Origin of the sequence: Paralcaligenes sp. KSB-10 (genome assembly GCF_021266465.1) — a bacterium.
GTDB lineage: Bacteria > Pseudomonadota > Gammaproteobacteria > Burkholderiales > Burkholderiaceae_B.
The window spans coordinates 631,652-689,322 of the sequence record NZ_CP089848.1 but is presented as its reverse complement, the minus strand read 5'-3'; the positions used below and the strand labels follow the sequence as shown (position 1 = coordinate 689,322).

General features: G+C 57.8%; 51 protein-coding genes (2 of these 51 running past the window's edge). 39 read left to right on the top strand and 12 right to left on the bottom strand.

Annotated features, from left to right (window positions below):
• The 7 genes from LSG25_RS03160 to LSG25_RS03130 form a co-directional block, all read left to right on the top strand.
• Positions 1–445, top strand: partial view of an ABC transporter permease gene (locus LSG25_RS03160; RefSeq protein WP_232743270.1) — the end only. The gene continues 446 nt to the left of window position 1, outside the view; the window shows 445 of its 891 coding nt (coding positions 447–891); its start codon lies off the left edge, out of view; it ends in the stop codon at positions 443–445.
• A gap of 1 nt (position 446) precedes the next feature.
• Positions 447–1,241, top strand: a complete 795-nt coding sequence (locus tag LSG25_RS03155) for an ABC transporter ATP-binding protein (RefSeq protein ID WP_232743269.1) — start codon at positions 447–449, stop codon at positions 1,239–1,241.
• A 233-nt stretch (positions 1,242–1,474) separates the two neighbouring features.
• On the top strand, positions 1,475–2,761 hold the full coding sequence (locus LSG25_RS03150) for an efflux RND transporter periplasmic adaptor subunit (RefSeq protein WP_232743268.1): 1,287 nt from the start codon (positions 1,475–1,477) through the stop codon (positions 2,759–2,761).
• Between the two features lie 65 nt (positions 2,762–2,826).
• Entirely contained in the window at positions 2,827–6,018 is a 3,192-nt protein-coding gene (locus LSG25_RS03145) for an efflux RND transporter permease subunit (RefSeq protein WP_232743267.1), read from the top strand.
• Entirely contained in the window at positions 6,015–7,532 is a 1,518-nt protein-coding gene (locus tag LSG25_RS03140; RefSeq protein ID WP_232743266.1) for an efflux transporter outer membrane subunit, read from the top strand. Before LSG25_RS03145 ends, LSG25_RS03140 begins: the two co-directional genes overlap by 4 nt.
• 83 nt (positions 7,533–7,615) lie before the next feature.
• The gene (locus LSG25_RS03135; RefSeq protein ID WP_232743265.1) at positions 7,616–8,344 is read left to right on the top strand and encodes a pyridoxine 5'-phosphate synthase; all 729 of its coding nucleotides are present in this window, start codon (positions 7,616–7,618) and stop codon (positions 8,342–8,344) included.
• Positions 8,345–8,434: 90 nt separating this feature from the next.
• Positions 8,435–9,010 carry a nitroreductase gene (locus tag LSG25_RS03130; protein WP_232743264.1) on the top strand — a complete coding sequence of 192 codons (576 nt, stop codon included), beginning with the start codon at positions 8,435–8,437 and terminating at the stop codon, positions 9,008–9,010.
• 27 nt (positions 9,011–9,037) lie between these two features.
• Here the strand turns inward: LSG25_RS03130 and cueR are convergent, their stop codons facing one another.
• Positions 9,038–9,424: a Cu(I)-responsive transcriptional regulator gene (cueR, locus tag LSG25_RS03125; RefSeq protein ID WP_232743263.1), complete on the bottom strand. Its 387-nt coding sequence runs from the start codon at positions 9,422–9,424 to the stop codon at positions 9,038–9,040.
• Between the two features lie 147 nt (positions 9,425–9,571).
• On the opposite strand from cueR, the gene LSG25_RS03120 reads away from it, so the two are divergent.
• Together LSG25_RS03120 and LSG25_RS03115 are read left to right on the top strand one after the other, a co-directional pair.
• Positions 9,572–9,772, top strand: coding sequence for a heavy-metal-associated domain-containing protein (locus LSG25_RS03120; RefSeq protein WP_232743262.1), 201 nt, complete (start codon positions 9,572–9,574; stop codon positions 9,770–9,772).
• 185 nt (positions 9,773–9,957) lie between these two features.
• A complete protein-coding gene (locus LSG25_RS03115) occupies positions 9,958–11,382 on the top strand; it encodes a dihydrolipoyl dehydrogenase (protein WP_232743261.1) in 1,425 nt (474 codons plus the stop codon).
• Positions 11,383–11,407: 25 nt separating this feature from the next.
• On the opposite strand, the gene LSG25_RS03110 is transcribed toward LSG25_RS03115, so the two are convergent.
• From LSG25_RS03110 to LSG25_RS03090, 5 genes are read right to left on the bottom strand one after another with little or no spacing between them, the layout of a single operon-like run.
• Positions 11,408–12,013, bottom strand: a complete 606-nt coding sequence (locus tag LSG25_RS03110) for an SCO family protein (RefSeq protein ID WP_370635940.1) — start codon at positions 12,011–12,013, stop codon at positions 11,408–11,410.
• 28 nt (positions 12,014–12,041) lie between these two features.
• Positions 12,042–14,117 carry a M3 family metallopeptidase gene (locus LSG25_RS03105; protein ID WP_232743260.1) on the bottom strand — a complete coding sequence of 692 codons (2,076 nt, stop codon included), beginning with the start codon at positions 14,115–14,117 and terminating at the stop codon, positions 12,042–12,044.
• Between the two features lie 23 nt (positions 14,118–14,140).
• On the bottom strand, positions 14,141–14,995 hold the full coding sequence (gene folD, locus LSG25_RS03100) for a bifunctional methylenetetrahydrofolate dehydrogenase/methenyltetrahydrofolate cyclohydrolase FolD (RefSeq protein ID WP_232743259.1): 855 nt from the start codon (positions 14,993–14,995) through the stop codon (positions 14,141–14,143).
• Positions 14,992–15,618: a response regulator transcription factor gene (locus LSG25_RS03095; protein WP_232743258.1), complete on the bottom strand. Its 627-nt coding sequence runs from the start codon at positions 15,616–15,618 to the stop codon at positions 14,992–14,994. The genes folD and LSG25_RS03095 overlap by 4 nt, the downstream gene beginning before the upstream one ends.
• Positions 15,615–17,372: a PAS domain-containing sensor histidine kinase gene (locus tag LSG25_RS03090; protein WP_232743257.1), complete on the bottom strand. Its 1,758-nt coding sequence runs from the start codon at positions 17,370–17,372 to the stop codon at positions 15,615–15,617. Before LSG25_RS03090 ends, LSG25_RS03095 begins: the two co-directional genes overlap by 4 nt.
• A gap of 265 nt (positions 17,373–17,637) precedes the next feature.
• On the opposite strand from LSG25_RS03090, the gene aceE reads away from it, so the two are divergent.
• From aceE to purF, 7 genes are all read left to right on the top strand, one after another.
• Positions 17,638–20,346: a pyruvate dehydrogenase (acetyl-transferring), homodimeric type gene (gene aceE, locus LSG25_RS03085; protein WP_232743256.1), complete on the top strand. Its 2,709-nt coding sequence runs from the start codon at positions 17,638–17,640 to the stop codon at positions 20,344–20,346.
• Positions 20,347–20,359: 13 nt separating this feature from the next.
• A complete protein-coding gene (aceF, locus tag LSG25_RS03080; protein WP_232743255.1) occupies positions 20,360–21,715 on the top strand; it encodes a dihydrolipoyllysine-residue acetyltransferase in 1,356 nt (451 codons plus the stop codon).
• 9 nt (positions 21,716–21,724) lie between these two features.
• The gene (gene lpdA / locus LSG25_RS03075; RefSeq protein ID WP_232743254.1) at positions 21,725–23,500 is read left to right on the top strand and encodes a dihydrolipoyl dehydrogenase; all 1,776 of its coding nucleotides are present in this window, start codon (positions 21,725–21,727) and stop codon (positions 23,498–23,500) included.
• Positions 23,501–23,577: 77 nt separating this feature from the next.
• Positions 23,578–24,873 (top strand): bifunctional tetrahydrofolate synthase/dihydrofolate synthase, encoded by a 1,296-nt coding sequence (gene folC / locus LSG25_RS03070; RefSeq protein ID WP_232743253.1) that lies wholly within the window; start codon positions 23,578–23,580, stop codon positions 24,871–24,873.
• A gap of 57 nt (positions 24,874–24,930) precedes the next feature.
• A complete protein-coding gene (locus LSG25_RS03065; protein WP_232743252.1) occupies positions 24,931–25,746 on the top strand; it encodes an SPOR domain-containing protein in 816 nt (271 codons plus the stop codon).
• Positions 25,743–26,231 (top strand): CvpA family protein, encoded by a 489-nt coding sequence (locus tag LSG25_RS03060; RefSeq protein WP_232743251.1) that lies wholly within the window; start codon positions 25,743–25,745, stop codon positions 26,229–26,231. Before LSG25_RS03065 ends, LSG25_RS03060 begins: the two co-directional genes overlap by 4 nt.
• Positions 26,232–26,252: 21 nt before the next feature.
• On the top strand, positions 26,253–27,770 hold the full coding sequence (gene purF / locus LSG25_RS03055; RefSeq protein WP_232743250.1) for an amidophosphoribosyltransferase: 1,518 nt from the start codon (positions 26,253–26,255) through the stop codon (positions 27,768–27,770).
• Positions 27,771–27,840: 70 nt separating this feature from the next.
• Here the strand turns inward: purF and LSG25_RS03050 are convergent, their stop codons facing one another.
• From LSG25_RS03050 to map, 4 genes are all read right to left on the bottom strand, one after another.
• The gene (locus LSG25_RS03050) at positions 27,841–28,320 is read right to left on the bottom strand and encodes a disulfide bond formation protein B (protein WP_232743249.1); all 480 of its coding nucleotides are present in this window, start codon (positions 28,318–28,320) and stop codon (positions 27,841–27,843) included.
• A gap of 95 nt (positions 28,321–28,415) precedes the next feature.
• Positions 28,416–29,126 carry a MarC family protein gene (locus LSG25_RS03045; protein WP_232743248.1) on the bottom strand — a complete coding sequence of 237 codons (711 nt, stop codon included), beginning with the start codon at positions 29,124–29,126 and terminating at the stop codon, positions 28,416–28,418.
• Positions 29,127–29,154: 28 nt separating this feature from the next.
• Positions 29,155–31,731, bottom strand: a complete 2,577-nt coding sequence (locus tag LSG25_RS03040; protein WP_232743247.1) for a [protein-PII] uridylyltransferase — start codon at positions 31,729–31,731, stop codon at positions 29,155–29,157.
• Between the two features lie 14 nt (positions 31,732–31,745).
• A complete protein-coding gene (gene map, locus LSG25_RS03035; protein WP_232743246.1) occupies positions 31,746–32,552 on the bottom strand; it encodes a type I methionyl aminopeptidase in 807 nt (268 codons plus the stop codon).
• 320 nt (positions 32,553–32,872) lie between these two features.
• On the opposite strand from map, the gene rpsB reads away from it, so the two are divergent.
• The 16 genes from rpsB (at position 32,873) to LSG25_RS02955 (ending at position 48,269) form a co-directional block, all read left to right on the top strand.
• Positions 32,873–33,622 (top strand): 30S ribosomal protein S2, encoded by a 750-nt coding sequence (gene rpsB / locus LSG25_RS03030; protein ID WP_232743245.1) that lies wholly within the window; start codon positions 32,873–32,875, stop codon positions 33,620–33,622.
• A gap of 122 nt (positions 33,623–33,744) precedes the next feature.
• Positions 33,745–34,623, top strand: a complete 879-nt coding sequence (tsf, locus tag LSG25_RS03025; RefSeq protein WP_232743244.1) for a translation elongation factor Ts — start codon at positions 33,745–33,747, stop codon at positions 34,621–34,623.
• Positions 34,624–34,720: 97 nt separating this feature from the next.
• Complete coding sequence (gene pyrH, locus LSG25_RS03020; protein ID WP_232743243.1) at positions 34,721–35,437, top strand: UMP kinase; 717 nt, start codon at positions 34,721–34,723, stop codon at positions 35,435–35,437.
• 13 nt (positions 35,438–35,450) lie between these two features.
• Positions 35,451–36,011, top strand: coding sequence for a ribosome recycling factor (gene frr, locus LSG25_RS03015; protein WP_232743242.1), 561 nt, complete (start codon positions 35,451–35,453; stop codon positions 36,009–36,011).
• A gap of 26 nt (positions 36,012–36,037) precedes the next feature.
• On the top strand, positions 36,038–36,799 hold the full coding sequence (gene uppS, locus LSG25_RS03010) for a polyprenyl diphosphate synthase (RefSeq protein WP_232743241.1): 762 nt from the start codon (positions 36,038–36,040) through the stop codon (positions 36,797–36,799).
• A gap of 9 nt (positions 36,800–36,808) precedes the next feature.
• Entirely contained in the window at positions 36,809–37,672 is an 864-nt protein-coding gene (locus LSG25_RS03005) for a phosphatidate cytidylyltransferase (protein WP_232743240.1), read from the top strand.
• Complete coding sequence (locus LSG25_RS03000; protein WP_232743239.1) at positions 37,669–38,868, top strand: 1-deoxy-D-xylulose-5-phosphate reductoisomerase; 1,200 nt, start codon at positions 37,669–37,671, stop codon at positions 38,866–38,868. The genes LSG25_RS03005 and LSG25_RS03000 overlap by 4 nt, the downstream gene beginning before the upstream one ends.
• A gap of 18 nt (positions 38,869–38,886) precedes the next feature.
• Positions 38,887–40,221, top strand: a complete 1,335-nt coding sequence (gene rseP, locus LSG25_RS02995; RefSeq protein WP_232743238.1) for an RIP metalloprotease RseP — start codon at positions 38,887–38,889, stop codon at positions 40,219–40,221.
• Positions 40,222–40,274: 53 nt separating this feature from the next.
• Positions 40,275–42,611, top strand: coding sequence for an outer membrane protein assembly factor BamA (gene bamA / locus LSG25_RS02990; protein ID WP_232743237.1), 2,337 nt, complete (start codon positions 40,275–40,277; stop codon positions 42,609–42,611).
• A 64-nt stretch (positions 42,612–42,675) separates the two neighbouring features.
• Positions 42,676–43,230: an OmpH family outer membrane protein gene (locus LSG25_RS02985; RefSeq protein WP_232743236.1), complete on the top strand. Its 555-nt coding sequence runs from the start codon at positions 42,676–42,678 to the stop codon at positions 43,228–43,230.
• Between the two features lie 6 nt (positions 43,231–43,236).
• Positions 43,237–44,331: a UDP-3-O-(3-hydroxymyristoyl)glucosamine N-acyltransferase gene (lpxD, locus tag LSG25_RS02980; protein ID WP_232743235.1), complete on the top strand. Its 1,095-nt coding sequence runs from the start codon at positions 43,237–43,239 to the stop codon at positions 44,329–44,331.
• A 64-nt stretch (positions 44,332–44,395) separates the two neighbouring features.
• The gene (gene fabZ, locus LSG25_RS02975; protein WP_232743234.1) at positions 44,396–44,848 is read left to right on the top strand and encodes a 3-hydroxyacyl-ACP dehydratase FabZ; all 453 of its coding nucleotides are present in this window, start codon (positions 44,396–44,398) and stop codon (positions 44,846–44,848) included.
• A complete protein-coding gene (gene lpxA, locus LSG25_RS02970) occupies positions 44,848–45,642 on the top strand; it encodes an acyl-ACP--UDP-N-acetylglucosamine O-acyltransferase (RefSeq protein WP_232743233.1) in 795 nt (264 codons plus the stop codon). The genes fabZ and lpxA overlap by 1 nt, the downstream gene beginning before the upstream one ends.
• Positions 45,639–46,883 (top strand): lipid-A-disaccharide synthase, encoded by a 1,245-nt coding sequence (gene lpxB / locus LSG25_RS02965; RefSeq protein ID WP_232743232.1) that lies wholly within the window; start codon positions 45,639–45,641, stop codon positions 46,881–46,883. Before lpxA ends, lpxB begins: the two co-directional genes overlap by 4 nt.
• Positions 46,870–47,475, top strand: a complete 606-nt coding sequence (gene rnhB, locus LSG25_RS02960; RefSeq protein WP_232743231.1) for a ribonuclease HII — start codon at positions 46,870–46,872, stop codon at positions 47,473–47,475. Before lpxB ends, rnhB begins: the two co-directional genes overlap by 14 nt.
• On the top strand, positions 47,472–48,269 hold the full coding sequence (locus LSG25_RS02955; RefSeq protein ID WP_232743230.1) for an RNA methyltransferase: 798 nt from the start codon (positions 47,472–47,474) through the stop codon (positions 48,267–48,269). Before rnhB ends, LSG25_RS02955 begins: the two co-directional genes overlap by 4 nt.
• A 10-nt stretch (positions 48,270–48,279) precedes the next feature.
• Here the strand turns inward: LSG25_RS02955 and LSG25_RS02950 are convergent, their stop codons facing one another.
• A complete protein-coding gene (locus LSG25_RS02950; protein ID WP_232743229.1) occupies positions 48,280–49,113 on the bottom strand; it encodes a pyruvate, water dikinase regulatory protein in 834 nt (277 codons plus the stop codon).
• Between the two features lie 142 nt (positions 49,114–49,255).
• On the opposite strand from LSG25_RS02950, the gene ppsA reads away from it, so the two are divergent.
• The 5 genes from ppsA to LSG25_RS02925 all read left to right on the top strand — a co-directional run bounded on the left by ppsA (position 49,256) and on the right by LSG25_RS02925 (position 55,346).
• The gene (ppsA, locus tag LSG25_RS02945) at positions 49,256–51,646 is read left to right on the top strand and encodes a phosphoenolpyruvate synthase (RefSeq protein WP_232743228.1); all 2,391 of its coding nucleotides are present in this window, start codon (positions 49,256–49,258) and stop codon (positions 51,644–51,646) included.
• Between the two features lie 188 nt (positions 51,647–51,834).
• On the top strand, positions 51,835–53,142 hold the full coding sequence (locus LSG25_RS02940) for an NAD(P)/FAD-dependent oxidoreductase (RefSeq protein ID WP_232743227.1): 1,308 nt from the start codon (positions 51,835–51,837) through the stop codon (positions 53,140–53,142).
• A gap of 24 nt (positions 53,143–53,166) precedes the next feature.
• On the top strand, positions 53,167–53,841 hold the full coding sequence (locus tag LSG25_RS02935; protein ID WP_232743226.1) for a methylated-DNA--[protein]-cysteine S-methyltransferase: 675 nt from the start codon (positions 53,167–53,169) through the stop codon (positions 53,839–53,841).
• Positions 53,842–53,940: 99 nt separating this feature from the next.
• Positions 53,941–54,369, top strand: a complete 429-nt coding sequence (locus LSG25_RS02930) for an NfeD family protein (RefSeq protein WP_232744543.1) — start codon at positions 53,941–53,943, stop codon at positions 54,367–54,369.
• 44 nt (positions 54,370–54,413) lie between these two features.
• Positions 54,414–55,346, top strand: coding sequence for an SPFH domain-containing protein (locus LSG25_RS02925; RefSeq protein ID WP_232743225.1), 933 nt, complete (start codon positions 54,414–54,416; stop codon positions 55,344–55,346).
• A gap of 954 nt (positions 55,347–56,300) precedes the next feature.
• Here the strand turns inward: LSG25_RS02925 and smpB are convergent.
• Entirely contained in the window at positions 56,301–56,762 is a 462-nt protein-coding gene (smpB, locus tag LSG25_RS02920; protein WP_232743224.1) for an SsrA-binding protein SmpB, read from the bottom strand.
• 57 nt (positions 56,763–56,819) lie between these two features.
• Between smpB and LSG25_RS02915 the strand changes: the two genes are divergently transcribed.
• Entirely contained in the window at positions 56,820–57,251 is a 432-nt protein-coding gene (locus tag LSG25_RS02915) for a type II toxin-antitoxin system RatA family toxin (protein ID WP_232743223.1), read from the top strand.
• Positions 57,244–57,671 carry the 5' portion of an RnfH family protein gene (locus tag LSG25_RS02910; protein ID WP_232743222.1) on the top strand. The gene runs 16 nt beyond the window's last position, so 428 of the gene's 444 nt are visible here — the first part of the coding sequence; its start codon is at positions 57,244–57,246; its stop codon lies off the right edge, out of view. Before LSG25_RS02915 ends, LSG25_RS02910 begins: the two co-directional genes overlap by 8 nt.

The window sequence follows — 57,671 nt, the reverse complement described above, 5'->3', positions numbered from 1 at the left end:
CGACTGGTATTTTTCAACGCAAACGGGCCTGGCCATGCGCGCCACGGGCTCGAATCCCCGCATGGCGCGCGCCCAGGGTGTGGCAACCGGCTCCATGGTGTTGGCCGGCATGGCGATTTCCAACGCTCTGGTGGCCCTGGCAGGCGCGCTTTTTGCGCAATCGCAAGGCGGCGCCGATATTTCCATGGGAATCGGCACGATTGTGATCGGCCTGGCGGCGGTGATCGTCGGCGAAAGCGTGCTGCCCTCGCGCCGGCTTATTATTGTGACCCTGGCGGTGATTGTCGGCGCCGTGCTGTATCGTTTTTTTATTGCCCTGGCGCTGAACGCCGATTTCATCGGCCTGCAGGCACAAGACCTCAATCTCGTGACGGCGCTGCTGGTAACCGTCGCGCTGGTGATCCCGCTGGTCAAGAAACGCTTGCGTGGCAAAGGAGGGCGCTAACATGTTGAGCGCAAAGAATCTCAATATTACCTTCAATGCCGGCACTCCCATTGAAACCAAGGCGTTGCGGAACATGTCGCTGGAAATCCCCAGCGGTCAGTTTGTGACCGTGATTGGCTCCAACGGCGCGGGCAAGTCCACGTTCCTGAACGCGATTTCAGGCGATTTGCCTATCGACAGCGGCACCATCGTCATCAATGACAAAGACGTCACCAACCAGGCTGTCTGGACGCGGGCAAACCAAGTGGCGCGGGTATTCCAGGATCCCATGGCCGGTACTTGCGAAGACCTGACCATCGAGGAAAACATGGCTCTGGCCTATAACCGCGGCATGCGCCGCGGCTTGTTCATGGCTGTAAAAAAACCGATGCGCGAGCTGTTTCGGGAGCGCCTGTCAATACTCGGTCTGGGCCTTGAGAGCCGCCTCAGCGATCGCATCGGCCTGCTTTCTGGAGGGCAGCGGCAGGCGGTAAGCCTGCTCATGGCCGCCTTGCAGCCGTCACGCATACTTTTGCTTGACGAGCATACGGCGGCGCTCGATCCGCGCACGGCCGACTTTGTCCTGAAACTGACAAGCCGCATTGTCGAGGAAAACAAACTCACGACCATGATGGTGACGCACAGCATGCGCCAGGCGCTGGATGTCGGCGAGCGCACTGTCATGCTGCATCAGGGCGCGGTGGTCCTTGATGTGTCGGGAGCCGAGCGCAAAGGCCTGGATGTTCCGGATCTGCTGGCCATGTTCGAACGGGTGCGTGGCGAAAAAATCTCCGACGATGCCTTGCTGCTCGGCTAGGAAAGCCATCCCGTGCGGCCCAATATTCCGCGGATCGCCATCTCACGGCGTTTTTCCCGACACCTGTAACACTGCGTGTTCACGGAAATAGACGCTTATATGCGGTTTTTTGTAATCGAATGAAATCGATTTGGATGCGATTGGCGCATTTTCGCTTTATACTCGCCGTTTACAAAAAACCAAACCGTCGCAGCCGTGCCTCAACAGGGCTCGAGGCTGTGTGGGAGTAATACATGTCCAGAGTTCGTCCGCGTGCATGGCAGACAGCCGCCCGTGCTGCTGTTTTTGCCTCTGTAATTGTGCTTGCCGCGTGCGGCGAAAAACCCAAGCCTGCAATGGGCGAGATGAAAGTACCTGTCAGTGTCGTAACGGTCGAACCGACGCGCACCGAAATTTTCACCGAATTGCCGGGCCGTGTCGAAGCGATCAAAGATGCCCAGATCCGCGCTCGCGTCAATGGCATTGTGACTAAGGTCAATTTCGTCCAGGGCAGCGACGTCAAGGAAGGCCAGCTTTTGTTCACGATCGATCCGGCCCCATACCGGGCCGCGCGCGATCAGGCTGCGGCACAACTCAAAAAAGCCCAGGCCGATGCCCGCAGCGCGCAGTTGCTGGCGCAGCGTTATTCGAAACTGATCAAGGTCAATGCCATCAGCCGCCAGGATTACGACAATGCCGTCGCCCAGGCGGGCCAGGCCGATGCCGCGGTTGCCGGAGCCAAGGCGGCGCTCGAAGCCGCCGATATCGATTTGGGCTATACCAAGGTGGTGTCGCCGATATCCGGCCGCATAGGCAAATCGCTGGTAACCGAAGGCGCTTTGGCAAGCGCTACCTCGGCCACCCAACTGGCGACAGTCCAGGCGCTGGACCGGGTATATGTCGATTTCACTCGTTCCACAACCGAGCTGTCGCAATTGCGCCGGGCCTTGGCCAGCGGCGATCTGGAACAGACCGGGCAGAACATGGCCAAGGCTGAAGTCGTGCTGGAAGATGGCACCCGTTACGATCACACCGGAAATCTGCTGTTTTCCGGTGTGACTGTCGATCCTACGACCGGGCAGGTCAATCTGCGCGCCGAATTCCCCAATCCCGATCAAATACTTTTGCCAGGCATGTATGTGCGCGTCAGGATAGAGCAGGGGGTTGACCAGAAAGCTCTCCTGGTGCCGCAGCAGGCGCTGCAGCGCACTGCCGACGGTTTGTCCAGCCTGTTCGTTGTGAAGGATGGCAAGGCTGCGCCGGTGTCCGTGCTGGTAGGGCCCGAAATCAACGGCAAGTCAGTGATCAACAAAGGTCTTGCTCCCGGCGATGTCGTGGTCGTGGAAGGATTTCAGAAAATTCGACCCGGCGCTGCGGTTCAGGGCATTCCATGGAAGGGCAAGCCGCAGGCGGGCCAGGCGGCTTCGGACAATAAGGCCGCCTCAACCGGGCCCGCCACTCCGGCTGCCGCGAAGGATGACAAATCGGCGTCTCCATCGGCCGATAAAGCGCCGTCCTCCAAGCCTTCTGCCAAAGGCTAAAAGAACACTGTCTGTGGGGTGTGCCAGGGCCGCCCGCAACGATACTGCTTTTAGAGTGATCACACATGCCACAGTTTTTTATTGAAAGACCTATTTTTGCCTGGGTTGTTGCATTGGCAATAACCTTGGCCGGCTTGCTGGCCATTCCCAATATGCCGGTGGCACAGTATCCCGAGGTGGCGCCTCCGGCCATTACGATCAACGCATCCTATCCCGGCGCATCGGCCCAGGATGTGGCGAATTCAGTTTCGAGCGTGATTGAAAATGAGCTCAACGGCGCAAAGGGCTTGTTGTATTACGAATCGGTCAGCGATTCGAATGGTCAGTCGCAGATTACCGTGACCTTTGCCCCAGGCACCAATCCGGACCTGGCCCAGGTCGATGTGCAAAACCGGATGTCCAACATTACGGCTAGTTTGCCCACGGCGGTCGTACAGCAGGGTTTGAAGGTCAGCCAGACCAATACGGGTTTCCTGATGGTGGTCACCCTGTCGTCGAAAGATGGCTCGCTGGATCAGACGGCTCTGGCTGACTACATCACGCGCAATGTGCAGAATCCCATTTCGCGAATTCCGGGCGTGGGCAAATTCCAATTGTTCGCGGCTCCCCGAGCCATGCGCATATGGGTCGATCCGGACAAATTGACTGGCTACAACCTCAGCATGGCCGATGTGAATGCCGCCATTGCAAGACAGAATGTGCTGATTTCAGGGGGAATTATCGGGTCGCCGCCGAATCCCGAGGCGCAGCGTGTGACGGCTCCGATCGTGGTCAACGGCCAATTATCGTCGGTCAAGGATTTCGGCAAGATTGTGCTGCGTTCGAATGTGGACGGGTCCAGCGTTCGTTTGAGCGATGTGGCGCGCACGGAAATCGGCGCCGATAACTATCAATTCGGTGCGCGCTTGAATGGCAAGCCGACCGCGGCATTTGCCATATCCCTTTCGCCCGACGCCAATGCATTGTCTACGGCGCAAGGCGTCAAAACGGAAATGGCGCAGCTTGCCAAATTTTTTCCCGGCAATATCAGCTATGCCATACCTTACGATACTTCTCCCTATGTAAAGATTTCGATCGAGCAGGTCGTGCATACATTGCTTGAAGCCATGGTGCTGGTGTTCGTCGTGATGTTCCTGTTCTTGCAAAACGTGCGTTATACCCTGATACCCGCTCTTGTTGTTCCAGTGGCCATTCTGGGTGCATTTGCAGTAATGCTCGCACTGGGTTTTTCGATCAATGTGCTCACCATGTTTGCCATGGTGCTGGCTATCGGCATTCTGGTCGACGACGCCATTGTCGTGGTGGAGAACGTCGAGCGCATCATGGTTGAAGATGGCCTTTCGCCTAAAGAAGCGACCAAAAAGGCCATGCCGCAAATCAGCGGCGCCATTGTCGGGATTACTCTGGTTCTATCCACGGTATTTTTGCCCCTGGCGTTCATGGGCGGATCGGTGGGGGTGATCTATCGGCAGTTTTCGGTTGCGATGGCCGTGTCCATCCTGTTTTCCGCTTTCCTGGCGCTATCGTTTACTCCTGCCTTGTGCGCAACCATACTCAAGCCCATCCCCAAAGGCCATCACGAAAGCAAAAAGGGGTTTTTCGGCTGGTTCAATCGAGGTTTCGAACGCACGACCGACAAATACGAAAGCTGGGTGGGGCGTAGCCTGGCCAGGGGCGGGCGGATGATGCTGATTTACCTGGTCCTGCTTATTGGCCTGGGCTGGATGTATCTGCGCTTGCCCACCTCATTCCTGCCGGAAGAGGATCAGGGCTATATCATTGCCAATATCGAATTGCCGGCCGGGGCGACCGCGAATCGCACGATTGAGGTGATCGAGAAGGTCGAGGATTATTTCAAGAAACAACCGCAGGTGCAGAACATCATTGCGGTCCAGGGCTTCAGCTTTAACGGTAATGGCTTGAACTCGGCCATTGTATTTGTCCCGTTGAAGGATTTTGCCGATCGCAAGGGCCCGGGCGATTCGGCCCAGGCGATAGCCGCCAAGGCGACCCAGAACCTCTTGTTCGGTTTGCCCGATTCCATGGTTTTCGCGGTTGTGCCGCCGGCTATTTCGTCCTTGGGTAATGCTACGGGTTTCGATATGCGCCTTGAAGACCGCGGAGGCCTCGGACACGATGCATTGATGGCGGCAACGCAACAATTGCTGCAAATGGCAATGAAAAATCCAGTTCTTGCCCAGACCCGTGTTACAGGCCTGGGGCCTGGGCCGCAATTGAGCCTGACCATCGATAGGGATAAAGCGGCCGCATTGGGCGTGGATTTCGGTGAAGTAGCGAGTCTTATATCCACGTCAATCGGCTCCGCGTTTGTCAACAAATTCCCCAATATGGGCTGGATGCAGAACGTATGGGTGCAGGCCGATCAGTCGCATCGAATGAATGTCGACGATATCATGAAGCTCAGCGCTCTTAACAGCCAGGGCCAGCCTGTGCCTCTCTCGTCATTCGTCACCGCCAAATGGACTAAAGGCCCAGTGCAGATCGTGCGCTACAACAGCTACGAATCGGTGCGTATCGGCGGCTCCGCCGGCCCGGGCTATTCCACGGGAGCCGCGATGGCTGAAATGGAAAAAATGGTGGCCCAATTGCCGCAAGGCTTTGGCTACGAATGGAGCGGCTTGTCTTACCAGGAAAAGAAAGCCGGCAGCCAATCGGGAATCTTGCTGGGTCTGGCCATGCTGGTTGTGTTCATGGTGCTGGCCGGCTTGTATGAAAGTTGGGCTATCCCCTTGTCGGTCATGCTGGCGGTTCCATTGGGAATGCTGGGTGCCGTGGGCCTGATTTACGGCTTGGGTATGGCCAATGACGTGTACTTCCAGGTGGGGATGGTGACAGTGATAGGCCTAGCAGCCAAAAATGCGATTCTGATTGTCGAGTTTGCCAAAGATACATATGCCAGCGGGGGCAGCATGCGCGAGGCCACCGTCGAGGCGGCACGCCTGAGATTCAGGCCTATCCTCATGACCTCGTTCGCTTTCATTCTGGGGGTGTTGCCGCTGGCCGTCGCTACCGGCGCCGGTGCCGCCAGCCAAAATGCGGTCGGCCTCGGCGTGCTTGGCGGCATGCTTGCGGCGACGCCTTTGGCCGTGTTGTTTGTGCCGACATTCTTTGTCGTGGTTTTGACACTGTTCAAAACCAAGCCCAAGCTGCTTGGCCATGTGCCTGCGCATCACCATGTCGATGCAGGACCTAATCCGGCGGAGCCTTCGCCGCCCGCCGAAGGGGATAAAGCATGAGTCCGCGAGCGTTTAGATTGACAGCGATGCCGGCATTGCTGGTGCTGGTTCTGGCCGGGTGCTCGCTGGCTCCCAAGTACGAGCGCCCGCAGGCACCCATTCCGGGCCAGTACCCAGACCAGTCGGCATCCGCCCGGGAAAAAGGCGGATTAAGCGCTCACGCAATTGCCCCTTCAGTAACGGTGTCCGCCGATCTGGGCTGGCGCCAGTTCTTTCGCGATCCACGCCTTGTCGCCCTGGTCGGGATCGCGCTGGATAACAATCGCGATATGCGTGTGGCGGTTCAAAGCGTGCTCGAGGCTCGCGCCCAGTATGGCATCCAGGAAAGTGCGCGCCTTCCCACCCTGGGCATAGGCGGGAACGCGCAAATACAGAGGAATACCGACTCGGTCATGGCCGGCACCGAAGGGCTTGGCCGGGTAAGCCGCAGTTTCCAGGCAGGCGTCGGCATGTCGTCCTTCGAGTTGGACTTTTTTGGCCGCATCAAGAACCTGAGCGAAGCGGCGTACCAGCAGTACCTGGCAAGCAAGCAGGCGCAGCGTACAGTCCAGATCAATCTGATAGGCCAGGTTGCGGAGGCCTATTTCAATCTCAGGGCTGCCGAGCAGCAATCTGACCTGGTGCAGAAAACATTGGTCTCGCGCGAGCAGACCTATACCCTGGTGCAGTCGCTCTTCAATGCCGGAGTGGCATCGTCGCTGGACGTCAATCAGGCCAAGAGCCAGCTCGATTCGGCGCGGGCCGATTTGGCCTCGATTGCACGCAGCCAGTCACAGGCCCGCAATGCCTTGCAGCTTCTGCTGGGTGAACAGATTCCGTCGAATCTGCCCGCTGGCGCGGTATTCGGCAAAGATCAATTGCTTGCGGCGATTCCAGTCGGCTTGCCGTCGGACTTGCTCGAACGTCGGCCCGATATCATGGGCGCCGAGAATAACCTGCTGGCGGCGAACGCCAATATCGGAGCGGCCAGGGCGGCCTTCTTTCCCAATATCTCCATTACCGGCCTGTTGGGTTTCGCCAGCCCGGCTCTGGGCGGGCTATTTCAGTCGGGCAATCGTTTCTGGTCGTTTTCACCGCAAATTACCCAGCCTTTGTTTTCGGGCGGAGTCAGCGGCAATCTGGATCTGGCCAAGGCGCGCAAGAATATTGCCGTTGCACAGTACGAGAAAACTATACAAACCGCATTCCGGGAAGTGGCCGACGCCCTGGCTGGCGAAGCGACCTATACGAATCAGCTTGATGCTTTGCGCTCGCAAGAAAGTTCCACGGCCGAAACGCTGAAGCTTGCCCGCGTGCGCTACGAAAATGGCATCGACAGCTTTCTGCAGGTGCAAACGGCTGCGGTGGATCTCTACGCTGTCCAGCGCAATTTTCTGCAAACCGGTCTGGACTCGCTGTTGAATCGAGTCGAGCTGTACAAGGCGCTGGGTGGCGGCTGGCTGGAAAATAGCACTACGGCCCAATCGACGGCGCAGCCGTCGGCTGGGTCCGGCAATAAGGCTGCCGGCTCTTGAAGTCCGGTGCTCCGCCAAGACAATCCCTTGCCGAGGCCGCATAATAGCGTTTTGCTTGTGCAGCACAAAAGGTATGATGAAAAATGATTGAGCTCGGCGTGAATATCGACCATGTCGCCACTTTGCGTCAGCAGCGCCTGACGTCTTATCCCGATCCGGTCGAGGCGGCGGTGCGTGCCGAAGAGGCAGGCGCCGATCTGATCACCTTGCATTTACGCGAAGATCGCCGCCATATTCAGGATGCCGATGTCTGGGCGATTCGCCCCAAGTTGCGTACACGGATGAATCTGGAGTGCGCCATTACCCCGGAAATGCTTGCAATAGCATGTAAAGTCCGGCCTGACGACGTTTGCCTGGTGCCGGAAAAGCGGGCTGAGCTCACGACCGAGGGCGGGCTCGATGTGTTGACGCATTTCGAGGCTACCCGGCAGGCGGTCAGCCAGTTACACGATGCCGGCATACGGGTGTCCCTGTTTATCGATCCGGAATCGGCGCAAATCGACGCTGCCGGGCGGGCAGGTGCCACTGTTATTGAACTGCATACGGGCGCCTATGCCGACGCTCACGATGCCGCTCAGGCCGCGCGGGAGTTCGATCGAATCAGCCTTGGTGTGACGCATGGCCTGAGTCTGGGCATGCGCGTCAATGCCGGCCATGGACTGCATTACGCCAATGCCCAGTTCGTGGCGGCCATTCCGGGAATGTCCGAGCTCAATATCGGTCATGCCATTGTGGCCCGCGCCGTTTTCGACGGCTGGGAAAAAGCCGTGCGCGACATGAAAGCCTTGTTGGTCACAGCCGGCCGGTCTTGATTTTTCTGGTTGGCCTTATGCCGGATTACGGCCGTTCGCACCGGATGCGGCCTGTTCGAATTTTGATAGTTTCACGCACAAGGATTATTCATGTCTGTTGCGCCCATTGATTATTTGCTGTCTCGCCGTTCCGTCAAGTTTGTGCAGGCTCCCGCACCCTCCGAAGATGAGCTGGCTCAAATTCTACAGGCAGGCATGTCCGCGCCTGACCATGGCCACTTGCAGCCGTGGCGCTTTGCACTGATACGCGGCGAATCGATTGGACGCCTGGCGGATCTGGCCCTGGGGGCAACGAAAGCGGCCGGCTTGCCTCTGACGGCTGAAAAAGAGGCCTCTACGCGCCGCTGGCTGGAAAAAGTGCCATTGCTGATCGCGGTGGCGTGCCGGATCGACCATGGCAATACCAGAATTCCCGAACGTGAGCGTATCCTGGCCACGGGCGCGGCCGTGACTCAAATGCTGAATGCCGCCCATATGCTGGGCTATGGGGCATACTGGAGCACCGGTTTAGGCACGTACATAGACGAAGTGAACGAGGCCCTGGGTTTTGATGGCCTGGATTATCGCTTCATGGGATATGTGGCCCTGGGCACGCCCATCCAGGCTGGCGCGGCGCCCCAGCGCGCCGACTATCGGCAATTCGTCGGGGAATGGACAGGCCTCTGAACTATCGGATTAAGGCCTTCCGGGGCCTCAGTGTTCCAGGCCGTCGAGAATAGGGCAGTCGGGCCTGTCGTTGCCATGGCAATGATCAGCCAGATTTTTGAGCGTTGCGGCCATTTCCTTGAGCATGGCCGCCTTCTGTTCAAGCTCGGCGATATGTTCGTTGGCGAGTTTCTTGACTTCGGCGCTCGCGCGCGATTTGTCGCGCCAGAGCGCCATCAGGACGGCAATCTGTTTCAGTGAAAATCCAAGATCGCGCGCGCGACGTATGAAGCGCAAGGCGTGCAGATCCTTTTCCCTATAGATGCGATAGCCCGCGTCGCTGCGCCGGCTGGCATCGAGCAAATCTATGCTTTCATAGTAGCGGATCATTTTCGCTGAAATTCCTGATTCAGCGGCCGCCTGTCCGATATTCATGATGGGTCCATGCCTTAACGCTGGTTGGTGAGTTGTCAGGCTAAAGCCTGACATTATAGTAATGTCAAGGTATAAATATGGCTTGAGCTTCCCATGATAGTAATGTTTATACTGATGCCATACTATCGTTAACCATCGGAAAAGTGTATGAAAATCGAATTCCTCGTGCCGGATATGACTTGCGGCCATTGTGTGAAAACCATAAACAATGCCGTGCGCAAGATTGCGCCGGATGCGCGGGTACTGTCCGTTGTTGAAACACATTGCGTTACTGTCGACGGTATTGATGATCCCGCTGCCATTGAGGCGGCGATTCGTGCCGAAGGCTACACACCGGCCAGACTTTGAATATATATTTAAACTATCGTTTTTTTAAATAAAATTAAATTTATTAATTTTCTGATTTTTCTTACACTGATTGCTTGGGGCCGGAAACTCCAGGCCTGCATCCCGGCCCGCTGGGCAGGCATAGTGGCCCAAGCCGGAGCATAATCAGCATGTCTCCTCGTGCAAGAGGAGAGGAGAGCATTGGCATGAGATACCTTAAAACAACAGTGGCCATTATTGGTACAGGCACGGCTGGCCTTGGCGCTTATCGCGCCGTCAAAGCGGCTGGTCTTGAGGCTTTGTTGATCGAGGGAGGCTTGTATGGAACCACGTGCGCCCGCGTGGGCTGCATGCCGTCCAAGCTCCTGATCGCCGCGGCCGAGGCGGCCCATTCTGCCGCGCATACGGCTCCGTTTGGCGTCCATGTCGATGGCCCGATTCGCATAAACGGGGTCGAGGTCATGGATCGCGTCAAACGCGAGCGGGACCGGTTTGTAGGGTTTGTGCTCGATAGCGTCGATGGCATACCCGATCACGACAAGGTTCGCGGCTATGCCCGGTTTTTGTCCGACACCATTCTGGAGATTGACGGACATACCCGGATCGAGGCGTCGCGAGTGGTGATCGCCACGGGTTCCACGCCTGTAGTCCCCGACGCCTACAGGCAACTTGGTGACCGCCTGATCGTCAACGACGATGTGTTTTATTGGAACGATCTGCCGCGGCGGGTGATGATTGTCGGCCCCGGCGTAATCGGCCTGGAATTGGGGCAGGCGCTGGCGCGGCTGGGCGTAGAGGTTCGTTTGCTTGGGCGCAGCGGCAGCCTGGGCGGCTTGAGCGACCCCGAAGTCAAGGCCAGCGCTTTGGCTGCCTTCCAGGCCGAGTTTCCTGTCATGCTCAATACCCGGATTCTGTCGACGGAACGCATCGGGGACGAGGTCGAGGTGAGTTATTTGAATGCGGACGGGCAAGAGTCTGTCGAACGCTTCGATTACCTCCTGATGGCTGCGGGCCGTCGGCCCAATTTCGATCATCTCGAACTTGAGAACACGACTCTGGCGTTGAATGAAAAGGGCGTGCCGACCTTCAATCGCCAAACTATGCAGGCGGGGGCTTCGACGATTTTCATAGCCGGGGATGCGAACGCCGAATTGTTGCTTTTGCACGAGGCTGCCGACGAGGGCCGTATTGCTGGCGAAAATGCGGCGCGTTACCCGAATGTGCAGGCAGGCTTGCGTCGCGCTCCGCTGGCTGTCGTGTTTTCGGACCCGCAAATAGCCCAGGTCGGCACGCATTTCAAAGATCTGCCGGATTCAGGCGCCGTAATCGGGGAGGTCGATTTTTCGGATCAAGGCCGTTCCCGGATCATGCTGAAGAACCGGGGTAAGCTGCGCGTTTATGCGGATCGGCGCAGTGGGCGCTTTCTGGGAGCGGAAATGGCTGGCCCTGGCATAGAGCATATTGCCCATCTGCTGTCCTGGGCCGTACAACAGCAACTGACCGTGCCCGCCATGCTCGAAATGCCGTTTTATCATCCGGTAGTCGAAGAAGGTTTGCGCACAGCCTTGCGGCAGGCGGCATCGCAGCTGGATACGGCGAGCCAGCCGTCACTCGCGGTGAAAAGCGCCTGAAGCGTAGGGGGGCGGACCCCACGTTTTATTTGTCGGTTTGTGCCAGCAGGGTCTGAAGGCTCTGGGTGACTGCCGCAACGGATTCGGTATCGGGTGCGAGCAGCCGGGCACGGCCGCGGTTATCGAAAATGTACACGCCTCGGCTGTGTGCAACCTGGTAATCGTTGCTGTCTTGGGTCGTGGGTTTTTCTATCTGGTATGAAACACGGTAGCGCCGGGCGATGTCGGCAATCTGTTTTTCTGTACCGGTCAGGCCGATTGCGTTTTTGTCGAAGGCGTCGACATAGGCCTGCAGCTTATCGGGAGTATCGCGATGAGGATCGACACTGACAAACAGAATCCGTACGTTCCTGGCCTTGTCGCCCAGGTTTTGCATGACCTGGGCCAGTTGCACCATTGTGGTGGGGCAGACGTCGGGGCAACTGGCATAGCCGAAAAACAGCAGGACGGTTTTTCCCTTGAAAGCGTCCTGCGTAATGGCTTTGTTGCCGGCCCCTTCCAGCGAAAAGCGCAGATCGGGCAGAAATCCGCGAATATTGTGGATGGTGTCGGCGGCGCGTGCCTGACCGGCGAAATCCAGCATTAGCGTCAAAGCCGCGTACCGCAGCAAGCGCCGGCGTGAGAAATTCATGATGTTGTGCTCGACTAAGGCTAAGTAATTATAGATCCGGAGGCGTCATGCCGCTGTGGCGCAGCAGGGCGTCCATATTCGGCGCTCGGCCGCGGAAAGCATTGAACGAATCGGCGGCAGGGCGTGATCCGCCCACAGCCAGTATTTCCTCGCGAAAACGCCGGCCGGTTTCGGCAACCAGAGTGTCGCGGGTTTGATCCTCGTCGACCCGGGCGGTTTCTTCGAAAGCGGCGTAGGCGTCGGCGGACAGGACTTCGGCCCATTTATAGCTGTAATAACCCGCACCATACCCGCCGGCGAACAAGTGTGAAAAATTATGCGGAAAGCGCTGCCAGGGAGGCGGAAACAGGACGGCTACTTCCTGGCGAACCTGATTGAGCACGTCCAGTACGGCCTGGGTGCCGAGGCCGGATTTCTGATGATGGATAATCATGTCGAAGAGCGCAAATTCGATTTGCCTGACAGTCTGCATGCCGCTTTGGAAATTTTTGGCCGCCAGCAGCTTGCCATATAGATCGCGCGGCAGGCTTGCACCGCTGTCGACATGCGCCGACAGAGCTTGAACCACCGACCATTCCCAGCAAAAATTCTCCATGAATTGAGAAGGTAGTTCGATCGCGTCCCATTCGACGCTGGCGAAAGCGGCGGCGGCCGGGTCGTCGACTTCGGAGAGCAGGGCATGCAGGGCATGTCCGCTTTCGTGGAACAGAGTAATGACATCGTCGTGCGTGAGCAGCGCCGGCTTACCGTTTTGTGGCGCTGAAAAATTGCAAGTCAGATAGGCAATGGGCGTTTGTATACGCTCGTCGGGCAGCCTGCGGCGATTACGCTCGCTATCGACCCAGGCGCCGCTTTGCTTGCCCGCGCGGGCATACAAATCGATAAATAAATGTCCCAGAAGCCGGCCTTCGGGGGTTTCGATTTGCAGGGCCCTGGCATTGGCATGCCAGGTTGCCGCACTGGACGCCCGGACCTGCACATTGAACAATTTTTCAATGACCTCGAACAGGCCTTTCAATACTTGAGGCTCGGTGAAATAAGGTTTGATTTCCTCTTCCGAGTACGCATAGCGTTCTTGCCGCAAACGTTCGGTGGCAAAAGGAACATCCCAGATTTCGAGCGGCTCCAGTCCCAGCCTGGCTTTGGCGAATTCCCGCAGCTCGGCCAAGTCGCGCACGGCATGAGGCTTGGCTTTGCGAGCCAGTTCGCGTAGAAAGTCCAGGACTTGCCCCGCGTTGTCGGCCATACGGGTTTGCAGGCGCAGATCGGCGAAGTCCTGATAGCCCAGAAGTTGGGCTTCTTCGGCGCGCAGGCGCAATAGCTGTTCGATAAGCCCGGAATTGTCCAGCTCCGCTTCGCCCTGTTCGGACGCCAGGGTGGCATAGGCCCGGTACATTGTGTTGCGCAACGCCCTGTCCTGTGCATATTGCATGACGGGCAAGTAGCAGGGCATTTTCAACGTGAGCTTCCAGCCTGGCAGCTTGTCGGCGGCAGCGGCCGTGTGCGCTGCCTGTTTGACGTCTTCCGGCAGGCCATGCAGGCGGGTTTCGTCCTCGATATGCAAGGACCATCGATCCGTGGCATCGAGTACATTTTCAGAAAATTTCTGCGAGGCCTGGGCTTCTTGCTCGGAGATCAGCGCATAGCGCTCGCGTTGCTCACCCTGCAGTTCGACGCCGCCCAGCCGGAAATCGCGCAGGGCCAGATCAATGATGCGGCGGCGTGCCGGCGTCATGGCCGCGTAGTGCGGACTGGCTTGAAGGCGTTGATATTGCGCATACAGGCCGGTGTGCAGGCCCAGCCAAGTTGAAAATTCGGTCACCTGCGGCAGGCACTGGTTGTAGGCTTCACGCAGTTCGGGAGTATCGACAACGGCGTTCAAATGACCGGCAATCGACCAGGCGCGCCAAAGCGGCTCGGAGGCATTTTCGACTGGCTCGACGATTTCATCCCAATTGGCTTCCAGCGCGGGGTCGGCGGCCTTGTCGACGGCAATCCGCGCAATGGCTATGAGTTCGCCAATCGCCTGCACGATATGCGCAGGCGTAATGGCCGCGTAATCAATGAGCGCATCGATCGGTACGATTAAGGGGTTTTGATTCATGTGCTGGGCAGGGTCCGCAAAAACTAATGGGGCAGGGAGCGTTCGGCGGCTTCCAGAGTGTTGACCAGCAGCATCGCTATGGTCATGGGGCCAACGCCGCCGGGTACAGGTGTAATGGCGGCAGCAACTTTACGCGCCGATTCGAATTCGACATCGCCGGTAAGCTTGCCGTCGGCCTTGCGGTTGATGCCCACGTCGATGACGATTGCGCCGGGTTTGACCATGTCGCCCTTGATCATCTCGGGCTTGCCGGTTGCCACGACCAGCACGTCGGCACGGCGGGTCTGGGCGCCAAGGTCGCGCGTCTTGGAGTTGCATAGCGTGACAGTCGCGCCTGCCGCCAGCAGGAGCATGGCCATGGGTTTGCCCACGATATTGCTGGCGCCGACAATTACGGCCTCGGCTCCGCGCAGGACTACCTGCTCGGACTCCAGCATTTTCATGATTCCATAGGGTGTGCAGGGGCGAAACAGCGGCCGGCCCGTCATGAGCAGGCCGGCATTGCTGATGTGAAAGCCGTCGACATCTTTGGCGGCCGAGATCGTCTCGATGACTTTGCTCGAGTTCATGTGCCCGGGCAGCGGCAGTTGTACCAGTATGCCGTGTATGGCTGGATCGTCGTTGAGTTCACGCACGACATCGAGCAGGGAGTCTTCGCTGATATCGGACGGCAGACGAATGACCTTCGAATGCAGGCCCGATTTTTCGCATGCTGCGGCTTTGTTGCGGACATACACCTGCGAAGCGGGGTCTTCGCCAACCAGGACTACAGCCAGGCCGGGCACGACGCCTTGGCTTTTCAGGCTTTCCACACGTTGTGCAACTTCGGCCTTGATGGCATCGGACAGCGCCTTGCCGTCAATGAGTCGAGCGCTCATGCTGTGCCTTCCGCTTTGGTCAGGGCTATTTTCATCAGATCTGCTACGGTGGTGACCTCGAGTTTTTCCATGATATTTGCCCGATGGGCTTCTACTGTTTTAATGCTGATATTCAGGTCGCCCGCGATTTGCTTGTTCAGGCGGCCTGCCACGATGCGTTCCAGCACTTGTTGCTCGCGCGCGGTCAGCCGGCTTAATACGGCCTGATGAGTTTTCTGCGCCTGCACCTGCGTTACGCGCTCGCTGGCCTGTTGCAGCATATTGGCGACGATCGTGCGCAGGTCGGTTTCGTTGAAGGGTTTTTCCAGAAAATCGACAGCGCCTTTTTTCATCGTCGAGACCGCCATCGGCACGTCGCCGTGGCCGGTGATGAACACGATGGGCAAAGGCGCCTGCCGCGCCAGCAGTTCTTCCTGCAGCTCCAGCCCGCTCATGCCCGGCATGCGCACATCGGCGATCAGTACGCCAACCTGTTCAGGGTCGTAGGCGTTCAAGAACTCTTCGGCGCCGCCGAAGCTCCTGACCCGGTAGCCGTTGGCTTCGAGCAGCCAGCGCAAGGAATCGCGTACCGCTTCGTCATCATCCACAATAAAAATGGTACTGGGTGCTTGGGGTGTACTCATACGTGCAGCTCCTGGGAGGTCTCGGTCTTGTCAGATGCTTGTGGCGTCGCGCAAGGCAGGGTAAAGCGAAAAATCGTTCCACCATCGGGGTTGGCGCTGGCCCAAAGACGGCCGTGATGCGATTCGATAATGGTGCGGCAGATATTAAGCCCCATGCCGAGGCCTTCGGACTTGGTGCTGTAGAACGGTTCGAACAGCCTTTCCGGATCGCGCAGGCCATGCCCGCGATCGACTACCGAAATTTCGACCAGGGGGTGTTGGTCGGTGACGACAACGTGCAACACCCGGTAGTCGCTTTTTTCCATTGCCTCGATGCCGTTCTTGAGCAGATTCAATAATACTTGCTCGATAAGAATGGGGTCGGCCATGACTTCGGGCAATAGTTGCGGCAAGTGTCTTTCGATGTCGACCTGGCGCTTGCGGGCGTCGATGTCGGCAAAGCCAATGGCGTTATCGAGAATCTGGGTTACCGCCACTCGCTGGCGGCGGGGCTCGCTGCGTTTGACGAATTCGCGGATGCGGCTGATGATCTTGCCGGCGCGTTCAGCCTGGTTGGCTGCCTTTTCAAGCGCGGTCAGAAGGATTTCGGGCTGTATGTTGCCCGCCTTGATCATGGCCACCGCGCCCATGCTGTAGTTGGAAATGGCCGTTAGCGGCTGATTGAGTTCATGCGCCAGGGACGAGGCCATTTCGCCCATGGTCGTCAGGCGGCTGGTCAGTTGAATCTTTTCCTGCTGTACGCGCGAGGCTTCCTCGTGAGTGCGGCGTTCGGTAATGTCGCGGGCAACTTGCAGGCGTACCCGTCGGCCGTCGGTCCAGGCGAGTATCCGGTGATGCACTTCAAACCAGCGTTGGGCCGATTCCGAGAAAACTTCGACGGTTTCATCGGTAAAACGGCCCAGACGGCCGCCCAGCAACTCGCCGTGGCCGTTCGATTGCGCGCCGAAAAAGCGGCGGTAGGTACGATTGGCGAAAAGAAGCTCCAGGCCGTCCGGGGTATCGGCTACAACCGAGATGGCGTCATCCAGGCCTTCGAGCACCGTCATGAAGCGTTCGTGCGCGGCGGTAAGCGCCTCGCGTATGCGTTTGGGCTCGGTGATGTCGGTCATGGACGTCATCCAGCCTATTTGTTCGCCGTTGGGGTCCCGCAAAGGAGAAACATACATGCGCGCGGTGAAGCGCGACCCATCCCGGCGCTGGGCTTCGACCTCGAGGCCGCTGCTGGGCGTGCGGCCCGACAGCAGGATATCCAGGGTTTCCTGGTGCTGTGTGTGGCGACCCGGCAACCAGTACGGGAATGGGGTTGTGCGGCCGATGAGGTCGGCCTCGTTCCAGCCTATCATGCGGCAGAATGCCGGATTGACGTACGCAATGCGGCCATGCATGTCAAAAACGCGCATGCCGGTCGACATGGAATTTTCCATGGCGCGGCGAAAGCCTGTTTCGGCGATCAGCGCCGATTCGGCCCGGGTTCGGTAGCGCGTATAGCGCCACAAGGCCAGCAGGCTCAGCACGATGACGCAGGATAGGGCGATAACGACCATGATGAGTCGTTGCTGGCGTGTTTCCTGGTCGATCGTCACGAACATGACGCTATCGTTATGGAGGCGCTGCAGCCAGATGAAGACCCCCATTACGCATAAATACAAGACCAGGACGACAACCGGCGTCAGCCAGTAGAAGCCGCGCCGGTTATTTTTCGCCTGTTCGTAGAACGTCGTCGGGATGAGGGATTTTTTAGAGGGGCTCGCCATAGCTTAGTGTGGATTGCATGACGCATTTTAGACTGTTACGCGCTCTTTTAAATTTCATATTATAAAAACTCATACCGTAAAGTGAAATTTTTCTTGATCAACCTTTGAGTCTTTCCTAGAATGATTACATCCCGCTGTTTTATGTGATCGGCAGTCGAACCAGGACAGCCCAGTCGCATTACGGCAAGTTTGGGGTATAACGTCAAACAACGGTATGGTTGTTGTTCGTGTTCGATTCACTACTTAAAAAAACAGGAGACACCTGATGTCCTCTTCTGATCAAGTCCATGCAATTGCCGATGCTTCGGGTGACGAAGCGCTCGAAACACAAGAATGGCTCGAGGCGCTTGAAGCCGTACTGGACCGGGAAGGACCTGAACGGGCTCATTTCCTGCTCGAACGTCTTATCGACCTGGCCCGCCGCTCTGGAGTGCATATTCCGTTTTCGGCCAACACCGCCTACGTCAATACTATACCGCCGGGGCTCGAGCCCCCGCATCCCGGCAATCTGATTCTTGAAGAACGCATTCGTTCGTATGTGCGCTGGAACGCCATGGCGATGGTCGTCAAGGCCAACAAGCATCACCCGGCCGATGGCGGCGACCTGGGCGGCCATATTGCCTCGTTCGCTTCTTTGGCTACCATGATAGGCTGCGGCCAAAACCATTTCTGGCACGCCGAAAGCGAAGGCCATGGCGGCGATCTGGTTTATTTCCAGGGTCACTCCTCGCCCGGCATGTACGGTCGCGCCTATCTAGAAGGCCGTCTTAGCGACGATCAGCTCGACCATTTCCGCCAGGAAGTGGGCGGCAAAGGCCTGCCTTCATACCCGCATCCCAAGCTGATGCCCGAGTTCTGGCAATTTCCCACGGTTTCCATGGGGCTGGGGCCGCTGATGGCCATTTATCAGGCGCGTTTTCTCAAGTACCTGCACGCGCGCGGCATTGCCGACACCAGCAAGCGCAAGGTCTGGGTATTTTGCGGCGATGGCGAGATGGACGAACCCGAATCCCTGGGTGCAATCAGCCTGGCTTCCCGCGAAAAGCTCGATAACCTCATTTTCGTCATCAATTGCAATTTGCAACGCCTCGACGGCCCGGTGCGCGGCAACGGAAAAATCATTCAGGAACTCGAGGGCGATTTTCGCGGTAGCGGCTGGAATGTTATCAAGCTGATTTGGGGTGGCTACTGGGATCCGCTTCTGGCGCGCGATAAAGAAGGTATTTTACGGCGCATCATGCAAGAGAGCGTCGATGGCGAATATCAGGCTTATAAGGCAAACGACGGGGCGTTCGTGCGCGAATTCTTCTTCGGCAAACATCCCAAGCTGCTTGAAATGGTCAGCCGCATGAGCGACGACGATATTTGGCGCCTGAATCGCGGCGGACATGATCCGCACAAGGTGTATGCCGCATTTGCCGCGGCTAATGATCACGTCGGCCAGCCCACCGTCATCCTGGCCAAAACCATCAAAGGCTACGGCCTGGGCCATGTTGGGCAAGCCAAGAACCCGACCCACCAGCAGAAGAAGCTGGATATAGACTCCGTACGCGAATTCCGCGACCGTTTCAATATCCCCGTGCCCGACGACAAGCTCGAAGAAATTCCATATTTCAAGCCGGCGGAAGATTCCCCCGAAATGAAGTATCTGCATGCTCGTCGCAATGCGCTGGGGGGCTATCTGCCACACCGGCGCACCAAGGCCGACGAGCATCTGCATGCGCCGAAGCTCGAGGCATTCAAAGCGGTGCTCGAGCCCACGGTCGAGGGGCGGGAAATTTCCACGACTCAGGCATTTGTGCGGGTTCTCAATCAAATCCTGCGCGATAAAGAACTGGCTCCGCGCGTCGTGCCCATCCTGGCCGACGAATCCCGTACTTTCGGTATGGAAGGCCTGTTCCGCCAGATCGGCATTTATGCGCCGGAAGGTCAGAAATACACGCCGGTCGACAAAGACCAGGTGATGTACTACCGCGAAACGGCCGACGGCCAATTGCTGCAGGAAGGTATCAACGAAGCGGGCGCGTTCAGCTCGTGGATCGCGGCGGCGACGTCGTATTCCACCAACAACCGCATCATGATTCCGTTTTACATCTACTACTCGATGTTCGGCTTCCAGCGCGTCGGCGATCTGGCCTGGGCGGCCGGCGACATGCAGGCACGCGGCTTCTTGCTGGGCGGTACGGCCGGCCGTACTACCCTGAACGGCGAGGGCTTGCAGCACGAGGATGGGCACAGCCATATTCAATCGGCGCTGATTCCCAATTGCGTGTCCTACGATCCGACTTTCGGGCACGAGCTGGCTGTGATTATTCAAGACGGTTTGCGGCGCATGGTCGAAAATCAGGAGAACGTGTATTACTACATCACGGTCATGAACGAAAACTACCCCCAGCCCGGTTTGACCGCCGGCGACGAAGAGGGAATTATTCGCGGCATGTACAAATTCAAGTCGGTGGGCAAGGGCGCGCAGCGAGTCCAGCTCATGGGTTCGGGCACCATTTTGCGCGAAGTGCTGGCCGCACAGGAACTGCTGCAGAACGACTGGGGCGTGGGTTCGGATCTCTGGAGCGTCACGAGCTTTACCGAGCTGCGCCGCGATGGCCTTGACTGCGAACGCCATCAGATGCTCAATCCCGAAGATAAAGATGCTCCTGTCGCCTATGTGACCCGGCAATTGCAGGACAGCGTCGGCCCCATCGTGGTGTCCACTGATTACGTCAAGGCATACGGCGATCAGATTCGCCCCTTCGTTCCCAAAGGCCGCAGCTTCAGGGTCCTGGGTACCGATGGCTTCGGCCGATCCGATTTCCGCAACAAATTGCGCGAGCACTTTGAAATCGATCGCCACTTTGTTGTGCTGGCGGCGTTGCGAGCCTTGGCCGATGAGGGAACCGTGCCGCTCAAGAAGGTGTCTGAAGCGATTAAAAAATATGGCATTGATGTCAATAAAGCCAATCCGCATCACGCCTGAGGGGGAGATAAACATGAGTAACGTCATAGAAGTCAAGGTACCGGACATAGGCGACTTCAGCGAGGTTGAGATTATCGAATTGCTGATAGCCGCCGGTGATTCGATCAACGCGGAGCAGAGCCTGATTACCGTCGAATCCGACAAGGCGTCGATGGAAATTCCTTCGCCAGCCGCTGGCGTCGTCAAGTCGCTCAAGGTCAAGGTGGGCGATAAAGTCAAGGAAGGCTCGGTCATACTTGAGCTTGAAGCCGCTCAGGCCGAAGCCTCGGCCAAACCGGAGGCGGCCGCGGCGCCTGCTCCCGCCCCACAAGCCGCGCCGCTTGCCGCATCACCAGCTCCTGCAAAGGCGCCGGCTTCAGCTCCGGCTCCGGCGGCAACGCCTGGCGCGGCACTGGCATCGGTGCCGGTTGAGCGCCATTCACCCACGGCGTCCTACGCGGATGCCGACGTGCCTTCGCGCAATCTGCCGCATGCCTCGCCGTCGGTACGCAAGTTCGCACGCGAACTCGGCGTCAATCTTCAATCGGTGAGCGGAACGGGCGACAAGCACCGGATCACCCAGGACGACGTGCGGCAATACGTCAAGCAGGCCTTGAGCAGCGGGGCGGGTTCCTCGGCCGCGGCCGGTGTGGGCGGACTCAGCGTTCTGGGCTGGCCTAAAGTCGACTTTGCCAAGTTTGGCCCCATCGAGGCCAAGCCTCTTTCGCGCATCAAGAAAATATCCGGTGCCAATCTGCATCGAAACTGGGTAATGATTCCCCATGTCACCAACAACGATGTGGCCGATATTACCGATCTCGAGGCTTTGCGCCTTACCCTGAACAAGGAAAACCAAAAAGCGGGTATTAAGGTGACTATGCTCGCGTTCCTGATCAAGGCCGTTGTGGCGGCGCTCAAGAAATTCCCCGAGTTCAACGCTTCGCTCGATGGCGACGATCTGATTCTGAAGCAGTACTACCACATCGGTTTTGCCGCAGATACGCCCAATGGCCTGGTCGTGCCGGTTATACGCGATGCCGACCGCAAGGGGATTGTCGAGCTGGCCACTGAAACGTCCGAATTGGCCAAGCAAGCCCGCGATGGCAAGCTGTCGCCGGCCCAGATGCAGGGCGGCTGCTTCTCGATCTCCTCGCTTGGCGGTATTGGCGGTACCTCGTTCACGCCCATCATCAATGCGCCCGAAGTGGCAATACTGGGTGTTTCGCGCTCGTCTCATGCTCCGGTGTGGGATGGCGCCGCATTTCAGCCGCGCCTGTTGCTTCCACTATCCCTATCGTATGACCATCGCGTCATCGATGGTGCTTTGGCGGCACGTTTCAACGCTTATCTGGCTGGCCTGCTGGCCGATTTCCGTCGCATTGCGCTCTAGGAGGGCATTATGAGTACACAGACTCTTTTGGTGCCCGACATAGGCGATTTTGCCGAAGTCGAGGTAATCGAGGTTTTGGTTGCCTCGGGCGACACGATCAAAGCCGAGCAAAGCCTGATTACCGTCGAATCCGACAAGGCTTCAATGGAAATTCCTGCCTCGCACGGCGGTGTCGTGCAAACGATTCTTGTCAAAGTCGGCGACAAGGTGGCCAAGGGTTCGCCCATGCTGGAAATCGAGCCTGCCGCGGCGGCCGACACGCCCAAGCCCGCGCCGCAAGGTCCTGGCCCCGAGGCGGCTGCAGTCAAAGCGCCCGTGGCGGCGCCGGCCGTAGCGGAAGTTCCGGCCGCGGCGAGCTATTCCGGGACGATCGACGCCGAGTGCGACGTATTGGTCCTGGGCGCCGGCCCAGGCGGTTATTCGGCCGCATTCAGGGCCGCCGATCTGGGTCTGAGCGTCGTGCTGGTCGAGCGCTACGAGACACTGGGCGGCGTCTGCCTGAATGTAGGCTGCATTCCTTCCAAGGCCTTGCTGCACACCGCGGCCGTTGCCGAAGAGGCCCAGGCGCTGGCTTCTCATGGCGTTTCATTCGGCGCGCCGGCGTTCGACCTGGACAAGCTTCGCAGCTACAAGGATGGCGTGGTGGGCAAGCTGACAGGCGGCCTGGCCGGCATGGCCAAGGCGCGCAAAGTCAAGGTGCTGACCGGGCTTGGCCAGTTTGCCGATCCTCATCATGTCACGGTGCAGGCCAGCAATGGCGCCACGCAAACCGTGCAGTTCAAGTCGGCCATCATCGCCGCCGGCAGCCAGTCGGTGAAGCTGCCTTTCATGCCCAATGATGACCGTGTCGTCGACTCGACAGGGGCGTTGCAGCTGGCAGGCATTCCCAAAAAAATGCTGATTGTCGGCGGTGGCATCATTGGCCTTGAAATGGGTACGGTATATTCGGCGCTCGGAACCAGGCTCGATGTGGTCGAAATGCTGGGCGGCCTGATGCAAGGCGCTGACCGCGATCTGGTCAAGGTTTGGGAAAAAATGAACGCCAGGCGTTTCGACCATGTCATGCTCAACACCAAGACGGTCGGGGCCGAAGCCAAAGACGATGGCATCTGGGTCAGTTTCGAGGGCGAGAATGCGCCCAAAGAGCCGCAACGCTACGATCTGGTGCTGCAGGCCGTGGGGCGTGCTCCCAACGGCAACAAGCTATCGGCCGACAAGGCGGGAGTGGCCGTCGGCGATCGGGGCTTCATTCAAGTCGACAAGCAAATGCGCACCAACGTTGCGCACATTTACGCGATAGGCGATATCGTCGGGCAGCCCATGCTGGCGCACAAGGCCGTGCATGAGGCCCATGTCGCCGCCGAAGTCATTGCCGGGCAAAAAAGCTATTTCGATGCCCGGGTCATTCCTTCCGTGGCGTATACCGATCCCGAAGTTGCCTGGGTGGGCTTGACCGAGGAAGAGGCGAAAAAAGAAGGTATTGCCATTGAAAAGGGCCTGTTCCCCTGGGCAGCCTCGGGCCGTGCCATTGCCAATGGACGCGACGAAGGATTTACCAAGCTGCTGTTCAGTGCGGAGACGCACCGCATCGTCGGAGGAGGCATTGTGGGCACCCATGCCGGCGATTTGATCGGCGAGATTGCCCTGGCGATCGAAATGGGCGCCGACGCGGTCGATATCGGCAAAACCATACACCCTCATCCGACCCTGGGCGAATCCATAGGCATGGCTGCCGAAGTAGCCGAAGGCAGTTGCACCGACTTGCCTCCGGTGCGCCGCAAGTAAACTGTATATAGTCGTTCATGTCTTGACGGTGGGCGCAGCTTTGGCCCACCGTTGTTTTTTATAAAGCACTTATCATCATGTCTCTTGTTACACCCGGCAGTGCGGCATCCTTATCGGAGTGGCTTGCGTATCTGGAGTCCTTGCACAGAAGGCCGATCGAACTCGGACTTGAGCGAATCCGTGTGGTTGCAGAAAAGCTCGCGCTGAAGTATCCGTTCGTAACGATAACGGTGGGGGGCACCAATGGCAAAGGGTCTACATGCGCCATGCTGGAAGCCATTTTGCTGGCTGCGGGGTATCGCGTTGGCCTGTATACGTCGCCGCATCTGATCAAGTTCAACGAACGCATACGTGTCAATGGCGAAAATGCCAGCGATGCGGCGATCATCGAGCAACTGGTCCGCATCGAGGCCGCGCGCGGCGAAGTGTCGTTGAGCTATTTCGAGTACACCACGCTGGCCGCTTTGCTGATGTTCGAACAGAACAGGCTCGATGCCGTTGTTCTCGAAGTCGGCCTGGGAGGCCGGCTTGATGCCGTCAATCTGGTGGATGCCGACTGTTCCATCGTGACAAGCGTCGATATCGATCACACTGAATGGCTGGGTGACACGCGCGAAAAAATCGGCTATGAAAAGGCCCATATCTATCGTTCCGGACGTCCGGCCATTTGCGCCGATCCGGTTCCGCCGCAAAGCCTGATCGATTATGCCAGCCAAATTGGTGCGGATCTGCGTCTCTTCGGTAAGGACTTCAATTATTCGGGCGACCGCCAGCAATGGGCTTATGGTGGCCGCTCCCAGCGCCGCAGTGGCCTGGCTTATCCCGCCTTGCGCGGCGCAAACCAGTTATTGAACGCCGCCGCGGCGCTGGCCGCTCTTGAAACGCTGCGCGATAAGCTCGTGGTGCCGCAACAGGCTGTGCGTTTGGGCCTGTCGCAAGCCTCGCTGCCGGGCCGCTTGCAGATCCTGCCGGGACAACCGACCATAGTGCTGGATGTTGCCCATAATCCCCATGCGGCGGCGGCACTGGCGCAGAATCTTGACGGCATGGCGTTTTATCCCTACACGCACGCGGTGGTCGGCATGCTGAACGACAAGGATATCAAGGGCGTGCTGGCCAAACTCGTTTCGCGAGTGGACCATTGGTATTGCGCCACTATCGAGGGGCCCAGGGGTACCAGTGGCGAGCAATTGGCCGACATGGTGCGCGAGGTCTTGCCGCCACCAGGTAAAGAGCCCGTAACTGTATCAAATTTTGTAAATCCGGTTCAAGCATTTACCGAAGCGCGAAAACAGGCGGCCCAGGGTGATAGAATTCTCGTGTTCGGCTCTTTTTCTACTGTTGGTCCGGTATTGAAGGAACTCGGGCGCTAGGTTAATTAATGTTTTCAGGGCAGGCGGTATGCAGCTTGCCAATAAAGGTTGTCGCCCATGGGATTGTTTTCTCGTAACGAGTCTGCCTCCAGTTCTGGCCGTTCCGCATCGCGTTCCTCATCTTCCAGCGAAGCTCAGGCCAAGGAACTTCGCGGTCGCGCGCGGCGCCGCCTGATCGGAGCTTTGGCGCTGGTACTGGCCGCCATCATTATCGTGCCGATGCTGCTCGATACCTCACCGTCACCCAATCAGGCCAATACGCCTGCCGTCGTACCTGCTATTGTTCCCCCGGCCGCCACGACCGAACCGCAATCCGCGCCGGCTGCTCCTGGTTCCGAGTCTGGCTCCACGACCGGTGGCGCGGTTACCGATGCACCTGTACCTCCTGCAGCTACGCCGGGCACCGAAGCCGACGCCACAACGAACGCTGCGCCCGAAGCGGCGGCTCCTGTCGAGCAGGCCAAGCCCGTGGCCAAGATTGAGCCCAAGCCAGAAGCCAAACCCAAGCCCGCCGAAAAGAAAACTGAATCCAGGCACGAATCCAAGCCAAAGGTGGAGCGTACCGATGATGGCGCCGTGGCCATTGCGCTGCTTGAAGGCCGTTCGCCCGGCAAAACGGCGCCGGCTCCTGCGGCGCATGGCAATTATGTCCTGCAGATCGCCGCTTATACCACCGATAAAGACGCCCAGAATCGCCGTGAACGTCTGGCGTCGTCGGGTGTCACCAATGCCTATGTCGAATCGGGCACATCAGGGGGCAAATCGACGTACCGTCTGCGAGTCGGCCCATTTCCCACTCGAGAGGCCGCGCAGGCCGCCCAGGCCCGCTTGCGTGCCCTGGGCTATGATAACGGTTTCATTTCCACTAAGTGACCAGCTTCGATTACATCGTGCTGGCCATCCTTGGTGTGTCGGCATTTCTTGGGCTTCTCCGGGGGCTCATGAAAGAGGTACTCTCGCTGATCGCTTATCTGGTGGCCTTTATTGCGGCCATATGGTGGGGGCCCAGGGTATCCGTCTGGTTGACCCCTTATCTCGAGAATGGGCTATTACGCACCGCCGCCGCTTATGCGGCGGTATTCATTGTGATGCTCTTACTGATTGGCCTCGTAAACGTAACTCTCGGGACCTTGATTAAAAAAACCGGCCTGACACCGGCCGATCACGGCCTGGGGGCCTTGTTTGGCTTGGTGCGCGGACTTTTGATCATACTGATTCTGGTATCCGCGGCGGGTTATACCGAGTTGCCCAAGGAGCCGTGGTGGCGGGACGCTCAATTGTCGGGTACAGCGGTTCGCGGGGTTCAGGAAATCAAATTGTTGCTGCCCCCGTCTTTGGCATCGTGGTTGCCGTATTAATTGATTTGACAGGAATTTAAAATGTGTGGAATTGTTGGGGTTTCAGGTCAGGGCCCTGTTAATCAGTTGATATACGACAGCCTGCTGCTGCTGCAGCACCGAGGACAGGACGCTGCCGGAATAGCGACCTCATCCGATCATTTTTTTAATATGTACAAGGCCCATGGCCTGGTGCGCGATGTGTTCCGTACTCGCAATATGCGTTCTCTGCCGGGGTCGAGCGGCCTGGGGCAGGTGCGCTATCCCACGGCAGGTTCCAGCGATAGCGTCGACGAGGCTCAGCCTTTTTACGTGAATGCGCCATTTGGCATTACCTTCGTGCACAATGGCAATCTGACCAACTGGCGCGAGTTGCGCGAAGAACTGTTCAGGATCGACCGCAGGCATATCAATACCAATTCCGATTCGGAAGTCCTGCTGAATGTTTTCGCCCACGAGCTGCAATTGGCGGCCAACGGGGTATCGCTTGACGAAAACGCCATTTTTTCGGCTGTTTCATCGGTGCATCGGCGCGCCAAGGGCGCTTATGCGGTCATCGCGCAAATTGCGAATTACGGCATGGTGGCTTTTCGTGATCCGTTCGGAATACGTCCCCTGTGTCTGGGCTCGCTGGAAACCGATGAGGGCACCGAGTGGATGGTAGCGTCCGAGTCCGTGGCGCTGGCCGGCTGCGGCTTCACGCTTGTGCGCGATGTGGCTCCCGGCGAAGCGGTCTGGATCGATCTGGACGGCAAGCTTACCAGTCGCCAGTGCGCAATTGATCCCGTGCATACCCCATGCGTGTTCGAGTACGTATATTTTGCGCGGCCCGACTCCTTGATGAACGGCGTGTCGGTTTACGATGCCCGCCTGAACATGGGGGAATACCTGGCCGACAATGTTGCCAAGACCTTGCGCCTGGGTGAAATAGATGTAGTCATGCCCATCCCGGATTCTTCGCGGCCCTCGGCCATGCAGCTTGCCGCGCGGCTCAATTTGAATTATCGCGAAGGATTCATCAAGAACCGCTATGTCGGCCGTACCTTCATCATGCCAGGCCAGGCGGTCCGCAAGAAATCCGTACGCCAGAAGCTCAATGCCATCGATATGGAGTTCAAGGGCAAAAATGTTCTGCTGGTCGATGATTCCATCGTGCGCGGCACCACCAGCCGCGAAATCGTCGACATGGCCCGCGCGGCCGGCGCCAACAAGGTCTTTTTCGCCTCGGCGGCTCCCCCCGTGCGGTTCCCCAATGTCTACGGCATCGACATGCCCACGCAGACGGAGCTGATTGCCACGGGCCGTGACACGGATCAGATCTCGCGCGAGATTGGTTCCGATGCGCTGGTCTACCAGGAATTGGGCGATCTGGAAAAATCGATACGCAACTTGAATCCGGGCCTTAGCCAGTTCGAGTCATCATGCTTTAACGGCCAGTATGTCACCGGCGATATCGACGCGGCTTACCTCGAACGCCTGAGCCAGACGCGCGGAGCAGCATCGCGGGAGCGCTCCGGTGGCAGCCTTGCGGCTGACGGCGACGATGCGGACGACGCCTGAATTGTGTTTGTAGGTACCCCCACAGGGCGGTACCTACGAAAACGTACTGTGCTCTTTCGCAGGAATGGAATCAACGACGCCGGATCAGCGCAATCAGGCTCAGGGCGCCGAGCAGGCAAAACAGACCCAGACTCCATATGGCGTATTCGACGCCGAGAATTTTGACCCTGGCATCCATGCAGGAGGCGAAAATGCCGAAGAGCCAAGGCACATGGGCATCCAGCCCGGTCTGGACCATGAATTTATCGGCAAACGTCTGGTCGCACGAAAACATTTTTGCCGCAACGCTGTATTGGTACCAGGCCGCCATCACGCCACCTATGCTGAGCAAGACGCCGATCAGGGATGCAATACGCGGCAGAATCCGGACACGCTCGAGTAAAAGCCCCAGCCAGCAAAAAATGGCGATCGACAGGTAGATCAGGCGCTGCAATACGCACCATGCGCAGGGCCGCATATTGAACAGATGCTGCGATATCAGGGCAAGAGCGACTGCGGCGATGCATAGCAGGGCGGTGATGTGCAAAAGCTTGCGATTTGTGTTGGTCATAGTATGGGCAGGGTTTGGCAAGAGGTTGGCGGGTGAATAATCATCATACCGGTCAGGGCTGCGATGAGTGTGGCCCGTTTGGACAGCGCATCGTGCTAATGGTTCGCCGCGGTCATGGCGGCCGCTTCGCGCAGCAGGTTCAGCAGCAACTCGTGTGCGCCGTCCCAGACGATTTGCACGCCCAGGCAGAGCAGTATGAATGCGGACAGGCGCATGAGCACAGCGGTTCCGCTCGACCCTAGTTTATGCAGGAACTGAGCGGCAAATCTCAGGCAGAAGTACACGATAAGCGAAGCGACGAGTATGGCGGGAATGGATCCGGCCAGCTTCGACAGGCTCTCGGAGGTGCTTTCTGTGTGCAAGGTGGCGCCTACCGTGATGGCGGCCGCCAGAGATCCGGGCCCGCAAATCATGGGGAAAGTTAGTGGGTAGAACGCCTTGGAGCGGATTTGCTCGCTGGAATAAGCCTCGGCCATATTTTGTGCATGTTCGGCGTCTGGCGTCGAGGCGCCGACCAGTTGCCAGGCGCTGGCGATGACCAGCAGTCCTCCGCCGACCCGGACGATGGGTAAAGAAATGCCAAAAAAATCCAGCACGATATTGCCGGCGATCATGGCAACGACCAGCATGACGCAAATATTGACGGATACACGCTGCGCCAGTTGCGTGCGCGTCGTGGCGCTGGCGCCTTCAGTCAGGCTGAGGAACAATGGGGCAACGGCCGGCGGGTTGAGTATGGGCAGCAGCGTGGCCAGTGCAAACAGGAAGCTGCGCCCGAAGTTGGCGATAAAGTCATTAAGAGTCATGAGAAATATTTTGCGCTGTAAAAGTGGCTCACGAGTCCGTCTCGTCAAGTTTGGTCAATAGACTGCGTTCGAACTGCAGTTGACGGCGAGGATGGCCAAGCACATCGCCTTCGATGATGAAAATGTCTTCTACACGATCGCCCAAGGTCATGACCTTGGCCATTTTGACGCTGACCGCATGAGTGGCGAAGACCTGTGCCAGGCCGTAGAGCAGCCCTGGCCTGTCGGCCGCGCTAATCGACAGGCGCCACGAAATGCCGCTTTCGTCGGGTTGCAATTCGATATTGGGCACGATGGGAAATACCCGGGAGCGTCGCGAGCCGGCGCGCCGCTGGATACTATAGCTTGGCCTGGGTGCATTGCTTCGACTGAGCTTTTCGGCCAGCTCATGTTCAATCAGCGCGGCCTGCGAACGGAAGTCCTTTTCATGGCTGGGCAAAAGCACGATAAAGCTGTCAAGCGCCCAACCGTGGCGGGTCGTATGAATGCGTGCTTCCTGGACGCTCAGGGCGCGATGGTCGAAGTAGTGGCAGAGGGTCACGAACAACTCGCTGACGTCGCGGGTATACACCATGATCTGCAGCCCTTCGTTTTGGCCGATGACTCTGGCCTTGACGACAGGTTCGACGGAATTTACGCGATAGTACAGATGGCGCGTATGCCAGGCAATTTCCGAGGCTTCATGACGCAGAAAATAGGCGACGTCGAGTTGTTCCCAGAAGGCGTCGCGGCTTTCGTCGCGTAAACCCATCAGGCGAATTTCAGCGGCGGCGGCCTCTTTGCGCTGCGCCAGTATGGTGCGGGTATCGGGCTGCGAACCTCCCAGGGCCAGCAGGGTCAGGCGGTAGAGGTCTTCGAGCAGCTTGCCCTTCCATGAATTCCAGACCTTTGGACTGGTGCCGCGTATATCCGCTACGGTAAGCAGATACAGGGTGGTGAGCTGGCGCTCATTTTCCACGCAGCGGGCAAATTCGTGCACTACACCGGGGTCGCTAAGATCGCGTTTCTGCGCAAAATTCGACATGGTCAGGTGTTCGCGCACCAAAAATTCCACCAATTGCGTGTCGGCATTGTCAAGGCCGTGTTCATGGCAAAAGCGGCGGGCATCCAGGGCGCCCAGTTCGGAATGATGGCCTCCGCGCCCTTTGGCGATGTCGTGAAACAATGCCGCTATGTACAGTAGCCAATGCCGATCGACTCCAGCCATCAATTGGCTGGCCAGGGGGTATTCCTGGGCATGCTCCGGCATGGTGAAACGCCGCAAATTGCGTATGACCATGAGGATATGCTGGTCGACCGTATAGGCGTGGAATAAATCGTGCTGCATTTGTCCGACGATTTTCCGGAATATCGGAAGATAACGCGGCAGGATATTAAGCATGGTCATGCGCCTCAGCGCATGCACGATACCTCGAGGCTGCTGCAGTATTTGTATGAACAGGCGCCGATTGACGGGATTGCGGCGAAATTGCGCATCGATGCGGCGTCGGGCGTGCCACATGGCACGGAGAGTTCGCGCCGACAGCCCCAGCAGTTCGGGAAGCTCCTGCATCACCAGAAAGGCCCGGAGCAACAGGGTCGGGTTGCGCGCGAATCCGTCTTCCCGGCGGATTTCAAGGCGATTCTGGACCATGCAGAAGTCGTCATCGATGACGCGCACCGGTGCGTCGGGTTGAGGAAAAAGCCGCTCCTCGAAAATCTGCATCAGGATGGTGTTCAACTGATTGACCGATCGGGCGGCCCAGTAATAACGCTGCATCAGGATTTCGCTGGGCCGACGGTTCTTCATGGCCTGAAAACCGTACACGGCAGCCAGAGCAGGCTGCAGGTCGAACAGCACTCGGTCTTCACGCCGCCCTGTGAGCAGGTGCAGCTCGATGCGCAGGCGTTTGAATGCCAGATCGGCGCGGCGCAAGGAACGGTATTCGGTCGGAGTCAATAGCTGTGCCCGCGCTATTTCACGCCAGGTATGCCCCAGTCCGGCCGCCTGGGCCAGCCACAAGATAACCTGCAGATCCCGCAATCCGCCCGGGGCTTCCTTGCAGTTGGGCTCGAGCGCGTAGGGGGTGTCTTGATGCCGCGCGTGACGTTGCTGCATTTCGGCCCGCTTGGCCTGGAAAAAAGTCTGCACATCAAGCTGATCGTGCATGGCATGCCTGAGCGCATGCAATAAATCCTTGCTGCCGGCCAGCCAGCGAGCTTCCATAAGCGAGGTTTCGACAGTAATGTCGTTGGCCGCTTCGCGTTGGCAATCGGCAATGGTGCGTACGCTATGCCCCAGGTCCAGTCCCAGATCCCACAAGGCCGCAACCAACGCTTCCAGTTGGGCGGTATCGGTATCGGAAGGGGGCGCCGTCAGGAGAATGAGGACATCGATGTCGGAGTGCGGATAAAGTTCGCCTCTTCCATAGCCGCCCACCGCGGCCAGCGTGGCGTGGGCGGGCAGCGGATAGAGTTTGATCAATTCGCGCAAGGCCTGATCAGTGACCCGCCGCAGGGCCGTCAGCAGTGTTTCGGGACGCAGATGTTCGCGAAATTGCCCGATGGCTTCCTGACGCCGCTGATTCAAGCTGTCGCGCAAGGAAATCAGGGGGCTTGCGCTCATGGTCCGTATGGTTGTTACTGGGGTGTGGCAATAAAGGCAGGCGGGCGAGGCATGCCTTCGGAAACAGTGAGAACCTCGTAGCCGGTGTCGGTAACAAGCAGGCTGTGTTCCCACTGGGCTGAAAGGCTGTGGTCGCGTGTAACGACGGTCCAGCCGTCGGCCAGTTGACGTATGTCCTTGCGGCCGGCGTTGATCATGGGTTCGATGGTGAAAATCATGCCGGGCACCAGCTTTACGCCGGTTCCGGGCTTTCCATAATGCAGGATTTGAGGATCCTGGTGGAATTTTCGGCCGACCCCGTGGCCACAATATTCCCGCACCACCGAAAAGCCATGGCTCTCGGCGTATTTTTGTATGGCATGCCCGATATCGCCCAGCGTGGCGCCGGGTTTGACTTGCGCGATGCCAAGCCACATGCAGTCGTAGGTTATTTCGGTCAGGCGCCTGGCCAGTATCGACGGCTCGCCTATGTAATACATGCGGCTTGTGTCGCCAAACCAGCCATCTTTGATAATGGTGACATCGATATTCATGATGTCGCCATTCTTGAGTACTTTGTCGCCCGGAATGCCGTGGCAAATGACATGGTTCACCGAGGTGCAGATCGAGCTGGGAAAAGGCGTATACCCGGGCGGCGCATAGCCCACGGTAGCCGATTCGACCTTCAGCTCATCGAGATAGTCGAGGCAGAGACGGTCAAGTTCGCCGGTGCTGATGCCGGCGCGCACATGGGGTGTCAGGAAGTCGAGAACCTTGGCCGCGTCCTGGCAGGCAGCCCGCATTTTGTTCAGATCGGTGGGGTCGGTAACAATACTACTCATAGTGGCTTGAAGAAGATGGGCTAAAGATAGTAGAATTATAGGCTTTCCTGAAAAAACAGGAAGACTGTCTGCAGCAATGGGGTAGTTGGGAGCAGTTGGAAGTGTTTGCGGCTTTATTGTTTGTGTTTCTTGTTGTAACGGCGCGATGATGCATGCCGAGGCCAACAATGGAGATGAACAGCTGAAACGAGCAGCAAAATTCCAATGCAAACCCAATGAACCAAAGTTGCGAAAATCGCGTGCCTTGTCATCCACATAGGGTGTTTGGTTGATTTTACCGAATACTGGCCTGGCACAAGACTAAACCCTTGGAGAAATCTATGTCTTTAATGCGTGAAATGCTGGAAGCTGGTGTGCACTTTGGCCACCAGACCCGTTATTGGAATCCCAAGATGGCCCCTTACATTTTCGGCCATCGCAACAAGATTCATATCGTCAACCTGGAACAAACCGTTGCCAAGTTTCAGGAGGCCACCAAGTTTGTGCGCCAGATCGCCGCTCGCGGCGGCAGCGTCCTGTTTGTGGGAACCAAGCGCGCAGCGCGCGAATTGGTTGCCGCGGAAGCAGCCCGTTGCGGCATGCCTTTTGTCGACAGCCGTTGGCTTGGCGGCATGATGACCAATTTCAAAACCGTCAAGAGTTCGGTAAAGCGCCTGAAGGAAATGGAAGCGGCGCTGGCTGAGGGCGCGACCGAGCGCATGAGCAAGAAAGAAGCGCTCATGTTCGACCGGGAACTGGAAAAGCTGAACAAGGCCATCGGCGGCATCAAGGACATGAACACATTGCCCGATGCCTTGTTTATCATCGACGTCGGCTATCACAAAATTGCCGTGGCGGAAGCCCGGACTTTGGGTATCCCCGTTGTTGCAGTGGTCGATACCAACCATTCGCCCGATGGCGTCGATTACATTATTCCAGGCAATGATGACTCGGCCAAGGCTATCGCTCTGTACGCCCGTGGAATGGCTGATGCCGTACTCGAAGGCCGCGAACAGAATCTGAACGGTCTGGTCGAAGAAATCGCTGAAGGCAGCGAAGAGTTCGTCGAAGTCAACGAAGAACGCGAGTAAATGCATGTGCCCGGGCGAAACGCCCCGGCACCCGCAGGCCCGTGATTGCTACGGGCCTGCGGCATGACATGTGTTTTTGCCCCGGCCCGGCCGGGGCGAGTTTTAGTGAATTGGAGAAAATAGTGGCTCAAATTACCGCATCGATGGTTAAAGAATTGCGTGAAAAGACCGACGCGCCCATGATGGAGTGCAAGAAGGCACTGACTGAAGCTGACGGCGATTTGGCTCGTGCAGAAGAGCTGCTCCGTGTCAAATTGGGCAACAAGGCCAGCAAAGCGGCAAGCCGTGTGACCGCCGAAGGCCTGATAGGTCTGTACATCGCTCCCGATGCCAAGCAAGGCACGGTTATCGAAGTCAATTGCGAAACCGATTTCGTCGCTAAAAACGATGATTTCGTCAATTTCATCAAGCAACTGGCCCAGCTGGCTACTACGCAAAACCCCGCCGATGTCGCCGCCCTGAGCGCTTTGCCCATGGGGGAAGGCACGGTCGAATCGACTCGTACCGCCCTGATCGGCAAGATTGGCGAGAATATCTCGGTGCGCCGTTTCCACCGCATTGCCACCGACAAGCAACTGGCCAGTTATGTCCACAGCGGCAAAATCGGAGTGCTCGTCGAATTTTCCGGCACCGAAGAGATCGGCAAAGACCTGGCCATGCACATTGCGGCTACCAAGCCCCGCGCCCTTGACGTCAGCGGTGTTGCCGCCGCCGATATCGCCACGGAGCGCTCGGTGGCCGAACAGAAGGCGGCAGAATCGGGCAAGCCTGCCGAAATCGTGGCCAAGATGGTTGAGGGTTCTGTGCAGAAATTCCTCAAGGAAGTCACTTTGCTGTCGCAGCCATTCGTTAAAAACGACAAACAGACTGTCGCTCAGATGCTGAAAGAAAAGGGCGCTTCAATCAATCAATTCGCACTGTATGTCGTGGGCGAAGGGATCGAGAAAAAGACCGACGATTTCGCTGCTGAAGTGGCCGCTGCCGCCGCTGGCGCTGCTTAATGCAATATTAAGCAACAAAGAGTTGGGTTCTGCTGACGCATAATCCAACTCTGACTTACACTTTCGTTGGATTGTTTGTTTAACCGGGATACTATCTATGACCACCAGAGCGTATAAGCGTGTTCTTCTCAAGCTTTCCGGCGAGGCGCTGATGGGAGAGGATGCTTTCGGGATCAACCGCTCGACTATCCTGCGCATGACCGAAGAAATCGCCGAAGTCGCCACGCTGGGTGTCGAACTGGCAATCGTCATAGGCGGCGGAAATATCTTTCGTGGCGTGGCCCCAGGCGCTCAAGGCATGGATCGTGCCACTGCCGACTACATGGGAATGATGGCCACTGTCATGAATTCCCTGGCATTGCAAGACGCGCTCAAGCACCGCGGCATCGATACCCGGGTGCAGTCGGCCTTGAATATCGATCAGGTGGTCGAACCCTATATACGCCCCAAGGCCTTGCGCTACCTCGAAGAAGGCAAGGTGGTGGTGTTCGCGGCCGGCACCGGCAATCCGTTTTTTACCACCGATACCGCCGCTGCGTTGCGCGGTGCCGAAATCGGTGCCGAAATTGTCTTGAAAGCAACCAAGGTCGATGGCATATACAGTGCCGACCCCAACAAGGATCCCAGTGCGACCCGCTACGCCCGGATCAGCTTCGATGAAGCGATTGTGCGTCGCCTCGAGGTGATGGATGCGACCGCGTTTGCCTTGTGCCGCGATCAAAAATTACCAATTAAAGTATTCTCGATCAATAAGCTGGGTGCGCTCAAGCGCGCTGTTTGCGGCGAAGACGAGGGCACCTTAGTTCACGTTTGATAAAGGAATTGCAATGAGTGTTGCAGAGGTCAGGAAATCGGCTGAATCACGTATGGCGAAATCACTTGATACGCTCAAGATCAGCCTGTCGAAAATTCGTACGGGCCGGGCACACGCAGGCATACTGGATCACGTTATGGTCGAGTATTACGGCTCCCCGGTACCCATCAGCCAAGTTGCCAATGTCAACCTGGTCGATGCGCGCACGATCAACGTGCAGGCCTGGGAAAAGAAAATGACAGCCCTGATTGAAAAGGCGATACGCGACTCCGATCTGGGCCTGAATCCTCAGGCCATGGGCGACAATATTCGCGTCCCCATGCCTGCCCTGACCGAAGAGCGTCGCCGCGACCTGACCAAGGTGGTGCGCACCGAAGGCGAAGACACCAAGATCGCCGTGCGCAATTTGCGCCGCGATGCCAATGAAACGCTCAAAAAACTGGTCAAAGACAAAGAGATATCGGAAGACGACGAACGTCGTGCCCAGGACGACATACAAAAGCTGACCGATCGCAATGTGGCCGAGATCGACAAGCTGGTGGCACAGAAAGAAGCCGAGATCATGACGGTTTGATCTCCCGTCGCCTATCGCCTGCAAGCATGTTGACCAGTTCCACATTATCCATACCCAGGAGTGCCGAGGTACCTCGGCATCTGGCTGTGATCATGGACGGAAACGGCCGCTGGGCTACCAAGCGTTTTTTACCGCGCACGGCCGGACACGCTCGCGGTGTGCAGGCCGTGCGGCGCGTGGTCGAGGCCTGCGGCAAACGCGGCGTCGAGTACCTGACGCTGTTCGCCTTCAGCTCCGAAAACTGGCGGCGCCCCAAAGAAGAAGTCTCGCTGCTCATGCGCCTGTTCATACAGACGCTGGAAAAAGAAGTTGCCAAGCTTGAAGGGCAGGGCGTGCGCTTGCGGGTAATTGGCGATTTGTCCGCTTTCGAGCCCAAGCTGCAAAGCCTGATCCATGCGGCCGAAGAGCGCACTGCTCATAATTCGACGCTGAACCTGACTATTGCCGCCAACTACGGCGGGCGTTGGGACATTCTCCAGGCCATGCATGCCTTGCTGCGTGATCGCCCGGCGCTGGCCGGGCAGCCGCAGGCGATAGACGAATCCCTGTTCGGCGAATACCTGTCCATGTCGTGGGCGCCCGAGCCGGACTTGTTCATACGTACCGGTGGGGAGCAGCGCATTTCCAATTTTCTGGTTTGGCAGCTTGCTTATACCGAGCTGTATTTTTCGGATGACTACTGGCCCGACTTCGGGGCGGAGGAAATCGATAGGGCGTTTGAATGGTACCGGACGCGTGAGCGCCGGTTCGGGCGCACCAGTGCGCAACTTGCCGAAAACAATAAATAGGGGGCCCTCATGCTGAGGCAGAGAGTAATCACCGCAATTGTGCTGTTGGCGGTATTGCTGGGGGCTGTGCTGGTTCGCAGTCCGTGGCCTTTGGTGCTGCTCCTGACCCTTGCGGCCGCCTGCGCCCTGTGGGAATGGCTGCGCCTTACGTGGCCTGCCCAACGCAGCCTTGCACCGCCTGTTATAGCCTTTGTGATGGCGCTTGCCATGTGCGCACTGGCGGACCAATGGCTCGCCCTTGCTCCTGCCCGCTGGGCTATCGACGTTCAACACGGCCTGAATCGCTGGATAATGCCCCTGGTAGGAGCGATCTGGGTCCTGGGCGCGACCGCCATCGTTATACAGGGCGATTCGTCAAGCAGGCGAGGCAGCATTTGTCTGAGTGCATTTGCCGTGTTTGCCGTCGCTGCCGCGTGGGGCGCCCTGGTTCAACTCTTTCTCACCCACGGAGCCTGGTTCCTGGTCTCTTTGCTGGCCATGATCTGGTTTGCCGATATTGGAGCCTATTTTGCCGGAAAGGCGCTCGGGCGCCATAAACTGGCGCCCCGAGTGAGTCCGGGCAAGACCTGGGAGGGCGCCTTGGGTGGAGTTATAGCGAGTATGCTGTGGGTAATGCTGAGCAGTTACCGGGAAGGCAGTTTCGGGGCCGCGCTGATGCAGCATTGGTCCTGGTGGGGTGTGGCCTTCCTGGCGGCGTTCCTGGCGGCGCTGTCGATTATCGGCGATTTGTTCGAGTCGCTGCTGAAGCGGCGAACAGGGGTAAAGGATTCCAGCCAGTTGCTGCCCGGCCACGGCGGAGTCTATGACCGGCTCGACGCTTTGTTGCCGGTTGCGCCGATTGCACTATTATTAACCGGAGCGTGGTTCTCATGAAGTTCCAGCGTGTGTGCGTACTGGGTTCGACCGGATCGATCGGCGTCAATACGCTTGATGTAATCGCGCGTCATCCCGACACGCTGTCGGTCTATGCCTTGAGCGCGCATAGCCGGATCGAGCAACTGGCTGCCCAGGCCTGGGCAACGCAGGCCGCCGTTGTCATCGTGCCCGACGAGCCGGCCCGTCAGCGTTTTATGCTGGCCTGGCCATCAGGCCGGAAATTGCCCGAAATCCGGATCGGAGCCGATGCTCTTGCGGCAAGCGCGGCAGATCCGGAGGTTACGACCGTCATGGCCGCCATTGTGGGCGCGGCGGGCTTGCCCGCGGCCTTGGCGGCGGCGCGAGCCGGCAAACGGCTGCTGCTGGCCAATAAAGAGGCGCTGGTGGCGGCAGGAAGCCTGTTCATGAAAACCGTTCGCGACCATGGCGCCGAGTTGTTGCCTATCGACAGCGAGCACAACGCCATCTTCCAGTGCCTGCCGCATGGCGGCCGAGCCGATGTCGGCGTGCAACCGGCCAAAGGCGTCCGGCGTTTGCTGCTGACGGCCTCCGGAGGGCCATTCCGGACGACATTGCTCGAGCAACTTCACGATGTAACGCCCGATCAGGCCTGCGCTCATCCGAACTGGAGCATGGGGCGCAAGATTTCCGTCGATTCTGCCACAATGCTGAACAAAGGGCTTGAGGTCATCGAGGCACACTGGCTGTTTGCCATGCCGGTCGATCGCATACAGGTGGTTATCCATCCGCAAAGCATGGTCCACTCCATGGTGGAGTATGAAGATGGCTCCATCCTGGCACAGCTCGGGCAGCCCGATATGCGCACGCCTATCGCCTATGGCCTGGGATTTCCGGAACGCATCACCAGTGGAGTGGGGCTGTTGGCCTTGACCGCTTTGGGCCGGCTTGATTTCGAACAGCCCGATCTGGAACGATTCCCTTGTTTGAGGCTGTCTTTCGAGGCGCTTGGGGCGGGCCAGACGGCGTGCGTGGCCTTGAACGCCGCCAATGAGATCGCCGTCGACTGTTTTCTGAAACAAAAAATCCGCTATACCGAAATATCCCACATTATTGAAGGGTGTCTGGACCGTATGGCGGGCCAAGTCGGCTCAAGCCTGGATTCGCTTGAAGAAGTGCTGGCGTTTGATGCCGAAGCCCGCTCGTTTGCGTCGCAGTTATGCCATGTAAAATAAGGCCTGCCCAGGAACACCATGCTATTTACTTTGCTTGCTTTCGCCCTCGCCTTGGGGGTTTTGATTACGTTTCACGAGCTGGGCCATTACTGGGTCGCCCGCCGCTGCGGCGTGAAGGTGCTGCGCTTTTCGGTTGGCTTTGGCAAGGTGCTTGCCAAGCGCGTTGACCGCAACGGCACGGAGTGGGCCCTGTCGGCGATTCCCCTGGGCGGTTATGTCAAGATGCTGGACGATCCTGTGCCCGGCGCAAGCACCGATGAAGCCAGCCAGGCGTTCAATCGCAAGAACGTGGCCCAACGTTTTGCCATTGTCCTGGCCGGGCCGGTAGCCAATTTGCTGCTCGCCGCGGTGTTGTATGCCTTGCTGAGCCTGGCCGGCGTTCGTGAGCCTGCGGCGATCCTGGCCCCGCCCGCCCCCAATACGGCCGCCGCGCAGGCTGGCCTTGAAGGCGGCGATCGTATTGCGCGTGTCAACGATGTCGCGGTACAGTCCTGGAACGAAGTGCGCTGGCGACTGCTCGATGTGCTTACTTCGGGCGGCCAGGCGAAGTTGTCGGTAGATGCCCGGGACGGCATGCGGCATGAACGGATCCTGCGATTGAACGCCGGTAAAATCAATGCCGAAAACCCGGACTTGATGGCCGAGGCAGGGCTTGGCCTGGCTGCGCCCAAACCGATTGTTACACAGGTTATCGAAGGTAGCGCGGGGGCAGCGGCGGGATTGCAGGCAGGCGATATCGTGCTGGCGGTGGGGGCCACACAAAACCCTTCCGCCGATGCCGTGGTGCGGGAAATCCAGGATCACGCCAACGATACCCTGAACATGACTGTGGATCGTGCGGGGGCACGCCTCACACTGGCCATCACGCCTCGATCGGAAACCGCTTCCGGCGGAAAAAAAGTTGGCCGTATTGGCGTATTATTAGGGGCTGATTTTCCCATGGTCACGGTACGCTACGGGCTGCTCGACAGTGTGCAGCGTGGAGTGGCCCGTACAGCGGAAACCGCTTGGTTTTCCCTGAAAATGATGGGGCGCATGGTGATGGGCCAGGTTTCATTGCGCAATGTGAGCGGGCCGGTCACAATTGCCGATTATGCCGGCCAGACTGCCCGCATCGGGCTGGCGGCCTATGTCGGTTTTCTGGCTTTGATCAGTGTTAGTATCGGAGTGCTGAATTTGTTACCAATCCCCATGCTCGATGGTGGACACCTGATGTATTACCTGCTCGAAATCGTGCGGGGCAAGCCTGTTCCGGAGAAATGGCTGGAAACTGGGCAGCGTGTAGGGTTGGGTTTCTTGGCGGCCCTGATGGGCCTGGCGTTCTTTAATGATTTTTCCCGCCTTTTCAGTTAGGGGCGTTCTGCCTTACAATCCTCCACCATTTGATCGACCAAGGATCCTCCAGGATGTCGCTTCGCCGGAATTTCTCTTTTAACAAGCGCGCCTTGCCTGTTTTATTGGCGGCTTTGCTTGTCCCAGGCCTCGCCAACGCATTTTCTCCGTTTGTGGTGCGCGATATTCGAGTCGATGGCATACAGCGTGTCGATGCCGGTACGGTATTCAGCTATTTGCCGGTCAAAGTCGGCGAACAATTTACCGAGGCCGAAGCCAGTGAAGCCATTCAGCGCCTGTATGCCTCAGGTTTTTTTGACGACGTAAAAATCGATGCCCAGGGCAATGTGCTGGTTGTGACAGTCAAGGAACGGCCGACTATTGCTTCAGTATCGTTCAACGGCATGCATGAATTCGACGCCAAGTCCATTACCAAATCCCTGAGTCAGGTCGGCTTCGGCGAAGGTCGTGTATTTGACCAGTCGCAGCTCGAGCGCGCCGAGTTCGAACTCAAACAGCAATATTTGTCCAAAGGCAAATATGGCGTCGAAGTCAATCCCATCATTACACCCCTGCCACGCAATCGGGTAGGGGTCAGTTTCGATATCTTCGAAGGTGATCTGGCCAAGATTCGCCAGATTACGATTGTCGGCAATAAGGCTTTTTCGCAAGGCACTTTGCTCGATCAGCTGGAAATGACTACTCCAGGCATGATGACCTGGTATACCGGAACCGACAAATACTCGCGAGAAAAGCTTGAAGGCGATGTCGAACGCCTGCGCTCGTACTACCTCGATCGGGGCTATCTCGAGTATTCCGCGGAACCGCCCCAGGTTTCGATTTCGCCCGATCGCCACAATATCTTTGTGACGCTTACCATTCATGAAGGCCAGCCATACAAATTGCGCAGCGTAAAGCTGGCCGGCAACCTGCTGGGCCTGGATGACAAAATCCAGAAGCTGGTGCAACCCAAGAGCGGTGAAACCTTTTCTGCAGCTAAAACGAACGCCACAGCCAAAGCCATCATCGATTATCTGGGCAGCCTGGGTTACGCGTTTGCCAATGTGAATCCGAATCCGGTGCTGGATCGCGAAAAGCACGAGGCCGACCTTACCTTTTACGTGGATCCGGGGCGCCGAGTGTACGTACGCCGCATTCAGATTGGCGGCAATACCCGTACCCGCGACGAAGTCATACGTCGGGAAATGCGCCAGCAAGAAGCTGCCTGGTACGACTCGACCAGCATCAAGGCTTCGCGCGATCGTATCGATCGGCTGGGCTATTTCAACGATATCAATGTTAAAAGCGCGCCGGTCGCAGGTTCTCCCGACCAGGTCGACCTTAACGTGGATGTCAAGGAAAAGCCCACCGGCCTCATCAACCTGGGTGTAGGTTACGGCACTACCGATAAATTGATTCTATCGGCCGGCATCAGCCAGGATAACGTATTCGGCAGCGGCAACACCTTGTCGCTGCAGGTCAACACCAGCGCAACCAATCGGGCCGCCGTGTTGTCGCATACCAATCCGTACTGGACGAAGGACGGCATCAGCAAGACCACGTCTTTGTATTATCGCCGAACCACGCCTTACGAGACCAGCTACACCATAGGAACTTACGCGGTTACCGCTATTGGCGCGGGCTTGAACTTCGGGGTACCCATTTCCGAGTTCGACCGTGTCTTCACCGGGGTCAGCTTCGAGCACAACAGTATCAATCTGCTCGATACACCGCCGCAAGCCTATGTCGATTTTGTCAATCAGTACGGCAAAACGACCAATTCTTTCATTTTCAATCTGGGATGGTCCAAGGATACGCGCGACAGCGCCATCGCTCCCACCAAGGGCAGTTATACGCGCCTGTCGGGTGATATATCCACAATGGATTTGCGCTATTACATGCTGAGTGCCCAGCAGCAATATTATTTACCGCTAAGCCGCAGCTTCACGCTGGCATTCAACGGCCTGTTCGACTGGGGCAAGAGCTATGGCGGCAAACCCTTCCCGGTCATCAAAGACGTATACGCCGGCGGCATTGGCACGGTCCGCGGCTACGAGGGGGCGTCGCTCGGGCCGCGCGACACGGCAACCAACGATTATCTGGGGGGGTCGAAGCGTATTGTCGGCAACGTTCAGCTGTATATGCCGTTTCCGGGCGCAACGCGCGACCGCACCCTGCGCTGGTTCCTTTTCGCCGATGCGGGCAAGGTGTCCAATGGCAATGGCCTGACGTGCACCGCCGGTATCAGCAATTCGGTCGAAGATCCGTGCGGATGGCGTTACGGCGCTGGCATAGGCTTGTCCTGGCAATCGCCTCTGGGCCCTCTGCAGTTGTCGTATGGTCGTGCAATCAATGCCAAACAGGGCGACAACAAGCAGGCATTCCAATTTCAAATCGGAACCGGTTTTTGATGTCGCGCATTTAGTGGCACAATAGCTTTTTTATCTCTCTGCTCCTTTGCAAGGTAGATTTTTCATGAAGTCTCAAATCGCTTTAAAACTTTCAGCTTTAACCCAGGGTGTCCGTCGCGGCAATCGCGCTTTTGTTTTAGCGGTGGCCTTGGGTGCGGCTTGTGCCATTGCTACCCCGGTATATGCCCAGGCAACCAAAATCGGTTTTGTCAGCACTGAAAAAATTCTTCGTGACTCCAAGCCTGCCAAAGCGGCGCAAGCTAAAATTGAAGCCGAATTCAAAAGCCGCGACGCGGAGCTGCAGCGCCTGGCCAACAATTTGCGTGCCCAGGCACAAAAACTCGATAAAGATGCCCCTGTACTGTCCGAATCCGAGCGCGTGAAGCGCCAGCGGAAACTGGCCGACATGGATTCCGATCTGCAGCGCAAGCGTCGCGAGTTTCAGGAAGACTTCAATCGCCGGCGCAATGAAGAGTTCTCCAGCATTGTTGAAAAAGCCGATGCCGCCATCAAGAAAATTGCCGAAACCCAAGGGTACGACCTGATCGTTCAAGACGCAGTTACGGTCAGCCCCAAAGTGGACATCACCGATCAGGTGATGAAAGCCCTGGGCGGCTAAACGCACATGCCGGTATTGCTAGCATCCGATCAGGCGCCAACTTTGCGTGAATTGTTGGGGGCTGCAAATACCGTAGGCCTCGATTGCGAAATCATCGAGGCCGCAAATGAACCCAAGCCCTCCATCCAGGGCCTGGGTTCATTGCTTTCGGCAGGCCCGGCTGAAATCAGCTTTCTCTCGAACCCGAAGTTGCAGGCGCAGCTTAATGAGTGCCGCGCGGCGGCGGTCATCATGACTGCCGATGTATACCAGTCTTTGCCCGCGGTCGAGCGCGCCTACCGTGTCGTCGTGTGCAGCCAGCCATATCTCATGTACGCCTTGCTGGCCCAGTGGTTCGATCAGCATCGACTCGACAGCCTGCCTACCGGCATACATCCTGGTGCCACGATTGCCGATTCGGCCGAAATTGGGGAGCATGTCAGCATTGGGCCTTACTGCGTGATCGAGTCGGGTGCCAAAGTAGGCCGCGGCTCGCGCCTGGGGCCCGGCTGTATCATTGGCGCCAACTCGGCGATAGGGCAGGATTGCCTGTTGCATGCACGGGTGACGCTGTACCACGGCATCAAGGTGGGGGATCGTGCCATATTGCATGCGGGCGTTGTGTTGGGAGCCGATGGCTTTGGTTTTGCGCCAGATCCTTACAAAGAGCCGGGTGCCTGGGCAAAAATTGCCCAGATCGGTGGCATCCAGATCGGCAACGATGTTGAAATCGGGGCAAACACGACTATCGACCGAGGCGCCCTTGAAGACACGCTTGTCGGCAATGGCGTCAAGCTGGATAACCAGATCATGATCGCCCATAATGTTCACATAGGCGACCACACCGCAATGGCGGCATGCGTGGGCGTGGCCGGCTCGACGCACATCGGCCGGCGTTGCACAGTCGGAGGCGCCTCAATGATCTCCGGGCATCTCATTCTGGCCGACGATGTGCATATTTCGGGAGGAACCGCCATTACGTCGAACATCAGCGAGCCCGGCCGGTATACCGGGGTATATCCGTTTGCAAGCCATACTCAATGGCAGCGTAACGCTGCCGTGGTGTCGCAACTGGCTCAGTTGCGGCGGCGGGTCAGGGCCATGGAAGATCCAAGCCTGTAGCCTGCTCTATTAATTTAATAAGATGTAAACGCATCAAACGTTTCTTGCTTGTAGGATAAAAAAAATGGAACTCGATATCAAGGGAATTATGGACCGATTGCCGCATCGCTATCCGATGCTGCTGATCGATCGGGTGCTGGAGATGATTCCGGGCAAGAGCATAGTAGCCATTAAAAATGTCTCGATGAATGAGCCTTTCTTTACCGGGCATTTCCCACATCACCCCGTCATGCCAGGGGTCCTGATCATCGAAGCCATGGCGCAGGCTGCCGCCTTGTTTTCATTCGAAGACGACAGCGGGGTGAATCCCGCCGACAAGAAAATCGCCTATTATCTGGTGGGTGTCGACGGTGCCCGGTTTCGTCGGCCGGTTCTGCCGGGCGACCAGCTACGCCTCGAAGTCGTAGCCGAGCGTATCAGCCGTACCATTTGCAAGTACTCGGGCAAGGCCACGGTCGATGGCCAGGTTGCGGCCGAAGCTAAACTCATGTGTGCGATTCGTGCTCTGGAAGAGTAATGGCAAGTTTAATTCACACGACGGCTATCGTGGCTCCGGGAGCAAACCTTGCTGCCGATGTGACGGTCGGGCCATATAGCATCATTGGCGAGAACGTCAGTATAGGCGCCGGTTCCGTGGTGGGGCCGCATTGCGTGATCGACGGCCATACCACCATAGGCGCCAACAACAATTTTTATCGTTTTTGTTCCATAGGCGGAATCCCGCAGGACAAAAAATACGCTGGCGAGCCCACCCGGCTTGAAATCGGCGAAGGCAACACTATCCGCGAGTATGTCACGATCAGTACCGGCACGGCCCAGGACGTGGGCGTTACCCGGGTCGGCAACGACAACTGGATCATGGCCTATGTGCATATTGCCCACGATTGCCAGATTGCAAACCATACGGTCATCGCCAACAGCGTGCAGCTGGCGGGCCACATCCATATCGATGATTGGGCGATAGTCGGCGGCTTGTCGGCGGCCCATCAGTTCGTCAGGATTGGCGCCCACACCATGATAGGAGGCACAAGCTCGATTCGCCAGGACATCCCGCCTTACATAATAGGCGCCGGCGACCCATTTCGGCCGGTAGGCATTAATTCCGAAGGGCTGAGCCGCCGCGGCTACGCCCAGGAATCGATTGCGGCGCTCAAAGAGGCCTACAAGCTGTTGTATCGGCGTCAGCTCAATATCGATCAGGCCGTCGAACGCATGCGCGAACTGCAGGCCGAGCAGCCGATTGCCGGCGATGCGCTGCAAACCCTGATCGACTTTCTCGAGGCGTCGACCCGAGGCATTGTGCGCATATGAGTTTGCGCGTGGGCATGGTGGCAGGTGAGCCATCGGGCGACTTGCTGGCCGCGCGCGTTATACAAGGCATAGGCCGGCACGTGGCCGATAGCCGCTGCGAGGGCATAGGCGGCCCGGCGATGCTCGAACAGCGGCTCGATATGTGGCATTCCATGAATGCCCTGACCGTCTTTGGCTATGCCGATGCCTTCAAACGCTTACCCAGCTTGCTCAATACCTATTTCAATGTAAAAAGACGCTGGCTCAAGCATCCTCCCGATGTGTTTGTGGGCGTTGACGCCCCCGATTTCAATCTGCGTCTGGAACAGCAGCTTAAACAGGCGGGCATCCCCACCGTTCATTTTGTCGGACCTTCGATATGGGCTTGGCGCTACGAGCGAATCGATAAAATTCGGGCCGCCGTATCGCACATGCTGGTCCTGTTCCCATTCGAAGAGGCCATCTACCAGAAAGAAGGAGTGCCTGTAACGTATGTAGGGCACCCTTTGGCCGAAATCATTCCCATGCAACCCGATCGCGGCGCCGTCAGAAAGCATTTGGGGATAGACCAGGGCGCCCGCGTCCTGGCCTTGATGCCGGGCAGCCGGGCGTCGGAAATCAGATTGCTGGCGCCGCGGTTTCTGCAGGCGGCGCAGCGCCTGCTGCAGCAGGATCCCAAATTGCAGATACTTGTGCCTATGGTCAATCGGCAGCGCCGCCACGAATTCGAGCTCTTTCTCCGGCAATATCCGGTGGCGAATCTGCGTCTGCTCGAACAGGAGCCTGCGCCGGGGGGGGCAAGCCGAACAGTTGTTTTGCCCGATAGCGATGTGGCCGCCGCGAGCGCTTATGCGGCGCGGCCTGCCGCCTGGAATGCCATGGAGGCGGCCGATGCCGTTCTGGTCGCCAGCGGAACGGCGACGCTCGAAGCGGCGCTGTTCAAACGCCCCATGGTGATTTCCTATGTCCTGTCGCCGACGATGCGACGCCTCATGGAATGGAAATCGGGGCAGTCCAGGCCTTATGTGCCCTGGGTGGGCTTGCCCAATGTCCTGCTGAACGATTTTGCCGTGCCCGAGCTTTTGCAGGACGAGGCCACTCCCGAAGCCCTGGCCGAAGCGGCCTGGAAAGCGCTGACAGACCGCGATTACGCGCAGCGCATCGCCGCGCGCTTCACCGTAATGCATCAATCGCTTTGGCGCGATACTCCCGCCCTGGCCGCCCAAGCGATCCTGGAACAGGCTCGACATGGAGCAGGCTGATTTATTCGACATTCTTGCGCATGGCGGCATGCGTGTTGCCGGCATCGATGAAGCCGGGCGGGGGCCTTTGGCGGGCCCGGTTTTCGCGGCGGCAGTCATTCTTGACCCCGAACGGCCCATCCATGGCCTGGCCGACTCCAAAACACTGTCCGCGGCGCGCCGTGAGCAATTGGCGCTGACCATACGGAACCAGGCCCTGGCCTGGTGTATTGCCAGCGCCAGTGTGGAAGAAATCGATAGCCTGAATATCTTGCAGGCCACCATGTTGGCGATGCGCCGTGCCTGCGAGGGCTTGGCGGTAGCCCCCGACAAGGCACTGATAGACGGCAATCGCCTGCCTGTGGGGCTGGGCTGTCTGGCAGAGGCCATCGTGAAGGGTGATGCCAAGGTGGCATCGATTTCGGCCGCATCGATTTTGGCCAAGACGGCCCGCGATGCCGATTGCCTGGTTTTGCACGAATCTTATCCGGATTATGCTTTCGACCAGCATAAAGGCTACGGCACCGCTTTGCATCTGCTGCGTTTGCAGGAGCACGGGCCCTGTCCGGCGCATCGCCGCAGTTTCGCGCCAGTCAAGCGATTTTTCCCATGAAACACATCAGTTCGCGCGATAACCCGCAATACAAGCGCCTGGCCCGCCTGGTGGCGGGCAAGCGCGATAGCCATATCGTGCTCGAAGGGATACATATCTGCCAGACCTGGCTTAGCCATTACGGTGAACCCGATCTGGCGCTGTTCGATATTGAGCGCCTGCAGCATGGCAAGGAATTGAGCCAACTGGCGCAGGCCATGAGTTCCAGAGTCGCGCTGACATGCGAAGCACGGTTGATGCACAGCCTGTCCCAGGTCGAGCATGGCCAGGGCGTTTATTTTCTGGTGGCGGCACCCCAGCCTGTGCCGCCGGCAAGTATCGACGAAAACTGCCTCTGGCTGGATCGAATCCAGGATCCGGGCAATGTGGGTACTTTGTTGCGCACCGCGGCGGCGGCCGGAATCCAGCATGTTTATTTGTCGGAGGGTACCGCGTCCGCTTGGTCGCCCAAAGTTTTGCGCAGCGCGCAAGGCGCGCATTTTTCCCTGTCGATATACGAGCACGCCGATTTGCAGGTTGAATATAAAAAACTGGCTATCCCCCTGATTGCCACGGCACTGGCGCAAGGCGAGTCTGTGTATTCCCAACCCTTGCCGGCACGCTGTGCATGGCTGGTCGGCAACGAAGGGCAGGGTGTGCATGCGGCTTTGCTGACGCTGGCTGACAGGCGCGTATTCATTCCACAAGCCGCGGGAGTGGAGTCGCTTAATGTGGCCGTGGCCGCGGCCATTTGTTTGTTCGAGCATCGCCGGCAGCATCTGGCCGCGGGCAGGCGGCCGGCCACCCCAGCCTGATTGGTCTGGCTTAATAGGCGCGGCGGTTCAAGCCTACTTCTTCCAGCACTTTGGTCGAGATCTCTTCAATCGATTTGGTTGTGGTTGACAGCCACGGTATGCTTTCCATGCGCATCAATCGCTCGGCTGCCGCGACTTCGTGGCGGCATTGCTTCAAGGAGGCATACACGCTGTTTGGGCGCCGCTCGTTGCGCACTTCGGCCAGGCGTCCGGGCTGGATGGACAGGCCGAACAGTTTTTGCTTGTAGGGCGCCAAAGTGGCCGGCAGCGAACCGCGATCGAAATCTTCGGGGATGAGGGGGAAATTGGCGGCCTTGATGGCATATTGCATGGCGAGGTAAAGACTGGTCGGGGTTTTTCCGCAGCGCGAAACGCCAATCAGGATGACATCGGACTGTTTCAGCCCGTGAATGAATTGGCCGTCGTCATGAGCCAGGCTGAAATTGATGGCTTCGATCCGGTTGTTGTATTGCTTGGACAGCCCGCCCATATGCGACCGACCGACCGAATGGCTCGACTTCATGCCCAGGGCGGTTTCGATATGCTGGACGAAAGTGCCGAAAAGGTCCAGAAACGTGCAGTTGGACTGACGGATTGCCAGTGCGATTTCAGGGTCGACCAGTGTGCTGAATACCAGGGGCGGCTGGTTTTGCTCCTGAGCGCAGCGATTGATCCGATGGGCGGCCTCCGCGGCTTTTTCGGGGCTATCAATAAATGGAATGCGGATCTGCTGGAAGTTGACCTGCTCGAATTGCGAAAGCACTGAGTGACTAAATGTTTCGGCGGTAATGCCTGTACTGTCGGAAACAATAAATACGGTGCGTTCGATGAGGGGGTCGGTCATGAGAATTAATAGTGCAGAGGGGATCGGAAACGGTACAATCGAAGATTAACAGTCGCCTTTATCCTAGGCAAGGCTGGTTTGGTTAGTGCGTGGGTCGTGCGTTAAGCAAACAAGCTTTCTTCTATAGTTCAAAGGTGACTTTATGTCTTATGTAGTATCTTTCGAGCAGCTCCGCATGACGGACGTCGACTCGGTAGGAGGTAAAAACGCATCGCTAGGCGAGATGATCAGCCAATTGGCAGAAGCTGGGGTAAGGGTCCCGGGCGGATTTGCGACCACCGCCGACGCCTTTCGCGATTTCTTGAAATCGACTGAACTCGACCAGCGCATTGCAGAGCGCCTGTCGACGCTTGATTCCGAAGATGTGCGTGCCCTGGCTGCCGCGGGCTCTGAAATCCGCCAATGGATTATCGATACGCCTTTTCCTGCGGCGTTCGAGCAGGCGATACGCGGTGCGTTCGCCGAACTCGACGCGGACGGCAAAGGCTCTTTCGCGGTTCGTTCCTCAGCCACGGCCGAAGATTTGCCGGATGCCTCGTTCGCCGGCCAGCAGGAAACTTTCCTGAATGTGGTGGGCATCGACGATGTCATCGATAAAATTCGCCATGTCTTTGCGTCGCTGTATAACGATCGCGCCATTTCCTATCGCGTGCATAAAGGCTATGCCCACGCCGATGTAGCCTTGTCGGCGGGCATCCAGCGCATGGTTCGCTCCGATCGCGGCAGCGCGGGCGTCATGTTCACGCTGGACACCGAATCGGGTTTCGATGATGTCGTGTTCATCACTTCGTCTTACGGCCTGGGTGAAACGGTGGTGCAAGGGGCCGTCAATCCCGACGAGTTCTATGTATTCAAGCCCACCTTGGCTTCGGGCCATTACCCGATCATTGGGCGGCGCATCGGCTCCAAGCTCATCAAAATGGAATTCGACCCTGCGCGGACGGCAGGCGTGGCCGTGCGCACGGTCGATGTGCCGGTTTCGGAGCGCAATCGCTACTCGCTGAGCGACGACGAAATCATCGAGCTTGCGCGCTACGCGGTCATCATCGAAAAACACTACCAGCGCCCCATGGACATCGAATGGGGCCGCGATGGCATCGACGGCAAGATCTATATCTTGCAGGCGCGGCCCGAAACGGTCAAATCGCAGCAAAACCAGCACGATGTTCAAGAACGCTATCGCCTCAAGGCCACCGGCGACGTCCTGATCACGGGTCGGGCAATCGGTCAGAAAATCGGGTCGGGCAAAGTCAGGATCGTGGCCGATATCTCCGAAATGGATCAAGTCCGGCCCGGCGATGTGCTGGTTACCGACATGACCGATCCGAACTGGGAGCCGGTCATGAAAATGGCCTCGGCAATCGTCACGAATCGCGGAGGCCGCACTTGCCATGCCGCCATTATTGCTCGTGAACTCGGAATCCCCGCGGTCGTCGGATGCGCCAATGCCACTTCGGTGCTGGACAACGGCAAGGAAGTCACGGTTTCCTGCGCCGAAGGTGACGAAGGCCGTATTTACGATGGCCTGATCGAAACCGAGATCGAAGAGGTCCAGTGGGGGGAAATGCCCGATATCGGCCTGAAGGTCATGATGAATGTCGGCAATCCTCAGCTGGCTTTCGATTTCTCCCAGATCCCCAATCACGGTGTGGGGCTGGCGCGGCTTGAATTCATCATCAACAATAATATCAATGTGCATCCCAAGGCGGTGCTCGATTACCCCAACGTCGATGCCGAACTTAAAAAGGCGGTCGAATCCGCGGCACGCGGCTACGCCAGCCCGCGCGCATTTTTTGTGGAAAAACTGGCTGAAGGCATTGCCACCATTGCTGCCGCGTTCTACCCCAAACCCGTTATCGTGCGCTTGTCGGATTTCAAGTCCAATGAATACCGCAAGCTGGTCGGGGGTTCCCGCTACGAGCCGGAAGAAGAAAACCCCATGCTGGGCTTTCGCGGCGCGTCGCGTTACATTTCCGCCGAGTTCGAAGGGTGCTTTCGCATGGAATGCGAGGCCCTCAAGAAAGTCCGCGACGAAATGGGCCTGACCAACGTCGAAATCATGGTGCCGTTCGTACGGACATTGCCGCAGGCGGCCAAGGTGGTCGATCTGTTGTCCAGGCATGGCCTGGCTCGCGGCGAAAACGGCCTGCGCCTGATCATGATGTGCGAAGTGCCTTCGAATGCGATTCTGGCCGATGAGTTCCTGCGCTATTTCGACGGTTTCTCGATAGGTTCCAATGACATGACTCAACTGACACTGGGTCTGGACCGCGATTCGGGCATGGAACTGCTGGCAGCCGATTTCGATGAGCGCGACGCCGCGGTCAAGTTCATGCTGAGTCGTGCCGTCAAGGCATGCCTGAACGCCGGCAAGTACGTGGGGATTTGCGGCCAAGGCCCCAGCGACCATCCCGATCTGGCTCAATGGCTGCGCGACGAGGGGATCCTCTCCATGTCGCTCAACCCCGATACAGTGGTGGATACCTGGAAGCGTCTGGCCGAGCAAGAGGCGGTTCAAAGCGCGGCGGCCTAAACGCGGTTGCGCGTTATAAGCCCGTCGGGGCCGGTGCAAGACAGGCCAGCCTGCTCTTGCACCGGCCGCAAACCCTCGTTTTATGCGGGGGTTTATTATTTATGGGCCGCAGCTGCGTGGTGATTGCCCGAGTGTGTTGGCTTGGCGGTATTGGTTTTCTCTATTGAAATACATACAGGATGCAGCGCATGAAGGTTAATCCTTACAAAGTCGTTATTGTTGGCGGCGGCGCCGGCGGCCTTGAGCTTGCAGCGAAACTGGGTGGCCGGTTCGGTCCCGGGCATATCGTGCTGATCGATCGGGCGGCCTATCATATCTGGAAGCCCTCGCTTCATGAGGTGGCTGCCGGCACACTCGATATACACCGTGAAGGCTTGTCGTACTTCATGCTTGCCAAGGACTGCGGCTTTACATTCATCCGGGGCGAGATGGCGCATATCGATTGCGAAGCGAAAATCGTCAGCCTGATGCCTGTTCTGGGCGAGCAGCAAGAAGAGGTGTTTCCTGCCCGAAATCTAAGCTATGACACTTTGGTTCTGGCCGTAGGTAGCAAATCCAATTTTTTTGAAACCCCGGGAGCGAGCGAATTTGCCCAGGCGCTGGATTCTACCGACCAGGCGGAAAGATTCCGGCTCAAGCTGCTGCATGCCTTGGCCAAGGCGGATCGCAGCAAGGCGGAAAATCCCGGCCATGTGCTGAACATTGCCATTGTGGGGGCGGGCGCCACCGGAGTGGAGCTTGCAGCCGAGCTGACGCAGGCTTGCGCGGACGTGGCGTTTTACGGCCTTGAAAATCTCGACCCGGCAAAAGATGTGCAGATCACCTTGCTGGAAGGCGCTCCACGTATCCTATCAGCCTTGCCCGAAAAAATGTCCACAGCGGCACAGCAACTGCTGCAAGCGCGCGGCGTAACCATAAAAACCTCTGTGCGCATTGCATCGGTTGACGCCCATTCCCTGCATGACAGCCAGGGCGAATGCTATCCCGCCGATTTATGCGTATGGGCGGCAGGTATAAAAGCGCCGGCCTTTCTGGCCCAGTTGGGTTTGGCCTGCAATCGCATCAACCAGGTGCTTGTCGACAAGCGACTTTGCACCAGCGACCCATCCGTGTTTGCAATCGGAGACTGCGCCCAGGCTTCCTGGGGCGATGAAGGGGCTTTTCTTCCCGCGCGTGCCCAGGTTGCCCACCAGCAGGCCGCTTTTCTGCGCCCGATCCTGGCGAGTCGGATCCAGGGGGCTCCGTCCGAGTCCGGCGAGTTTCGCTACAAGGATTATGGCTCCCTGGTCTCGATTGGACACAGCCGCGGTGTCGGCAGCCTGATGGGTGTGCTCACAGGCAAGGGCCTGTTTGTAGAAGGCGTTTTTGCGCGGCTCATGTACATGAGCCTGCACTTGATGCATCACCTGGCCTTCCTGGGGATCGTGCGTACAGGTTTTCTGGCGATAGGGCGGCTGTTCCTCAAACGCGGGGCGCCAAGAGTGAAGCTTCATTAGTCAATCAGGTAGAGCGGGGGAAACATGACATTTCACGCACAAATAGCGTCGCCGCTAGGGCCGATTCTGCTTTGCTCCGAAGGGCAACTGCTCAGCGGACTGTATTTTACAGGCCAGGCCGATTGCCCTGTGGTTGACGGCGTTCCGGCGCATTCACCCAGTGCGGGAAGGCCCTCGGCGGGAATGATGGACGGCCTGGCAATCAGGAAATTCAAGGCTTACAAAAATGCAGCAGGCAATCTGTTCGGCCTGGGGTCCGGCTATTCGGCCGACAAGGCATTGGTCGACACAATGGCAGATGAATCGGGCGGCTGGCAACTACTGCAAACAGAAACACCCGCGGCAACCTTGGCCTTGTTCAAACAAACTCAATCAGAACTGCATGAGTATTTTGCAGGGCGGCGCAAGACGTTCAGCGTCCCGCTGGCGGTATCGGGTACGGACTTTCAGAAAAAGGTTTGGGACGCTTTATTGACGATCCCCTATGGCCAGACTGTTGCATACGGCGATGTGGCGCGTACGGCAGGCCTGTCCGCCCGGCATGGCCGGCCTGTAGGAACCGCCGTAGGACGCAACCCCATCACAATCATCATTCCCTGCCACCGGGTTTTGTCCGGCACCGGCACCTTGACGGGATATACCGGCGGCCTTGAGCGCAAATATGCCTTGCTGGAGCTGGAAGGCTTCACTTTGCGGTAAACACGGGCCGCCGGGCAGGTACAATCAAGACTGTGCTTGAATCGTGGCCTGACGGGCTGCGGTTTGAACAAGGTGGTCATTACGCTGGAGGGCGGAGCAATGTGGTTCTGGTTTGGATTCGCGGCACTCGCGCTCATCGGCGAGGTCATGACCGGCACGTTTTATTTGTTGCTGTTCGCACTCGGGCTTGCCGCAGGCGGCCTTGCTGCCTTGCTGGGGGCCGATCTGGCATGGCAGATCGTTGTGGTCGCGCTTGTCACGACAGTCGGCTTGCTGGTATTACGTAAAACCGGGGTGCTCAAAAAGGCGGAAATCAACGCCTCCCGCAATCAGAACGTCAATCTCGATATAGGCCAGACCGTCGACGTGCAATCATGGGCTGACGACAATACCGCCCGTGTGTGGTATCGCGGCGCATATTGGCAAGTTCGTTTGCTGGCCGGGGCTGGCAAACAGCCCGGCCCCCATTGCATCGTCGAAATTCAAGGGTCCACGCTGATTGTCGAGCCGTCGATTCCGACACATTAAGCATGCCGCGCGCGCGGCTGCCGTTTTTTCAAAAGGTGGTGAATATGGAAATCGATATTTCTACGATAGTCCTGATCGTGATTGTGCTGCTGGTATTTGTCGTGGTCATCAAAGCGATTGCAATTGTTCCCCAGCAGCATGCATGGGTCATAGAGCGCCTGGGCAAGTTCGATCGGGTTTTGTCGCCAGGGGCGGGGTTCGTGATTCCCTTTATCGAGCGCGTGGCGTACAAGCATTCCCTGAAGGAAATCCCTCTCGATGTGCCCAGCCAGGTGTGCATTACCCGCGACAACACTCAGTTGCAGGTGGACGGCGTGTTGTACTTTCAGGTAACCGATCCCATGCGCGCCTCGTACGGTTCGTCCAACTATATTTCGGCGATTACCCAGTTGTCGCAAACCACGTTGCGGTCGGTGATCGGCAAGATGGAGCTCGACCGCACCTTCGAAGAGCGGGACATCATCAACAGCACCATTGTCGCTTCGCTGGATGAAGCCGCGCTGAACTGGGGTGTCAAGGTGTTGCGCTACGAAATCAAGGATTTGACTCCGCCCAATGAAATTTTGCGCGCCATGCAGGCGCAGATCACGGCGGAACGTGAAAAACGCGCGCTGATTGCGGCATCCGAGGGGCGGCGCCAGGAACAAATCAATATTGCGACCGGCGAGCGAGAGGCTTTCATAGCGCGCTCCGAAGGCGAAAAGCAGGCGCAAATCAACCAGGCGCAAGGTGAGGCCACCGCCGTGCTGACGGTTGCCGAGGCCACCGCCAAAGCCATTACCCAGGTGGCCGAGGCGGTTCGCCAGCCGGGTGGCATGGAAGCCGTCAATTTGAAAGTGGCCGAACGCTATATCGAGGCTTTTGGCAATGTTGCCAAAACCGGCAATACTCTGATTTTGCCTGCCAATCTATCCGATATGGGCGGCATGATCGCTACCGCCATGGCAGTGGTTAAAAGCACCAGTAAAGCCTCTTGACGGCATCGTTTGTGCGAATTGGAGCGGGTGTACCAGGGCTCGCTTCGACTCGGTCTATTGATGCCCATAGCGATATCCAGGGCATTTTTGGTTCGAGTGTTTACGGCATTCTTTGATGGATGGGTATTGGTATTTACGGTTTGGTATTTAAAGACGCCGTCTATTGGGGCTTGGGGTCAGGGCCGGCACGGCGTGCTTGATCCGGATCTACCTCGTCCAGGCGGGCGTCGGGCCAACTCACTACGCCGCTGGCGCGGCTGCGTTCAAACAGGGCCCGCCGACATCCCCCGCCTTCCCTACGGTAGCATCCGGCGCACGCCTTACGCCGGTCCTGACCCCAAGCCCCAATAGACGGCTCACGTAATGGCATGCTGGGAGTTGCATCACGAGATGCCCGGAATTTACGTGCCCGCACTCATGCCTCCATCACGTGGCCACATCTACCTCGATTGACGACTGGATGTACTAAAAGCACTCACCGCTGCAACGTAGCCTGTGATTGGCTCAACGCGGCTTCCCCAACATATACCTCGATGCATTTCCTCAACGCGAGCCGCAGGGTGGGCGGTGCGGTGCAGTCCGGCGGTAGTCCAGCGCCGGGGGCTGACGAAGGGAAGGCGGGGGCTGTCGGCGGGCCCTGTTTGAACGGAGCCGCGCCAGCGGCGCAGTGAGTTGGCCCGACGCCCGCCTGGACGAGGCAGACCCGGGCAGTCGGGGTGCGCAGCACCACGACCGCTGGACGTGCCGGACTGTACCGCACCGCCCACCCTGCGGCGTCTTTATAGAACTACCGTCCAAAGAAAGTACAAAGCAATAAGCTCAAACCTGAACGAACGGCTCAAAAAAATCGACTGAAACGCATTCAGCGCGGTAAACGCTCGAACCAAAAATGCACTAAAGCCGCGTCATTGCCTTGCAATAGAATCTCTACGAGATATCGCGCTTGCGCACGTTCTAATCGTCGCGTCGGCGCGTATCGTGCTTCATGATTTGTTCTTTCTCGCGCTGCCAATCCTTTTCGCGGGCGGTGTCGCGCTTGTCGTGCAGTTTCTTGCCGCGGCCCAGGCCGAAATCCAGCTTGACCCGGCTGTTTTTATAATGCAGGTTCAGAGGTACCAGGGTGTAGCCGCGTTGTTCGACCTTGCCTATGAGCTTGCTGATTTCTTCCGCCTTGAGCAAAAGCTTGCGTGTGCGCGTCGATTCGGGGTTGATGTGAGTCGAGGCGGTGGCCAGCGGGCTGATATGCATGCCAACAATCCACAGTTCGGCATTACGCACAATGACGTAGCTTTCCTTGATTTGCACATGGCCCGCCCTTATGGCTTTGACTTCCCAGCCTTCAAGCACGAGGCCAGCTTCGAAGCGGTCTTCGATAAAATAATCGTGCGTTGCTTTGCGGTTGTCGACAATGGTCATGAATCAATGCTGCTATAGAAGGTAAAATCAAGACATTCTATCCATTAACCACATTCGATGCACACCGTACAACGCTCCGTCCTGGTCCCGTATAGCTGCGCACAGATGTTCGATCTGGTCGCCGATGTTGAAAAATACCCCGAATTCATGCCCTGGTGCGGGGGAGCGAGCGTGCACGAGCACGACGAGCACGGCATGCGGGCGTCCATCATCATCAGTTTCGCCGGCATCAAACAAACCTTCAGCACGCGCAATGACCACGACTATCCACGCCTGATTACATTTCACCTGGTCGACGGGCCTTTTTCGGCCTTGACGGGCAAGTGGGAATTCAATGCGCTTGCCGAAGATGCCTGCAAAGTGGTCTACACCATGGAATATGCGTTTTCCAGCCGGGCACTCGAGGCGGTAGTGGGGCCAGTGTTCAACAGAATCGCCACCAGCTTCATCGACTCGTTCACGAATCGGGCTCAATCCCGCTATGACTGAAAAAAGCGGCATGGAAGGGCTTGAAACAGCTCCAATTCCCGCCGATTCCGGCCAAATCAGTATTCAGATCGTTTATGCGGAGCCGCACCGGATCTGGCAGGAAGATTTGCGCCTGCCCGCCGGAACCACGGCTGCGCAGGCGCTGGAGCTCAGCGGGTTTGCCCGGCACTTTCCCAATTTTTCCTCCGATGTACTGGCCATGGGCGTTTACGGGGAAATCTGCGTTCCGGAACGTCGCCTGGCCGACGGCGACCGCCTGGAAATTTATCGCGCGCTCACCTTCGATCCCCTGGAGTCGCGACGGCGGCGCGCGGTGCACCGCAAGGCATTCATGACCAAATCGAAAAATCGTCCAAAACGGCGTAAAGCCAAGCTTGCCGCTCAGGCGCGCACGGAACACCTGACGGCGCCGGATTCGGC

Bases quoted from the DNA above. Each gene is read 5' to 3' on its own strand.
- aceF (WP_232743255.1), top strand. From the start codon at position 20,360: ATGAGTAACGTCATAGAAGTCAAGGTACCGGACATAGGCGACTTCAGC.
- LSG25_RS02955 (WP_232743230.1), top strand. From the start codon at position 47,472: ATGAAACACATCAGTTCGCGCGATAACCCGCAATACAAGCGCCTGGCC.
- LSG25_RS03065 (WP_232743252.1), top strand. From the start codon at position 24,931: ATGGGATTGTTTTCTCGTAACGAGTCTGCCTCCAGTTCTGGCCGTTCC.
- LSG25_RS03140 (WP_232743266.1), top strand. From the start codon at position 6,015: ATGAGTCCGCGAGCGTTTAGATTGACAGCGATGCCGGCATTGCTGGTG.
- lpdA (WP_232743254.1), top strand. From the start codon at position 21,725: ATGAGTACACAGACTCTTTTGGTGCCCGACATAGGCGATTTTGCCGAA.
- ppsA (WP_232743228.1), top strand. From the start codon at position 49,256: ATGTCTTATGTAGTATCTTTCGAGCAGCTCCGCATGACGGACGTCGAC.
- purF (WP_232743250.1), top strand. From the start codon at position 26,253: ATGTGTGGAATTGTTGGGGTTTCAGGTCAGGGCCCTGTTAATCAGTTG.
- LSG25_RS02915 (WP_232743223.1), top strand. From the start codon at position 56,820: ATGCACACCGTACAACGCTCCGTCCTGGTCCCGTATAGCTGCGCACAG.
- LSG25_RS02930 (WP_232744543.1), top strand. From the start codon at position 53,941: ATGTGGTTCTGGTTTGGATTCGCGGCACTCGCGCTCATCGGCGAGGTC.
- bamA (WP_232743237.1), top strand. From the start codon at position 40,275: ATGTCGCTTCGCCGGAATTTCTCTTTTAACAAGCGCGCCTTGCCTGTT.
- rpsB (WP_232743245.1), top strand. From the start codon at position 32,873: ATGTCTTTAATGCGTGAAATGCTGGAAGCTGGTGTGCACTTTGGCCAC.
- frr (WP_232743242.1), top strand. From the start codon at position 35,451: ATGAGTGTTGCAGAGGTCAGGAAATCGGCTGAATCACGTATGGCGAAA.
- map (WP_232743246.1), bottom strand. From the start codon at position 32,552: ATGAGTAGTATTGTTACCGACCCCACCGATCTGAACAAAATGCGGGCT.
- aceE (WP_232743256.1), top strand. From the start codon at position 17,638: ATGTCCTCTTCTGATCAAGTCCATGCAATTGCCGATGCTTCGGGTGAC.
- LSG25_RS03155 (WP_232743269.1), top strand. From the start codon at position 447: ATGTTGAGCGCAAAGAATCTCAATATTACCTTCAATGCCGGCACTCCC.
- folC (WP_232743253.1), top strand. From the start codon at position 23,578: ATGTCTCTTGTTACACCCGGCAGTGCGGCATCCTTATCGGAGTGGCTT.
- LSG25_RS03045 (WP_232743248.1), bottom strand. From the start codon at position 29,126: ATGACTCTTAATGACTTTATCGCCAACTTCGGGCGCAGCTTCCTGTTT.
- rnhB (WP_232743231.1), top strand. From the start codon at position 46,870: ATGGAGCAGGCTGATTTATTCGACATTCTTGCGCATGGCGGCATGCGT.
- lpxD (WP_232743235.1), top strand. From the start codon at position 43,237: ATGCCGGTATTGCTAGCATCCGATCAGGCGCCAACTTTGCGTGAATTG.
- LSG25_RS03115 (WP_232743261.1), top strand. From the start codon at position 9,958: ATGAGATACCTTAAAACAACAGTGGCCATTATTGGTACAGGCACGGCT.
- cueR (WP_232743263.1), bottom strand. From the start codon at position 9,424: ATGAATATCGGACAGGCGGCCGCTGAATCAGGAATTTCAGCGAAAATG.
- LSG25_RS03110 (WP_370635940.1), bottom strand. From the start codon at position 12,013: ATGAATTTCTCACGCCGGCGCTTGCTGCGGTACGCGGCTTTGACGCTA.
- rseP (WP_232743238.1), top strand. From the start codon at position 38,887: ATGCTATTTACTTTGCTTGCTTTCGCCCTCGCCTTGGGGGTTTTGATT.
- LSG25_RS03130 (WP_232743264.1), top strand. From the start codon at position 8,435: ATGTCTGTTGCGCCCATTGATTATTTGCTGTCTCGCCGTTCCGTCAAG.
- LSG25_RS03005 (WP_232743240.1), top strand. From the start codon at position 36,809: ATGCTGAGGCAGAGAGTAATCACCGCAATTGTGCTGTTGGCGGTATTG.
- LSG25_RS03135 (WP_232743265.1), top strand. From the start codon at position 7,616: ATGATTGAGCTCGGCGTGAATATCGACCATGTCGCCACTTTGCGTCAG.
- lpxB (WP_232743232.1), top strand. From the start codon at position 45,639: ATGAGTTTGCGCGTGGGCATGGTGGCAGGTGAGCCATCGGGCGACTTG.
- pyrH (WP_232743243.1), top strand. From the start codon at position 34,721: ATGACCACCAGAGCGTATAAGCGTGTTCTTCTCAAGCTTTCCGGCGAG.
- lpxA (WP_232743233.1), top strand. From the start codon at position 44,848: ATGGCAAGTTTAATTCACACGACGGCTATCGTGGCTCCGGGAGCAAAC.
- LSG25_RS02935 (WP_232743226.1), top strand. From the start codon at position 53,167: ATGACATTTCACGCACAAATAGCGTCGCCGCTAGGGCCGATTCTGCTT.
- LSG25_RS02950 (WP_232743229.1), bottom strand. From the start codon at position 49,113: ATGACCGACCCCCTCATCGAACGCACCGTATTTATTGTTTCCGACAGT.
- LSG25_RS02925 (WP_232743225.1), top strand. From the start codon at position 54,414: ATGGAAATCGATATTTCTACGATAGTCCTGATCGTGATTGTGCTGCTG.
- LSG25_RS03000 (WP_232743239.1), top strand. From the start codon at position 37,669: ATGAAGTTCCAGCGTGTGTGCGTACTGGGTTCGACCGGATCGATCGGC.
- LSG25_RS03040 (WP_232743247.1), bottom strand. From the start codon at position 31,731: ATGAGCGCAAGCCCCCTGATTTCCTTGCGCGACAGCTTGAATCAGCGG.
- LSG25_RS03120 (WP_232743262.1), top strand. From the start codon at position 9,572: ATGAAAATCGAATTCCTCGTGCCGGATATGACTTGCGGCCATTGTGTG.
- LSG25_RS03095 (WP_232743258.1), bottom strand. From the start codon at position 15,618: ATGAGTACACCCCAAGCACCCAGTACCATTTTTATTGTGGATGATGAC.
- uppS (WP_232743241.1), top strand. From the start codon at position 36,038: ATGTTGACCAGTTCCACATTATCCATACCCAGGAGTGCCGAGGTACCT.
- smpB (WP_232743224.1), bottom strand. From the start codon at position 56,762: ATGACCATTGTCGACAACCGCAAAGCAACGCACGATTATTTTATCGAA.
- LSG25_RS02985 (WP_232743236.1), top strand. From the start codon at position 42,676: ATGAAGTCTCAAATCGCTTTAAAACTTTCAGCTTTAACCCAGGGTGTC.
- LSG25_RS03150 (WP_232743268.1), top strand. From the start codon at position 1,475: ATGTCCAGAGTTCGTCCGCGTGCATGGCAGACAGCCGCCCGTGCTGCT.
- folD (WP_232743259.1), bottom strand. From the start codon at position 14,995: ATGAGCGCTCGACTCATTGACGGCAAGGCGCTGTCCGATGCCATCAAG.
- LSG25_RS02940 (WP_232743227.1), top strand. From the start codon at position 51,835: ATGAAGGTTAATCCTTACAAAGTCGTTATTGTTGGCGGCGGCGCCGGC.
- LSG25_RS03050 (WP_232743249.1), bottom strand. From the start codon at position 28,320: ATGACCAACACAAATCGCAAGCTTTTGCACATCACCGCCCTGCTATGC.
- LSG25_RS03090 (WP_232743257.1), bottom strand. From the start codon at position 17,372: ATGGCGAGCCCCTCTAAAAAATCCCTCATCCCGACGACGTTCTACGAA.
- LSG25_RS03105 (WP_232743260.1), bottom strand. From the start codon at position 14,117: ATGAATCAAAACCCCTTAATCGTACCGATCGATGCGCTCATTGATTAC.
- fabZ (WP_232743234.1), top strand. From the start codon at position 44,396: ATGGAACTCGATATCAAGGGAATTATGGACCGATTGCCGCATCGCTAT.
- LSG25_RS03145 (WP_232743267.1), top strand. From the start codon at position 2,827: ATGCCACAGTTTTTTATTGAAAGACCTATTTTTGCCTGGGTTGTTGCA.